We start from the raw sequence: 55,689 nt of genomic DNA on the forward strand, positions 1-55,689 counted from the left end.
GCGTGCTGCACCGCGCCGTTGCCTGGTTCGCCGAGCGCAACGTCACCATCGAGCGGGTGCTCTCCGATAACGGCTCGGCCTACTGTTCCCACGCCTGGAAAAACGCCTGCACCGAGCTCGGTATCACCCACAAACGGACCCGCCCCTACCGGCCACAGACCAACGGCAAAATCGAACGGTTCCACCGCACACTGGCTGACGGCTGGGCCTACGCAAAGTTCTACATCTCAGAAAGCCAACGCCGCGACGCGCTGCCAGGCTGGATCCACTTCTACAATCACCACAGGCACCACTCCGCAATCGGAGCCCCACCCATCAGCAGACTCAACAACCTGCCTGAACATCACAGCTAGACGGTCCGCTGGACGCTGAACACTTTGCGGCGCATCCAGAAGCGTCGTCCGCCGCCCATGTAGAGCACGCTGCGTTCAAGTTCCCACTTGCCGTACTCGGAGTGTTCCACAAGACGGCGCCGGGCATCGGGCAAGGAATCGTCAGGCGCCACTGTCAGTACCAGGTACTCGTACTGCCGCGCATCGTCCCTTTGGCGTTCCACGGAACTGCCTAGAATTTGTTCCCTCATCCCTCTCCATTTTCGTCCTTTTCGGGCTAACGTGAAGTCATGAGCATCGATCCGCGTGTCGCGCTTCAGTCCCTGACTGCAGCTCTGGAGGAGCATCTCGTCGCCGCTTCCGCCCGCCGGGGTGAAGGCGATCCTACCGTGGAAGCGGCGTTTTTCGCCGTCGCCGACGCCTTTGAAGTGTACGAAGACGCGCTGTACGAGGCTTACGCGGAGGTCACGCCGCTGCAGGTCTTCGATGAAGAGGATGAGGGCGAAGACGAGGACGACGAACTGCTCGACGAGGACGAGCTCGAGATCCTCGACCAGTAGCTGAGGCCAGTAAGGCCTGGTAGGAAGACAGCAGGACCTTAATCCGCGCTAGCCGGAGACGTCCTCCAGCGCCCGTGAAATTTCCGCGGGAAGCGGGGCGGGCTTCGCATCCAACAGCTCTTTGAGCTGCACCGCGTTCCGCGGCCCCACCACGGCAGTTGCGACGGCCGGGCGGCTCAGCACCCATGCCAACGACACGTCCAGGGCTGTACGGCCCAGGCCCTTGGCCGCCATGTGCACGGCCTCGACCACCCGCGAGTCCCGGGCTTCGAGGTACTTGCCCACATAGCCCGCCAGACGGTCGCCGGCAGCACGCGAACCGGCCGGAATCTGCCCCCGGTACTTTCCGCTGAGGACGCCGCGCCCCAGCGGGGCCCACGCCACCAGGCCGAGCCCGGCATCTTCGACGGCGGGCAGCAGTTCCGCTTCCGGGCTGCGGTTCAACAGGGAGTACTCGGACTGGTTCGCCACAATCGGGAATCCAGCGATAGCCGCCGCCTTGGCACTTTGCCAGCCGTTGAAGTTCGAAATGCCCACGTAGCGTGCCCGGCCGCTACGCAACGCAAGGTCCAGTGCGGAGAGGGTTTCCTCGAGCGGCACGTTGCCGTCCCAGCACTGGACGAACCAGAGGTCCAGGTAGTCGGTTCCCAGCCGTGCGAGGCTGGCATCCAGTGCAGCGAGCATCGCCCCGCGCGAGGCGTCAATCCGCTGGCGGCCGTCCTTGCTCGAGGCGCCGGCCTTGCTGGAAATTACCAGTTCGGACCGGGCCACAACATCGCCCAGCATGGACCCGAGCATCGCCTCGGCTTCGCCGTCCGAATAGGACGCCGCGGTGTCCACCACAGTGCCGCCGGCGTCGACAAAAGTGTGGAGCAGTTCCATGGCGTCCTGCTCATCGGTCTCCTGCGCCCAAGACATGGTGCCGAGGGACAGGACCGAGGCCCTCAGGCCGCTGTTGCCGACATAACGCTGCTGCATGGTGCTAGCTTACGGGCAGTTCCCAGACATGATGACGTAGGGTCTATTCACGTGAACTGGATAGAAGCAGCCCTCCTCGGCCTGGTGCAGGGACTCACCGAATTCCTCCCGATTTCCTCGAGCGCGCATCTGCGGATTGTCGGCGCTTTCCTGCCCAACGCAGCCGACCCCGGCGCCGCTTTCACGGCGATCACCCAGCTCGGTACGGAGACCGCCGTCGTTGTCTTTTTCTGGCGCGACATCGTCAGGATCGTCCGGGCCTGGATCGCTTCCCTGCGCGGCAAGGTGGGCCGGAATGATCCAGACGCCCGGATGGGCTGGCTGGTGATCCTGGGCAGCTTGCCGATCGTCGTGCTGGGGCTTCTTTTCCAGGACCAGATCGAGTCGGTCTTCCGCAGCATGTGGATTGTGGCCACGATGCTGATCGTCTTCGGCATGATCCTCGCCGTGGCGGATGCGGTGGGCAAGCAGCAGCGCGACCTCACCCAGCTCAGCTACAGGCACGGTATTCTCTACGGTTTCGCGCAGGCACTGGCCCTGGTTCCCGGGGTTTCCCGCTCCGGCGGCACCATCACCGCCGGCCTGCTCATGGGGTACACCCGCGAAGCGGCGGCCCGCTATTCCTTCCTGCTTGCGATTCCCGCTGTCTTCGGCAGCGGGCTCTACCAGCTGTACAAAGTGCTCACCAAGGACGGAATCACCGGACCCTACGGTCTCCCGGAAACGGCGCTGGCCACCGTGATCGCGTTCGCCGTGGGCTATGTGATCATCGGCTGGTTCCTGAAGTTCGTCTCCACCCGCAGCTACCGGCTTTTCGTCTGGTACCGGATTCTGCTCGGCCTGGCCCTCTACCTCCTGCTCGGTTTCAATGTCATCAGCGCCTAGCACTATCGTTGAGGCTGTGAAATCGTGGACCTCCCGCCCTGTACCCGAGCTACCTGGGGCGATGCCCCCGCTGCGGCTGTTCGACACCGTCAAGGACGCCGTCGTCGACATCCCGGTCCGGGCGGAACAATCCCTTTATGTCTGCGGCATTACGCCCTATGACGCCACCCACATGGGCCACGCGGCCAGCTACGTCGCCTTCGACCTGCTGAACCGGGCCTGGCGCGACGGCGGCCAGCGCGTGGCTTACGTACAGAACGTCACCGACATCGACGATCCTTTGCTGGAGCGCGCGACCGCCACCGGCGTGGACTGGCGCGAACTCGCCGCCAGCCAGATCGAGCTGTTCCACACCGACATGGCAGCCCTGAATGTCCTCGCGCCGGACCACTACGTCGGTGCGGTCGAGTCCATTGAGCTGATCGTCCCCGCGGTCGAAAAGCTGCTCGCGGACGGGCTCGCCTACCGCGTGGACGGTGCGGACGGAGAGCCCGACGGCGATGTGTACTACGACGTCGACGAGGCAGGTAAGCGTTCGGACAGCGAGGAGGCGTGGCGGCTTGGCGACGTCTCCGGACTGAGCGAGGCGGACATGCTGCCACTGTTCGCCGAACGCGGCGGGGACCCGGCGCGGCCCGGCAAGCGCAACGCCCTGGACCCGCTCCTGTGGCGGGTAGCGCGCGAAGGCGAGCCGAGCTGGCCCGGCGCCAGCCTGGGGGAGGGCCGTCCCGGATGGCACATCGAATGTACGGTGATCGCCCGCGAATACCTTCCCGCGCCCTTCACGGTACAGGGCGGCGGTTCGGACCTGGTGTTCCCGCACCATGAGATGGGGGCAGGGCACGCGTGGTCGATCGGCGGGGTCCCGCTGGCCCGCCACTACGCCCATGCAGGCATGGTGGGGCTCGATGGCGAAAAGATGAGCAAGTCGCTCGGCAACCTCGTGCTGGTGTCCAGGCTGCGCGCCGCCGGTGAGGAAGCCCCGGCGATCCGGCTTGCGATCCTGGCCAACCATTACCGCTCCGACTGGTCCTGGACGGCGGAAGGCTTCGCCGCGGCAAAGGAACGGCTCGCCCTGTGGCGCGCCGCCCGCGACGCCGCACCGGCCGGAACTGTTGCAGCCTTGTTGGTCAGGATGCGCGGCGAACTCGCGGAGGACCTCAACGCGCCCGGTGCGCTGGCCGCCGTCGACGAATGGGCCGCCCTTGCCCTCGCAAGCGACCAGGAAGCGGCGCCTTCCGAAACGGACTCCGCCTTGTTCGCGGACGCGGTGGACGCCCTGCTCGGCGTCGAACTCTAGTTATCAGCAAACAGTCCCTGCCCGGAGTCCCGGGCAGGGACTGTTGCCGTTTAGGGCTTTCCCTTGCCCCGCCGCTTGAGGTACCGCTCGAACTCACGGGCGATGGATTCGCCCGTGGCCTCCGGCAGGTCGGCGGTGTCCTTGGCCTCTTCCAACTGCCGGACGTACGCGGCGATTTCCGGATCGTCGGTGGCGAGCTCGTTGACGCCCCGTTCCCAGGCCTCGGCGTCCTCCGCAAGCGCCTGGGTGTCCAACGGCAACTGCAGCAGGTCTTCCACCTTGTGAAGGATCGCGAGCTGGGCCTTCGGGGAGGGTGCCTGCGACACGTAGTGCGGAACCGCCGCCCAAAGGGACAACGTGGGAAGCCCCGCCAGCATGGCGAACTCGGCCAGTACTCCCACGATGCCTACAGGACCCTCGTACTGGCTGACCTCCAGGTTCAGGCGCTGCCGCAGGGCACTGTCTTCGGTGGTGGCGCTCACGGGTATCGGCCGGCTGTGCGGAACGTCCGCCAGCAGGGCGCCGAGGAGCACCACATAGTCCACCTTGAGGGCCTCGGCGTGCACCAGCAGTTCCGCCGTATAGGCGCGCCACCGGTACGAGGGTTCCGTGCCGAGCACCACCACCACGTCCACGTTGCTGTCAGGGACGCTCGCCCGGTAGAGGCGGGTGGAAGGCCACTTGACCCGGCGTTCCCCGGAGGCGGTGCGGCGCACCGTGGGCCGGGTGAACTGGAAGTCGTAGTAGTCATCGGCATCCACCGTGGCCACCTTCTTGCCCTGCCACAGCTTGTTCAGGTAGCGCAGTGCATCGCTGGCGGCTTCGCCGGCATCGTTCCAGCCTTCGAAGGCGGCAAGCATCACGGTGACGCGTTTGCCGTCCTGCGCCGGCTGCAGGAGGTGCTCTGCTTCCCGGGGGGTGTCCTGTCCGTCGCGGGCTCCGTCCAAACTGTTCATTCCCTCACCCTACGTCGAAGCAGCCCGGCTGTGCATGGCATCACACGCCGCTGCCGCGCCGCGTTTTTCACCCCGACGGCCGCCGCTGTGCCCGCGGCCCGGGTGGCGGGAGCGCGTTCGGGGGCCACGTAGACTGGACTATATGCATGCCAGCCTTTCCCAGCCCCGCCTGAAAGCCGCCCTCTGGGACATGGATGGAACCCTGGTGGATACCGAACCCTATTGGATCGCCGCCGAGCGTGCCCTCGTGGAAGCCCACGGCGGGCAGTGGTCCCATGAACAGGCCATGCAGCTCGTGGGCCAGTCGCTGATGCACTCAGCGGGCATCCTGCAGGACGCCGGGGTGCGCATGGAAAAGCGCGAGATCGTCGACACCCTCAGCGCCCAGGTCATCGAACGCATCAAACGGGAAGTGCCGTGGCGGCCCGGCGCCCGTGAACTGCTGGACGAACTGCACGGCGCCGGCGTACGTTGCGCCCTCGTGACGATGTCGGAGGGTCCCTTGGCCCGCGAGGTGGTGGCAAGCCTTCCCAAGCCGTACTTCGAATTCCTGATCACCGGGGACTCGGTCAGCCAAGGCAAGCCGCATCCCGAGGCGTACCTCACCGCCGTCGAACGCCTGCGCGACTCCGACCCGGAACTGACCATCGACCACTGCGTCGCCCTGGAGGATTCGGTCCCCGGCGTGACCGCTGCCCTTGCCTCCGGCGTCGTGACCGTAGGCATTCCGCACCAGGTGCCGCTTCCGGAAGATAGCCGCCGCACCACGTGGAGCACCCTCACAGGCCGCACTGTCGCCGAACTCGAGCAACTCGTCGCGGACCGGGCAGCCGGCACCGTTCCTGCAGCCTTGTTTTCCGGGGGAGCGTACTAGGTGGGCGGGCATGCCCCGGACCATAGCGCTCACGGCGGCAGGAAAGACGGCATCCCGCTTGGAAAAATCGCCGGCATCCCGGTGTACCTTGCCTATTCCTGGTTCGTGATCGCGCTCTTCATCGTGATCACCAACGGGCCGCCTTTGGCTGCCACATCGGGCCTGGGGATGGCTGGCTATCTGGTCGCTTTCGCCTACGCGGTGCTGCTGGCCGTGTCGGTGCTGGTGCATGAACTGGCCCACGCCTTCAGCGCCCGCATGTTCGGCTGGCCCACCGACAGGATCGTGCTGAACCTTTGGGGCGGCCACACCCAGTTCGAGAGCTTCACCGCATCCCCGGGCCGCTCAGTCATCGTGGCCCTTGCCGGACCCGCGGCCAACTTCGCGCTTGCCGGCGTCGCCTGGCCGCTGGTGGAGGCCCGTGTCTTCTCCGGGGCGGCAGACAGCCTGCTGAACAGCGCAATGTGGGTGAATTTCCTGATCGGCGTCTTCAACGTGCTGCCCGGTCTTCCGCTGGACGGGGGGCGCCTGGTGGAGTCCATCGTTTGGAAGGCCACCGGAAGCCAGGAGAAAGGCACCATCGCTGCGGGCTGGGCCGGTCGAGCCATCGTCGTCGCCCTGCTTGCATTGTTCATTGTGGTGCCCTGGCTGCGCGGCGACAGGTTGGACTTCGCCCGGACAGTCATTGCTCTCCTCGTCTGCGGCTTCCTCTGGCTGGGAGCCTCGGCCGCCATCAACCACGCCACCATGCGCGGGCGCTTGCGATTCGTCAACGCCCGTGACCTCGCAGAACCCGCCGTCGGCGTCCCGGACACCGCCAGCGTCGCAGACGCGCTGCGGCTTTCCCCGGAAGGCCGGCCAGCCGTCGTCGTGCAGGATGCGGACGGACGTCCGCGCGCCTGGGTGGTCCCTTCCTCGGCCCTGGCGGTGCCTCCGGAACAACAGGGGACGACGCCGGTCACTGCGGTCACAGCCGCCCTGGCACCGGGCGCCTACGTCCTATCGAGCGACGGCGGCCAGGAGCTCATCCAGTACCTGGCCCGCCTGGACTGCGGCGAATACGCAGTGGTGGACGACGCCGGCGTGGTGACCGGCCTGCTCCGCCAACAGGCCGTAGTGAGCGCCATTACAGGTAAAGACGCCCGCCGGAGCGGGCACGCCTAGCGCCTTCCCGGTAGAGTTGCCTGCCGGCGCTGAATTATTCCGGACAGCTGCCGCGCACCGCGGCGACGATCGACGGCCCAGCCTTACAAAAGCGAGGAACACATCCATGAGCAGGGAAACCGCCGCCAACAACCACATTGTGGAGACCGGCGCGCACATTTCGGCAGGCCAGGCGACGGGAGCGGCGCGCCGGCGCGGACCCTTCCGCGTCGGCGAGCGTGTCCAGCTCACGGATGAACGCGGCCGCATGAACACCATCACCCTCGAGGAGGGCGGCGCCTTCCACACCCACCGCGGTTTCCTGAACCATGACGAGATCATCGGCAAGGTGGACGGTTCGGTGGTGGCCAACAACATCGGCCAGCAGTACCAGACCCTGCGCCCCCTGCTCTCCGACTTCGTGCTCTCGATGCCGCGCGGGGCAGCCGTTGTCTACCCGAAAGACGCCGGCCAGATCGTGACCATGGCGGACATCTTCCCGGGCGCCCGCGTTGTCGAAGCCGGTGTCGGCTCCGGCGCCCTGTCCATCTCCCTGCTGCGCGCAGTGGGTGACGCCGGCTACCTGCACTCCTTCGAACGCCGCGAGGAATTCGCCGACATCGCCCGCGGCAACGTGGAGACCATCTTCGGCGGCCCGCACCCCGCGTGGAAGATCTCGCTGGGTGACTTCCAGGAGGAAGTGGTCCGCAGCGAGGAGCCTGGTTCGGTGGACCGCGTGGTGCTGGACATGCTCGCACCCTGGGAATGCCTCGACGCCGTCGCCACGGTCCTGGCCCCGGGCGGCGTGTGGATCAACTACGTTGCCACGGTCACCCAGCTCTCCCGCACAGCCGAGGCCATCAGGGCCGACGGGCGTTTCACCGAACCCGACGCCTGGGAATCCATGGTGCGCGGCTGGCACCTGGAAGGCCTCGCCGTACGGCCCGACCACAGGATGGTGGCACACACCGGCTTCCTGCTTGTCACCCGCCGGCTGGCCGAGGGCGTCACCGGCATTTCCACGAAGCGCCGCCCCTCGAAAACCGAATTCAGCGAGGAGGACCTGAACGCCTGGACGCCCGGAGCGGTAGGGGAGCGCGCCGTTTCGGACAAGAAGCTGCGCCGCGCCGCACGGGACGCCATCGCCGGCACCAACGTCAAGGACGAGCCCGGCCAGGAGGGCTAGGCGAAGATCACAAACTGGTCCGCATTCCGGATGTCAGAGCCTCCCCGGGCCTTTTGAGGGCTAAGGTCTATCTATAGACGCAGGAAGGGGCTGATGCTTCGTGGAGACCACGAACAACGATTTCGGACTGACACCGGAAGAGTCCTCCGCAAAGGCGGAAGGCACAGTGGAACGGGGCTTGTCCGCCGTCGGACCGAAGCAGGGTGAAGGCGAACTGACAGTCGCCGAACGGCAGATCAACATCCTTCGCGACAAGCTCCGGCACATCGACCGGCAACTTGCGGCAGCAACCCAGAACAACAGCAAGCTCGTCACCATGCTGGAAACGGCGAAGGCCGAAATCGTCCGGCTCAAGAGCGCCCTGGAACAGGACGGCCAGCCGCCGTACAGCTTCGGCACCATCCTGCAGATCAACCCGCGCCGCCAGGCAACGGCTGGCAATTCGGGCCAAGCGGCCACGGAGGAATCCGTGGACATCTTCAACGCCGGCCGGAAAATGCGGGTAGGCATCAGCCCCCTGGTCAACCTCAACCAGCTGGCCGTGGGCCAGGAAGTGCTCCTGAACGAAGCACTGCTGGTGGTCATGGCCCTCGGCTACGAACGGGCCGGTGAACTGGTGACGCTGAAGGAAATGCTGGGCCATGACCGGGCCCTCGTGGTTGGCCGGGCCGACGAGGAACGGGTAGTGCGGCTCTCCGGCGCCCTGCAACGGCAATCACTGCGGGTGGGCGACGCCCTGTCCCTGGATTCACGCACCGGCTATGTGCTGGAAAAGGTTCCCCGCGCGGAAGTCGAAAACCTGGTCCTGGAAGAAGTTCCGGACATCACCTACGAAGACATCGGCGGCCTGGGCCCGCAGATCGAACAGATCCGCGACGCCGTCGAACTTCCCTTCCTGCACCCCGATCTCTACCGCGAGCACGGGCTCAAGGCGCCCAAGGGCATCCTCCTGTACGGTCCTCCCGGCTGCGGCAAGACCCTGATCGCCAAGGCCGTGGCCAATTCCCTGGCCGAGCGGGCCGGCGAACGGGCGGGCAACATCGACCTGAAGAGCTACTTCCTCAACATCAAGGGCCCGGAGCTGCTGGACAAGTACGTGGGCGAGACCGAACGTCACATCCGCCTGATCTTCGCCAGGGCCCGCGAGAAGGCGTCGGACGGCAGCCCCGTCGTGGTCTTCTTCGACGAAATGGACTCGCTGTTCCGCACCCGCGGCACCGGCGTCTCCTCCGACGTCGAAACCACCATCGTGCCGCAGCTGCTGAGCGAGATCGACGGCGTGGAGCGGCTGGACAACGTGATCGTGATCGGCGCGTCAAACCGCGAAGACATGATCGACCCAGCGATCCTGCGGCCCGGCCGCCTGGACGTGAAGGTCAAGATCCAGCGCCCCGACGCCGAAGCCGCCGCGGACATCTTCGCCAAATACATCACCACGGACCTGCCGTTCCACCCGAACGACCTCGCCGAACACCAGGGCGATGTGCAGTCCACGGTGGACGCGATGATCCAGCGAACCGTGGAAGCGATGTACTCCACGGAGAAATCCAATGAATACCTTGAGGTGACCTACGCCAACGGGGACACCGAGATGCTGTACTTCAAGGACTTCAACTCCGGCGCCGTCATCCAGAACGTGGTGGACCGGGCCAAGAAGTACGCCATCAAGGACCTGCTCACCACCAAGCAGAAGGGCCTGCGGATCGACCACCTGCTGCGCGCCGTCGTGGACGAATTCCGCGAGCACGAAGACATGCCCAACACCACCAACCCGGATGACTGGGCACGGATTTCCGGGAAGAAGGGCGAACGCATCACGTACATCCGCACCATCGTCCAGGGCAAGGCCGGCCAGGAGCCCGGGAAGTCGATCGAGACGACTCCGAACACCGGCCAGTACCTGTGACGCCGGGGAGCGAGGCCCTGCCAGGCAGCGAGCTGCCGGCAGGCGGAGCGATGCGGGTCATGGGCTCCGAGACGGAATACGGTATCCATGCGCCGTCCGCCCCGGGCGCCAACGCGACCATGATGTCCGCGCGGGTCATCCAGGCCTACGCCCAGCTCACCCGGCAGAAGACCGCCGGCGGAGCGGAGACCCGCTGGGACTACACCGACGAGGAACCGCTGCATGATGCCCGCGGCTGGACCCTTGAGCGCAGCGCTGCCGACCCCAGCCAGCTGACCGACCAACCGCCGGTTCTCGACGCCGAAGCGGTGGCCCTCGCGTACGGGCGGCAGGAACTGGAAGCCGACGGTTCCGACGAGGCCGGATCGCTGCTCATGAACATGGTTCTGGGAAACGGGGCGCGTCTTTATGTGGACCACGCCCACCCGGAGTATTCGAGCCCGGAAGTGACGAACCCCCTCGCGGCCGTCACCTGGGACGCTGCCGGGGACCTTGTTGCCCTCGCAGCGGTCCGGAAGCTCGCGTCGGATCCGGAACTGCCGCCGATTAACCTCTACAAGAACAACACCGACAACAAATCCGTTTCCTACGGCTCTCACGAGAACTACCTCATGCCGCGCTCGGTTCCGTTCGGGGAGATCGTCAGGGGCCTCACCCCGTTCTTCGTCACCAGGCAGGTCATCTGCGGTGCCGGTCGCGTGGGGCTGGGCCAGGACGGTTCCCGGCCCGGGTACCAGATCAGCCAGCGGGCGGACTTCTTTGAGGCCGAGGTCGGCCTGGAGACCACCATCCGCCGGCCGATCATCAACACCCGCGACGAACCGCATGCCACGGCGGACAAGTACCGGCGCCTCCATGTCATCATCGGCGATGCCAACCTGAGCCAGGTGTCCAACTACCTCAAGTTCGGCACCACTTCCCTCGTGCTGAGCCTGATCGAGGCCGGGAAGGCGCCGCGGATCGAAGTCCACGAACCGGTGGCGGCCCTGCAGGAAGTCAGCCACGACACGTCCTTCACCTCCATGCTGCGCCTGCTGGACGGCCGCCGTGTCTCCGCGCTGGACATCCAGTGGATCTACTACGAAGCCGCCGCCAAGCTCGCCCAGGAAACCGGGGTGTCTGACGCGGTCACCGGCGACGGGCACACCAAGGGCGTCCTGGACCGCTGGGAGTCGGTGCTCAGCCTGCTCGGGTCCAACCCGCCCGCCGCCGCGTCCTCCGTGGAATGGCTGGCGAAGCTGGCCCTGCTTGAGGGCTACCGCCGGCGTGACGGGCTCGAATGGGGCGACGCACGGCTGGGCCTTGTGGACCTCCAATGGTCGGACATCCGGCCCGAGAAGGGGCTGTACTACCGGATGCTCGCACGGGACCGGATGCAGCGGCTGGTCGACGACGGCGCGATCACCCGGGCGGTGGTAGAACCGCCGTCGGACACCCGGGCGTTCTTCCGCGGAAAGTGCGTCTCGACGTTCGGCAAGCAGGTGGTCGGAGCAAGCTGGGACTCGGTCATTTTCGATGTTCCGGGCATCGGGAAACTCCAGCGGGTCCCCACCCGGGAACCGCTGCGCGGCACCGAATCCCTCACCGGCGAACTGTTCCGGAAGCACAGCACAGCCGAAGGATTCCTCGGCGAACTGCTCGGCCCGCCGCCCGTCCCGCGGGGCTGAACGGCAGCCCCGCGAAGCACAGCGAATCGCCCGCCGGAAAACAGCAGCACGGCCGCCCGCACCGTGGCAGTATGGCAGTACAGGGAGTCCCCACGGCGGTTCCATCCGGAACCGCCGCCCAGGGGCAAAGAGAATGGAGAGGGTCATGGCAGCCCAGGAACAACAACAGCCGCAGTCCCGGGACACGGAGATCGAGGACGAGGTACCCGAGGCACCCCCGGCCGCACCTGAGGCCCAGGCCTCGGCGGCAACCCAGGGCGTGGACGACCTGTTGGACGAAATCGACGGCGTCCTCGAATCCAACGCCGAAGAGTTCGTCCGCGCATTCGTGCAAAAGGGCGGTCAATAGCGGCAAGGCCCAACCACTGCCCGGCCGGCGCCGGGCCCCGGATGTCATCGTCGAAGGAGCGCAGCAGTGCACGAGCTAACGGCCGGCTTCCCGGCCACCCAGGCAACGTCGTCATTCACCGAGTACCTGCAGCGCTCAAGACCTGAACTCCTGCCCGGCAGCCAGTTGCTCCCCGCCGGGCAGCTTCCGCAGGCACCCCACGCCACCACGATCGTCGCACTCGCTTACCCGGGCGGGGTCCTGATGGCGGGGGACCGGCGGGCCACCATGGGCAACCTGATCGCCAGCCGGCACATCGAAAAAGTCTTCCCCGCGGACGGTTACTCCGTGCTCGGGATCGCCGGAACCGCCGGCCTGGCCATCGACATCACCAAGCTCTTCCAGGTGGAACTGGAGCACTACGAGAAGATCGAAGGCACCCTCCTCAGCCTGGACGGCAAGGCGAACCGCCTCGGTGCGATGATCCGCAGCAACTTGCCCATGGCAATGCAAGGCATGGCCGTCGTCCCGCTGTTCGCCGGTTTCGACCAGGTGGCCCAGGTAGGCCGCCTGTTCTCCTATGACGTCACCGGCGGCCGCTACGAGGAGCAGGAACACCACTCGGTGGGGTCTGGTTCGGTCTTCGCCCGGGGTGCGCTCAAGAAACTGTGGCGGCCCAACCTCTCCGAACCCGAAGCGGTCTCCGTCGCCGTCGAAGCCCTTTATGACGCGGCCGACGACGACTCCGCCACCGGCGGACCGGACCCGGTCAGGCAGCTCTGGCCCGTGGTGTACACGGTGAACCGTGCAGGCGCCCGCAGGGTGCCGGAGCGGGAACTGGCCGAGATCGCCGGCAAGATCGCCAGCTCGCGCACGATCGAAGGAAGGGAGGCCTGACATGACCCAGCAGTTCTACGTTTCGCCCGAGCAGTTGATGAAGGACCGCGCGGATTTCGCGCGGAAGGGAATTGCGCGTGGCCGCTCGGTGGTCGTGATCAGTTGCGCCGACGGGATCGCCCTCGTGGCCGAAAACCCGTCCCCTTCGCTGCACAAGATCGGCGAGATCTACGACAAGATCGCCTTCGCCGCGGTGGGCAAGTACAACGAATTCGAAAGCCTGCGCCAGGCGGGCGTGCGTTATGCGGACGTCCGCGGTTACTCCTACGACCGCGAAGACGTCACGGCGCGCGGCCTTGCGAGCGTCTATGCGCAAAGCCTGGGTGCGGTGTTCACCGCCGAGCAAAAGCCTTTCGAGGTTGAACTCGCGGTGGCAGAGGTGGGCCGCGACCAGCCCTCCGACCACCTCTACAGGCTGACTTTCGACGGTTCGATCGCCGACGTCAACGGCTTCGTGGCCATGGGCGGCCTCGCCGAGCAGGTGTCCGAAGTCCTCGAATCCGGCTGGAGCGCCGAGCTCAGCCTGTCCGGCACCCTGCAGCTCGCGGTGAAGGCACTGGCGGCGGACAAGGAAGCGGACGCCCTGCCCGGCACCGCGGTGGAGGCCGCCGTGCTGGACCGCGGATCCGAAAGCAGCCGCGGCTCCCGCCGCGCCTTCCGGCGGCTTTCCGCCGGGGAAATTGTCGGCTTGTTGGAAGGGGAGGCCTGAAATGGACAAGAGGATTTTCGGAATCGAAACCGAGTTCGGGATCTCCTATTCGAGCCCGGACTCCCGCCCGCTCGCCCCGGAGGAGGTGGCCCGCTACCTGTTCCGCAAGGTGGTCAGCTGGGGCCGTTCCTCGAATGTCTTCCTCACGAACGGCTCCCGGCTCTACCTCGACGTGGGCTCCCACCCCGAATACGCCACCGCTGAGTGCGACGATCTCGCCCAGCTGATCGCCCATGACCGGGCGGGGGAGCTGATCCTCGACGATCTGGTGGACGAAGCCCAGGGCAGACTGGCCGCCGAAGGTTTCAACGGTACGGTGTACCTGTTCAAGAACAACACCGACTCCGCCGGGAACTCCTACGGCAGCCACGAGAACTACCTCATCCCGCGGCGCGGCGAATTCTCCCGGCTGGCTGAAATCCTCATCCCCTTCCTGGTGACCCGCCAGCTCATCGCCGGGGCCGGGAAAGTCCTGAAGACCCCCCACGGGGCCACGTTCGCCTTCTCGCAGCGCGCGGACCACATCTGGGAAGGCGTTTCGTCCGCAACCACCCGCTCCCGGCCGATCATCAACACCCGGGACGAGCCGCACGCCGACGCCGAGTTCTTCCGCCGGCTCCACGTTATCGTGGGCGACTCCAACATGTCCGAAACCACGGCCTTGCTGAAGGTCGGCACTGTGGACCTGCTGCTCCGGATGATCGAAGCCGGGGTGATCATGCGGGACATGCGGATGGAGAACCCGATCCGCAGCATCCGGGAGATCTCCCATGACCTCACCGGCAAAGCCCTGATCCGGCTGGCCAACGGCCGGCAGCTGACCGCCCTGGAAATCCAGCGCGAATACCTGGCGAAGGTCACCGAATTCGTCGAAAGCAACGGCGCCCACAACGCCCACGTGCCGCTCATCCTCGATCTCTGGGAACGCACCCTTGATGCCATCGAAAGCGGCAACACCGGCGCCATCGACACCGAGGTGGACTGGGCCATCAAGAAGAAGCTCATGGACAGCTACATGGAGCGGCACGGACTGGGACTGGACTCGCCACGGATCGCCCAGCTGGACCTCACGTACCATGACATTTCCAGGCAGCGGGGCCTGTTCTACCTGCTCCAGTCCCGCGGCGCCGCGCGGCGCCTCCTGGCAGAAACGGACATCAAGGACGCCGTGGACATGCCCCCGCAGAGCACCCGTGCAAAGCTGCGGGGAGACTTCGTGCGGCGGGCACAGGAACTGGGCCGCGACTACACCGTGGACTGGGTGCACCTGAAGCTCAACGACCGAGCGCACCAGACGATCCTCTGCAAGGACCCGTTCCGCAGCGTCGACGAGCGGGTGGACGCACTGCTGGATTCGATGAGCTGACTCCCAGCTTTTGCCGTTACTCTGGAACTTGGCCATTTCCAGGTCAACTCATGCGTGCCCGGGCCCGGCCCCGGCATGTGTCCTTGAGCCCCGACGAAAGTTCAACTTGTGCGCCGACTCCTAGCAATACTGATCCCTGGCCTCCTGCTGCTCACCGCCTGCGGAGGGGGTGAGGCGGCGGCTCCGGAACCGAGCAGCCAGTCCGCCGGCGATGTGGCTAAGTTCGACACCCTGAAGATTTCCGACAACGGCGACCAGAAGGCCCCCGGCCTGGAGTTCCCCAAACCGCTGGAAGTCTCCGAGCCCACGGTGAAGGAAGTCACCGAAGGCAACGGCGACGTCATCCGCGCCGGCCAGGTCGTCGAGATGGCCTACGTGGCCGTGGATGGCAAGACCGGCAAGACCCTGGAAGACACCTACACCTCCGGTTCGCAGCCGATCGAACTCAACGACGACCTCAAGCAGGGCAGCGCCCTGATCTACAACGTCGTCGTCGGCGCGAAGGTCGGTTCCCAGATCGCCTTCGCCGCACCGGGCAAGGCCGCCAGCGAGGGCACCGCAGCAGGCTCCAGCCAGCTGGTCGTTTTCAAGCTGCTCTCCGCGAAGGACGCGCCGAAGGTCCTGGACAAGCCGGAAGGCGACGCTGTCACCCCGCCGGCCGGCCTGCCGACGGTCAAGGTCAACGACCAGGGCATCCCGGAAATCTCCGTGGCCGGCGTCAAAGCCCCCAAGGCCCTGATCTCCCAGGACCTCATCAAGGGCAAGGGTGCCGTGGTCAAAGCCAGCGACACGCTCACCGTCAACTACGTCGGCGTGACCCTCGCGGGCGGCAAGAAGTTCGACTCCAGCTACGAGGACAGCTTCGGCCACAAGGAGCCCGCCAGCTTCGCCCTGTCGGGCGTCATCAAGGGCTGGACCCAGGGCCTGGCCGGCAAGACCGTCGGCTCGCGCGTCCTCCTGGTCATCCCCAAGGAACTGGCCTACGGTGACGCCGGCCAGGGTGAGGCCAAGGGCGACCTCGTCTTCGTGGTCGACATCCTCGGCACCAAGTAGCCCACACCAAGCAAACCCGCATCACGCCAACAACACTGAGGAGCACCATGTCATTCGGACAGCGCGACTACGACCGCACCAAGCCTGAGATCGACTTCCCGGAAGGCGACGTCCCCACCGAACTGGTCATCACCGACATCGTGGTGGGCGACGGTGCCGAGGCCAAGCCCGGCGACACTGTGTCCACCCACTACGTCGGCGTAGCCTGGTCCACCGGCGAGGAATTCGACGCTTCCTGGAACCGCGGCGCCCCGCTCGACTTCCGCGTCGGCGTCGGCCAGGTCATCCAGGGCTGGGACCAGGGCCTGCTCGGCATGCGGGTCGGCGGCCGCCGCCGCCTGGAGATTCCCTCCGAACTCGCCTACGGCTCCCGCGGCGCCGGAGCCGCGATCAAGCCCAACGAGGCACTGATCTTCGTGGTGGACCTACTCGCAGTTCGCTAACACGCAACGCAAGCGAAGGCGCGTCACCTCCGGGCACCCCCGGAGGTGACGCGCCTTCCTCGTTAACACCGGGACTTTAGTAACGTTGCATCCGTGTCCGCTTCACGTACCGAACGCCTGCTCAACCTGCTTCTCGCGCTCCTGAACACGAAGTACGGCCTTTCGCGCGCCGTCCTGCGGGAGAAGGTCTATCACGACGACGGCGGCAGCGACGCCGCGTTCGGGCGGATGTTCGAGCGGGACAAGACGGAGCTGCGCAGCTTCGGTTTCGAGATCGAGACGATCACGGAGCCCGGCCTCACCGCAGAGGACCCTGCCACCACCCGCTACCGGATCGGCAAGGAGTCGAACAGGCTGCCCGATGTCCATCTGACGCCCGCCGAGGGAACTGTCCTGGTGCTTGCGGCAACACTGTGGGAGCGCGCCGCCCTGGGTGGTGCCGCGGCCAGCGCCTTGCGCAAACTGCAGGCGTCCGGGGACCTTGGCGAGGTGCAGCTTCCGGCAGGCGTCCAGCCCCGGATCAAGCCCGCGGGCCAAGCCTTCGAAGCTCTCGTGACTGCCCTGAACGCACGCCAGCCTGTCAGCTTCGGGTACCGGGCGGCGAGCACCGGACAAGAGGAACGACGGCTGGTGGAACCGTGGGGGCTCGGCAGCCGCTTCGGCCAGTGGTACCTGGTCGGCTTCGACAGGGTGCGCGGCGCGAAACGCTTCTTCCGGCTGTCCCGGATGACGAGCGCGGTACAGCCGGAGACGAAGGACAGCTACGAGCTGCCTGCCGGTTTCGACGCGAGGAAGGAACTGGACGGTCTCGCCGAACTGCCGCTGCAGGACGCCGTCCTGGAAGTCGCACCGGACCGGCTCCTTGGCCTGCGCAGGCGATCGGCAGGACTGCCGGGCCGCCCGCCCGCTGACGACGGCCGCGAACTGCTCACGGTGCCGTTCCGCGACAGCGAGCTTTTCGCCGAGGAGCTCGCCTCTTATGGACCCCACGTCAAGGTCCGGGAGCCCGCGGAGCTGCGTGCCGCCGTCGTGCGCCGCCTGGAAGCCGCGGAAGCGGCACTCTCCCGGCCGGCGCCCCCGGCCGGGTTCCCTGAGCCCGCCGCGCCCGGGCGGACGCGCAAACGGACGTCCGAGGACCAGCTGAGCCGGATGCTGGAACTCGTCCCCTTCCTGGTACACAACCAGGGCCTCCCCATACAGGATGTGGCCGACCGTTTCGGGATCAGCCGCAAGGAGCTCATCGCCGACCTCCAGATCCTCATCTGCTCCGGTTTGCCCGAGGGCTATCCCGACGACCTTTTCGACATCGACTGGGAAGACGAACACGTTTACATCCACGAACACTTGGAGCTGAACCGGCCGGTGCGTTTCAGCCCGGAGGAGGCATCCGCCCTGCTGACCGGCCTGGCCACGCTCGGTAACCTGCCGGCGCAGGCCGGCCTGTCCGGCGATGAGCAGGCCAGTGCCCTGGAATCCGTCACCGTCAAGCTCGCCGGTGCCGCGGGTGAAGCCGGACGGACGGCGGCCTCCCTCGCGGCCCCTCCGGTGCAGCCGGCAGAGGCAGGCTTCTTCGAAACGGTCACTGCGGCCATCAAGGACGGCAGGCAGCTCGCGCTGCGGTACTTCTCGCCGCAGCGCGACACGGTGTCCGAGCGCGATGTGGACCCGCTGCGGCTGTATTCGCAGGACGACACCTGGTATTTCGAGGCGTACTGCCACAGCAAGTCCGCGGTGCGGAATTTCCGGCTCGACCGTGTCGAGGAGCTTGCACCGAACGGCCGGCCGGTTTCCACCCCGGCAAGCGCCGATACCTCCGTGCCGCTGAAGCTTTACACGCCCAGTGATGACGACGTGGTGGTGCTCCTGCAGCTGAGCGGCCAGGGCGCCCACCTGGCGGACGACTACTACGCCGAACGCACCGCCGGGCTGCCCGACGGCGGCCTGCTCGCCGAAGTCCGTTTCGGAAGCGCCGATTGGCTGCCCATGTTCATCGCCCAGCACGGCGGCGCGGCACGCATCCTGGAACCGGCCGGGCTCGCCGAAGCTTCCGCGGCGTGGATCAGGGCCGCCCTGGAACAGTACGGCGCCTGAGGTCTGGCTAGACTCTTAAGATGCCTTGGTGGTCTTGGATCCTGCTCTGGGTGGCGCTGATTGCGGTCTCGCTGCTCTGTTACCTGCTCATTGGCATCCGCCTGTTCCGGAAAATCATGGCAACTTTGCGTGAACTTTCCGCGGCGGGAGCCAAGCTCGGACACCTTCCGGCGGGCCCGGATCCCGTGCAGGACGACGGCGGCGCCGGGCGTCCGGTGCCGGGTTCCGCGGTTTTTGCCTCGCCGGAACAGATGCGTCATGATTACTTCGCGGCCAAGGCCTCCCGCCAGGAGTTGCGTCGGCAGAGGCGTGTTAAGCGCAAAGCGGAACGGGGCCAACCCCAGTCTCTGCACGACATCGAATTCAGTTAGACGTAGGATGTATTCCAACGAAAGGACTTCCCCACATGAGGCTTGAAGGCTGGCATATTGTCATCATCGTCGTCCTGGCCCTGGTGCTCTTTGCAGCGCCCAAGCTGCCGTCCATGGCGCGCAGCATCGGCCAGTCGATGCGTATTTTCAAATCCGAGGTCCGCGAAATGAAGAAGGACGGAAGCTCCTCCGAGCCGGCCAGCGGAGAACCCCCGGTGGAAGGCAAAGTGGTCGGCCACCCGGAACAGAACGGCAAGAACGGCGGGGACACCGACCTCCCGCCGAGCAACCGCGTTTGACCAGTGGTGCAGGTGAAGGGTCGAAAGGCCAATCCTGAAGGGCGCATGGCCCTGCTTGACCACCTCAAGGAACTGAAGAACCGGCTTTTCAAGTCTGCCCTTGCGGTGATCGCCGGCACGGTGGTCGGCTTCATCGTGTACCAGCCACTCCTGGCTGCGCTCATCAAGCCGATCAAGGACCTGAACAACTCCGGAGGCCGGCTCGCGGCGCTGAACTTCGACGGCGTCGCGAGTTCCTTTGACCTGATGGTCCAGGTGTCGATCTTCCTGGGCGTCATCATCGCCAGTCCCGTCTGGATCTACCAGCTCTGGGCGTTCATCGTCCCGGGGCTGCACAAGAAGGAACGCCGGCTGGCGCTGTCCTTCGTGGCCGCTGCGGTTCCCTTGTTCGTTGCGGGTGTGCTGCTGGCCTGGTTTGTCCTTCCCAACGCCGTGCGCGTGCTGACGGAGTTCACGCCGGAAGGCGGCTCCAACTTCATCAGTGCGGACATCTACCTCGCCTTCGTGATCAGGCTGTTGCTGGCCTTCGGCATCGCTTTCCTGATTCCGGTGGTGCTGGTGGGATTGAACCTGGCCGGCATCATCAAGGGCCAGCAACTCGTGAAGAGCTGGCGGATCACCATCTTCCTGGTGTGCCTGTTCGCGGCCATGGCCGCTCCCGGCGCCGACGCCATGAGCATGTTCTACCTGGCGGTCCCCATGCTGCTGCTCTTCTTCGCCGCGATCGGGCTCTGCCTGCTGAACGACAAGCGGCGTGCCCGCCGGCAGGCGAAGGTTGCCGAAGAGACAGAGGCCACGGCGGACGTCGCAACCTCCTCGGCCGATCTGGACAAGCTGTAGGGTCCAAGCCCCGTCTTTCAAGGGACTACGCTTGAACCATGTCCAACCACCCTGAGGCCGCGTCTCCCTCAGAGCGATACAAGGCGGCTGCGCTGCGGTCGTCAGATGCCAAGAGCTACCTCGGCGCGTTCAGCCGCACATTCGACTTTGACCTCGATGATTTCCAGCGTGAAGCCTGCCGGTCGCTCCAGGAGGGCAGGGGAGTCCTTGTGGCTGCGCCAACAGGAGCGGGCAAGACCATCGTGGGCGAGTTCGCCATCTACCTGGCCTTGGAACGCGGGCTGAAGGCCTTCTACACCACGCCCATCAAGGCGCTGAGCAACCAGAAATTCTCGGAGCTGACCGCCAAGTACGGCGCGGCCAACGTCGGCCTGCTCACGGGAGACACCACCATCAACGGGGATGCGCCGGTGGTCGTGATGACCACCGAGGTTCTCCGGAACATGCTCTATGCGGACTCGGACACCTTGGTGGACCTCGGTTACGTGGTCATGGACGAGGTGCACTACTTGGCGGACCGTTTCCGCGGGGCAGTCTGGGAAGAAGTCATCATCCACCTGCCCAGCGAGGTCCAGCTGGCCTCCCTGAGCGCCACGGTCTCCAATGCCGAAGAGTTCGGCGCCTGGCTGGACACCGTCCGCGGCGACACCGACGTGATCGTCTCCGAACACCGGCCGGTGCCCTTGTGGCAGCACGTCATGGTGGGCCGGGAGATCGTGGACCTCTTCGCCGGTGACACCACTTTCGACGAAATCGCCGCGTCTCCGGACGGTCCTGCAGCGGAACCTGGCGAAAGGCGGGGCGCCGAACCCACGGCCGGTTTCGAGGTGAACCCCGAACTGCTCTCCATGGCCCGCGCCGAGAGCCAAATGAACTTCCGTGGCCGCTTCGGACACGGCGGACGCAGCCCGCGCCGCCAGGGCCGCCAGATGGATGGCCGGCAGCGCGAGGATCGGAGCAGCGACGAACAGCGCAGCGCCGTCCGCAAGGCCAGTCGCCCCCAAGTGATCGCCAGCCTCGACCGGCAGGACCTGCTGCCCGCGATCACGTTCATCTTCTCGCGTGCCGGGTGCGACGCCGCCGTGGCCCAGTGCGCTGCCGCGGGCCTGTGGCTCACCACGGAGCGGGAACAGCAGATCATTGCATCACGCGTGGACGAGGCCAGCCGGGACATCCCGCCCGAGGACCTCGACGTCCTCGGCTTCTGGGGCTGGCGTGACGGCCTGCTCCGCGGATTGGCCGCCCACCACGCGGGGCTGCTTCCCACCTTCAAGGAGGTGGTGGAGACGCTCTTCGCGGACGGTCTGGTGAAGGCCGTCTTCGCCACGGAAACGCTGGCCCTCGGCGTCAACATGCCCGCCCGCTGCGTGGTCCTGGAAAAGCTCGACAAGTTCAACGGCGAAGCCCACGTCAACATCACAGCAGGGGAGTACACCCAGCTGACCGGCCGCGCCGGACGGCGGGGGATCGACGTCGAGGGCCACGCGGTGGTGCTCTGGCAGCCGGGAACTGATCCCGCCGCCGTCGCCGGCCTCGCGTCCCGCCGGACCTACCCACTGAACTCAAGCTTCCGGCCGACCTACAACATGAGCATCAACCTGATTGCCCAGTTCGGCCGTGCCCGGGCCAGGGAGATCCTCGAGTCTTCCTTCGCGCAGTTCCAGGCGGACCGTTCGGTAGTGGGGCTGGCCCGGCAGGTGCGGGCACGGGAGGAATCGCTAGCCGGCTATGCCACGGCCATGACCTGCCACCTGGGGGACTTCACCGAGTACGCCACCCTGCGGCGCGAGCTGGGCGATGCCGAGAAGGCCGCCTCCCGCAGCAACGCGCGGGCACGCAAGTCATTGACGCAGGACTCCCTCACCCGCTTAATGCCCGGGGACGTCCTGAAGGTGACCGGCGGCAGGATCCCGGGCTACGCCGTCGTGCTCAGCGCTGACAGCCAGGCACGCGAGCCGAGGCCGTCCATCCTGACCGAAGACGGCCAGCTCCGCCGGATCAGCAGCTACGACGTCGACGGGCCGGTGAGCGCGGAATCGTGGGTCAAGATTCCGAAGTCCTTCAACGCCAAGGTGCCCAAGTCACGGCGCGACCTCGCCGCCGCACTGCGTGACGCCGTCCGGGACGGCAGGCCCCCGGCGCGGTCCGCACGCAACGAAGACTTCGGCCGGAACCGCAACGTGGCCGAGCAGGAGCGCAAAATCGCCGGACTGCGGAAAGCCCTGCGGGCACATCCCTGTCACGGCTGCAGCGAGCGGGAGGACCACGCCCGTTGGTCCGAACGGTGGTGGAAGCTCCGCCAGGAGACGGACGGCCTGGTCCGGCAGATCCAGGGCCGCACCAACACGATCGCCAAGACCTTCGACCGGGTCTGCGACCTGCTTTCGGCCTATGGCTACCTCGAGGCCAAAGGCGGGGGACACCTGGCAATCAGCACGGACGGCCAGCGACTGCGCCGGATCTACGGTGAAAAGGACCTGCTCATCTCGCAGGCGATCCGGCATGGCGCGATTTCCGATCTGGACGCGGCGGAACTGGCCGCCTTCGCGAGCACCCTTGTCTACCAGGCCAAGCGCGAAGACCGCGGACTCAGGCCCCGGATGCCGTCCGTTTCGCTTGAGGAGTCGGTGGACATCGTGGTCCGGGAATGGTCGCGCCTGGAAGACCTCGAAGAGGAGAACAAGCTTCCGCTCACCGGAGAACCGGAGCTCGGCCTGGTTTGGCCCATGTTCAAGTGGGCTAAGGGCCGCCACCTCCAGGACGTGCTGAACGGCACGGACCTGGCCGCCGGCGACTTTGTCCGCTGGGCGAAGCAGGTGGTCGATTTGCTCGACCAGCTGGCCAAGATCCCGGGGCTGGAACCCCGCCTCGCGCGGATCTGCCGGGAGGCCATAGACCTTGTCCGCCGCGGCGTCGTGGCGTACTCGAACGTCGCGTGAGCGCGGCCCCCGCCTCAGCTAGGAGACACCCATGAACAACTCCGGCATGTCCGGCGCCCGGCCCGACGGCAAGGTGACGATGTACCGCAACGGCTCCGTCTACTCGGCGGCGGATCCTTTCGCCAGTGCCATGGTGGTGGATGACGGCACGGTCGCGTGGATCGGCTCCGAGCAGGCGGCGACCTCGATCGCGGACTCTTCGATGGAGATCATCGACCTCCGCGGCGCGTTGCTGACGCCGGGCTTCGTTGATTCGCACGTCCACCTCACCGAGACCGGAATCGCTGCCGCCGGCCTGCGGCTCGACGTCGTGCGCTCCGCCGCAGGACTTCTCGACGCCGTAGCCAAGGCGGCAGGGGCGCTGGATTCCGGTGCACCGCTGCTGGGCCACGGCTGGGATGAATCCCGCTGGGACGTGCCGGGGCTTCCGACCGCCGCCGAGCTCGGACGCGCGGCCGGAGGACGCAAGGTCTACCTCTCCCGCGTCGACGTACACTCGGCCCTCGTGTCGGATGGACTCGCTGCATCTGCCGGCCTCTCCGGCAAGGACGGATGGGACGGCACGGCATACGTGCTGCGCGACGCCCACACCGCCGCTCGCCGCGCCGCCAGGCGCCTCCCGGAAGCCATCCGCAGGGATTACCAGGAGGCGGCGCTTCGAGAAGCGGCTGCCAACGGCTATGTTGCGCTGGCGGAGATGGCGGCGCCGCACATCTGCGACGCCGACGACCTGCGCAGTTCCGTCGCCTGGAACGGCTCAGGAACGGCCCTTCCCGAGGTCCTGCCGTACTGGGGCCAGCTGGCCGGCTCGGAGGACGAAGCGCGCGCAATCCTTGATGACCTGGGCGTTCCGGTGCTGGGACTGGCCGGGGACCTGAACATCGACGGTTCCATCGGTTCCAGGACCGCTGCGCTCCGTGAGCCCTATGCCGATTCGCCGGACCACCGAGGCAACCTCTACCTGTCCGTTGACGAGGCCGCACGCCACCTTGCGGCGTGCTCCCTGATGGGCCTGCAGGCCGGGTTCCATGTGATCGGCGACGCCGGCCTGGACGCCGCGCTCGAAGCCCTGGACATTGCTGCGGCTGAGGTGGGGGAGCAGCGGATCCGGGCGGGCGGGCACCGCTTCGAGCATGTGGAATTGGCCGATGCCTCCGCCATCGCCAGGCTTGCCCGCCACTCCGTCACCGTCAGCGCGCAGCCGGCTTTCGACGCCGCCTGGGGCGGGGACGGAGCCATGTACGAGCAGCGCCTCGGCAGCCGAAGCAAGGACATGAATCCTTTTGCCTCCTACTATTCGGCCGGTGTACCCGTGGCATTCGGCAGCGACAGCCCGGTGACCCCGTTGCGGCCGTGGGCCAGTGTCAGGGCGTGCCTGGAGCACAGCAACCCTGCAGAGCGGGTTTCGGCCCGGGCCGCGTTCCTCGGCCATACCCGCGCCGGCTGGCGCGCCAGCAAGCAGCGCAACCCGTTGCTGGGACAACTCGTCCCCGGGGCGCCGGCGAGCTTCGCCGTGTGGGAAGTCGACGAACTCATGGTCCAGGTCGCTGACAGCCGGATCCAGTCCTGGAGCACCGACCCCCGGGCCCGGACGCCGCTCCTTCCGGCCCTGGACACCGGCAGCGACCCCGTCTGCCTCCAGACGGTGCGCGAGGGGCGCGAGCTCTTCGCGGCGGAATCTTTGCGTGCCTGAAGTTACCGGAATATTCGCTGGCGAATGAGGGCCTGAACTGGGAAGACGTACGAATTCCCAGTTCAGGCGGTGCTTGACAGAATTTGTGTAGTCCGTAGCATTTATCGTCAACAGGGGGTCACGGTGACGGTGCGGGCTCCTTGGCTGCATCCAGATCCGGTGACCGCCCTCCTTGGGCATACGGACCGCGGCCGCAGCACTCATTAACGGGCAGGTCCACCGACGCGGAAAACAGTCCAGACGGCGCTTCATCAGCCCGGAAGGCACTGGTCCTGCAGGTGTGGACCTGCCCGCTGTCATTTGCCCTCTTGCGCCCGCCCTATAATGGAGAGTTGCGCCAGAACCCCAGCCATGCGGCTGCCCGGCACATCGACCGCTCCATTCAAGGAAAGGCCTCTTCTTGCGTGTCCTGACGATCATTCCCACATACAACGAGCTGGAATCGCTGCCCAAGACCCTCGGGCGCCTCCGGGCGGCCGTACCCGGGTCCGACGTCCTCGTCGTCGACGACAACAGCCCGGACGGTACGGGACAACTCGCCGACAGCATCGCAGCCGAAGACAAGCAGGTCCACGTCCTGCACCGCAAGGGCAAGGAAGGGCTGGGCGCCGCCTACATCGCGGGCTTCAAGTGGGGCATGGCAGCCGGTTACGACGTCCTGGTCGAAATGGACGCGGACGGCTCGCACAAGCCCGAGCAGCTGCCCCTGCTGCTGACGGCGGTCGAGGAAGGCGCAGACCTCGCCATGGGTTCACGCTGGGTGCCGGGCGGCAGCGTTGTCAACTGGCCGCTCTACCGCCAGGCGATCTCCCGGATCGGCAGCACGTACGCCCGCATCATGCTCGGTGTCAAGATCAAGGACGTCACCGGAGGCTACCGGGCCTTCCGCCGCAGCACCCTCGAAGCCCTGAAGCTGGACGAGGTCGAATCGGTCGGCTACGGCTTCCAGGTGGACCTCGCGTGGCGCGTGGCCAAGCTCGGACTGAAGATCGTCGAATGCCCCATCACCTTCGTGGAGCGCGAACTCGGCGCATCCAAGATGAGCGGCAACATTGTGGTCGAAGCCATGATCAACGTGACCAAATGGGGCCTTTCCTCCCGGTGGGCCAAGCTCACCGGCAAGAAGGACGCTGCCGCCAGCCGCGCCTAGCGTCCCGCGCAGAGAACAAAGGCAGGGCCCGCACCGTGTGGTGCGGGCCCTGCCTTTTTGCTGCTTGCGTGCGCGTTATGCGGAGCGTCGCTCGCCGCGGCGTTCGCGCAGGATGTTCAGGCGGTCCTCGAGGATCTGCTCGAGCTCCGGGATGGAGCGGCGTTCCAGCAGCATGTCCCAGTGCGTGCGGACAGCCTTCTCGTTGCTGTCCACGGGGCGTTCGCCATCCACCAGGAGAGCTTCCTTGCCGGTCTTGGAAACCCAGACGGGAGGGATTTCGGCCTCGGACGAGAACGTCACGAAGACCTGCTCGCCATCTGCACAGCGGTATTCAACCCGCTGGCGCGGTGCCGGCTCCACCCCGGATTCGGTTTCCATGCTCTGCGCGCCAAGGCGCATGCCGCGGAGGCTGCGATCGCTCATGTTTACTCCCTCTATCTGTTCGCGGAATTGCGTCCGCGCTAGCCGTCCGGCATTTCGACTCCGGCCGGGCTACTGTCTGCACACCGTGCACCACTAAATGCAACGCTTGACCAAGCTCAAATGTTCCACGCGGATTGAACCGCTCGGACAAATACACCATTATACGCTGAACGGGCAGCGGAAAGGGCCGGTCACCGCGTGACCGGCCCTTTCCCGAACTTTCCCTACAGTGGCGGGTCCTGTGGCCGCGGAGCCGCAGCCGGGGCCGCAGGGCTTTCGGCGTTCTTTCCAAACAGGCCTGCGACTCCCTCGGAATCGGACCCGCCCAGCGCGCCGCCAATGCCCTTCAGCGCCTCGCCGACCTCGCTCGGAATGATCCACAGCTTGTTGGACGTGCCTTCGGCGAGCTTCGGAAGCGTCTGAAGGTACTGGTACGCCAGCAGCTTCTGGTCCGGGTTACCCCTGTGGATCGCGTCAAACACCTTCTGGATCGCCTGTGCTTCGCCGTCCGCGCGGAGGATTGCAGCCTTCGCATCACCTTCTGCCTTCAGGATGGCGGACTGACGCTCACCTTCGGCCGTGAGGATCTGCGACTGCTTGGTGCCCTCGGCCGTGAGGATCGCGGCACGGCGGTCACGTTCGGCGCGCATCTGCTTTTCCATCGAGTCCTGGATGCTGTGCGGCGGATCGATCGCCTTGAGCTCCACGCGCGATACCCGAATGCCCCAGCGCCCCGTGGCTTCGTCCAGCACACCCCGCAGCTGGCCGTTGATCTGGTCGCGCGAGGTAAGCGCCTCTTCGAGGTTCAGGCCGCCGACGACGTTGCGCAGGGTGGTGGTGGTCAGCTGCTCCACCGCCTGGATGTAGTTGGCGATCTCGTACGTGGCCGCGCGCGGGTCCGTGACTTGGAAATAGACCACGGTGTCGATGGAGACCACCAGGTTGTCCTCGGTGATGACCGGTTGCGGCGGGAACGAGACCACCTGTTCGCGCAGGTCCAGCAGCGGCAGCAGCCGGTCCACAAACGGGATCAGGATGGTCAGGCCCGGATTGAGCGTGCGCTGGTATTTGCCCAGGCGCTCCACGACGCCGGCCCGCGCCTGCGGGATGATCCTGATCGAGCGGACCAGCACAATGATCACAAAGACTATGAGGACTATCAGCACGATCGCGGCTGCAGTCCCACCCAAGCTATCCATACATCTCCTTCATTCCCCAAACTATGCTTTGATGCAGTTCATTTGATGCGGTCTTTGTACCGGGTGCCACCCGGTCATTCAGGGGTGCCGGGCGAAACAACGGCCGTCGCGCCGTCGATCCGGGTGACCCTGACACTTTCCCCCGCGGCAATGGTGCCGCCCGTGCTGCGGGCGCTCCACACGTCGCCGCCGATCTTCACCAGGCCGCCCGCGGTGCTGACCGATTCCATGACCACGGCCGACTGTCCGATGAGGCGGTCGACATTGCTCAACTGGTCCGCGGGACCCTTGCGCAGGTGTTTCATGGCCACGGGGCGGACGAAGACGATCATCAGCAGCGACACAATGCAGAAGACGACGATCTGGAGCCAGAACTCGGCGCCGACGACGTGTGCAACCAGGGCGGCCAGGGCTCCGCCGCCCAGCATGATGAAGAAGAGATCGAGGGTGAGCATCTCGATCACCGCGAATGCGAGGAATACCGTGAGCCAGAGCGCCCACCAGTTCTCGCCGAGCCATTCAAACATCGTTCCCCCTGTTCCGGACCCACCCTGCACCGCAGCCGGTGGAACGGAGGGTGCAGCGGCGTGTCGCCCGCTGTTTTTCCATCCTAGCCGCCTGCCCGGCCGGGCGTCAGGAAGAGGCCGGAGGCGTGGTGAAAACCGTCAGCGCGAACTTCGCAGTGGTCTCCACGGTCCCCGTGCCGGCGAGCGACGCCACGAGTTCCTGCCGGTCGAGGTGGTGCCCGGCGGGGCCCATGAAGGCAAGATCGGCCGCTTCGGATTCGCCCAGTTGGAGGGGGATGTCCAAAGCCTCCTGCACCGCCATGGTGAAGTGGCCGCCCATGGACCCGGCCAGGCGTTCGTCCTTCCCCTCCTCGATGCGGAGCATCCCGGCAAGGCCTGCGACTTCGGCGAGATGCCCGGGCCGGGGAGTGACGACAATGACCCGCCCGCCCGGCCGGAGCACGCGGGCGAACTCGGGCGGGTTGCGAGGAGCAAAAACAACGGTGACGACGTCGATGCTTCCGCTCACCAGGGGCAGCGGCCGCCACACGTCCCACACGATGTTGACGGTGCCCGGATTCAGGCGGGCAGCGCGCCGCAGGGCGAACTTGGAAATGTCCAGGCCGATGGAAGCGGCGGGGGAACGTTTGAGGACCGCGTTGAGGTAGTTGCCCGTGCCCGTACCGGAATCCAGCACGACGGCCCCGTCACGGTCCAGGCCTGGGGCCGCCAACTCTGCAAGGGCGTCAGCCAGCGCCGCATAGTGCCCGGCGGAAAGGAAGTCATGGCGGGCCGCGGCCATGGCGGCGGAGTCTGCCTCGAAAGCAGTGCCCTTCCCGGTGAGCAGATTGAAGTAGCCCTGCTTGGCGGCGTCGAAACTGTGGCCGGCAGGGCACCGCAGTGCGCGGCGCGGTCTGGTTTCGACGTCCAGCGCGTCCTGGCAGACGGGGCAGCGCAGGGCGGACGCGGCGTCGGAAAGCATAGGGACAATCCTACGGCGGACGGAGTGGCAGGCCTGCCGGCGGGGCGGGTAGGCGTTAGGCTCACCAGCGTGAAACCCGACCAGTTGCCGCTGCTGAATTCCGTCTCCGCCCCCACTGTGCATCCCGACGCGAGCCGTGCCGTCGTTTCGGTCACCCGTCCCGATTTCGACGCTGACGCGTACGTGGGCCAGTTGTGGAGCGTCCCGTTCGATCCGTCCCAGCAGCCCCGGCGGGTCACCCGGGGCTTCCGCGACACTGCCCCGGCGTTCTCGCCGGATGGCAGGGTACTGGCGTTCCTGCGGGCGGAGCCGGACGGCAAGCCGCAGCTGCACATCGTGGAGGCTGGCGGCGGGGAACCGCAGGCCATCACGGACCAGAAGTTGGGCGTCACGGAATTTTCCTGGGCGCCGGACTCGGCACGGATCGTCTTCGCGTCCCGGGTCCCCGAGGAAGGCCGCTACGGCACGGTGGACGGCGTCGGCCCGGGAGCCGAGGACGCCCGCCTGGTCAGCAGCAACCAGTACCGGATGAACGGTGTCGGGTACACCTTGGACAAGGCTGCCCAGCTGTTCGTCGTGGACGTTCCGGAACTGGGCGGGGAACCCGCCGTCCCGGCTGCCGGGCGGGCGGCCAAGGACGCGAAGGAACAGGAGGGGCCGGGCACAAAAGGGATTCCCGCCGTCGTGCAGCTGACCTCCGGCGAAGTCGACCACACCGGCGCGGTTTTCAGCAGCGATGGGCGCAGCGTGTATTACCTGGCAGCGGGCCATGAAGGGCATGACGCGGACATTGCGTCGGGCATTTACAAGGTGCCCGCAGCCGGCGGGGAAGCTGTGCTGGTACCAAGCGGCGCGGAGCCGCAGTCGATCCACGCGGTCCGGGAGTCCCGGAATGGCCGGGAACTGTTTTTCACGGCCCAGGATCTCGGCGCCGACGGCCTGGATTTCGTTGCCCGGAACACGGCCCTGTACGTGGTGCCCGCCGCAGGCGGTGAGGCCCGTGTACTGAGCGATGTGGAGCAGCAGGACGTGTCCGGCACCCTGGAGCCCGCCGGGCCCGACGGGGTGCTGGTCCTGAATTCGCACCGCGGCAGCGTCGAACTGTTGAAGTGGACCGCCGACGGCGGCAGCGAGGTGCTGCTGCACGGCGAGCGGGCGGTGCTTGGCGCCGCCGCGGCCGGGGACGTGGTGGCCATCGCCTATGCAGATGCTGCAAGCCATGGCGACGTGGGGGTGCTGGAGCGCGGCGAGTTGCGGCTGCTGAGCGATTTCTCGGTCCGGCTCCGGAACGAAAGCACCGTCCGTGAACCCCGCGAGTTCATTGCCGAAGGGGCGGACGGCTACCCCGTGCACGGATGGCTGGTCCTGCCGGATGGTCCGGGCCCGCACCCGGTGCTGTTGAACATCCACGGCGGCCCGTTCGCCCAGTACGCCTGCGCGTTCTTCGACGAAGCGCAGGTCTACGCGGAGGCCGGGTATGCGGTGCTGATGTGCAATCCGCGGGGCTCGGCGGGTTACGGCCAGGCCCACGGAGCAGCCATCAAAGAGGCGATGGGAACCGTGGACATGGCGGATGTCCTGGCTTTCCTCGACGGCGCCCTGGCCGCGTTCCCGGCCCTGGATTCCGGTGCCCTGGGCATCATGGGCGGTTCCTACGGTGGCTACCTGACCGCATGGACCATCGCGCACGATCACCGCTTCAAGGCAGCGATCGTGGAGCGGGGCTTCCTTGATCCGATCAGTTTTACCGGGTCCTCGGACATCGGCTGGTTCTTCGGCGGTGAATACACCGGCGGAACGCTGGAGCAGATGCTGGCCCAGAGCCCGATGGCCGTGGTGTCGAACGTCCGGACGCCCACGCTGGTGATCCACAGCGAGAACGACCTCCGCTGCCCGGTGGAGCAGGGGCAGCGATACTTCGCAGCGCTTAAGGCCCAGGGGGTGGAGACGTCGCTGCTGCTCTTTCCCGGGGAAGACCACGAGCTGTCCCGTTCCGGTACGCCGCACCACCGGAAGCAGCGCTTCGAGCAGATCCTGGCCTGGTGGGCCGGGATGCTCCCGACGCCGGCCCGTTAGCCTGGCGGGAAGCCCAGTTCCGCTGCCGCCTGGCTGATTCCGGGCTGGGCCCAGCGGGCGGCGTACTCTTCGCTGCTGGCCAGGGAGCGGCTTTCCGCGCGGTCCAGGTAGAGGCCGCCGTGCAGGTGGTCCGTTTCATGCTGCACGATCCTCGCCTGCCAGCCGCTGAATTCGGCCTGCGCGGAACTGCCGTCGGGGCGCAGGTAGTCCAGTGATACGTGCCGGTGCCGGGTCACGACCGCCTGGTAGCCCCGGACGGAGAGGCAGCCTTCATAGAAGGACGCGGTCCCATCGCCGAGCGGGGCATACACGGGGTTGAGCATGGCAAAGAAGTCCAGCGGAGCCCGTTCCCGTGCCACGGCAGCCGCCGGATCGACGTCGAACTGGTCTTCGAGGACGGCCAACTGCAGGGGGATGCCGATCTGCGGGGCCGCGAGCCCCACGCCCGGCGCGTCGTGCATCGTCCGGCGCATCACCTCGATCAGCTGACCAAGAACGGCATCGTCCAATTGCCCGTCAAAGGGCGCCGCCCGCTGGCGGAGCACGGGGTGGCCGGCCTGGACGATGGGCGGCAAGGTGTCCAGGGCCAGGATTCCTTCCACAAGCTCGCGGATCTCCCGGGCGGCCAAGGGAGTCGGGGGAGCGGCGGTGAGGGAGCGGGGGCGGAAGTCCATGGCTCGAGCCTAGCGCGGGAGAGCCACGGCATGCCTTGGGTAAGCCCGGGCCGGGGATCCCGCGGGACATGCATTAGGCTCGAAAAATGACTGAACTGGCGCCCCTGGACTGTGTGTTGGGTTTCATTCGAGCGGTTGAAGGCGGGGGAGGCGCGGCGGAGCTGCATCCTTTCCTCACCGATGATTTCACCCTGACGGAGTGGCCTCACGTATTGTCGGTGAAGGGCGCGATCCGGGACCTTCAAGCCACTCTCGCCGGGGCCGACCAAAGCAAGGACGTGGTGGAGAACCAGCATTTCGAGATCGTGCGCACCACCTGCGAGGGGAATCGGGTGGTCCTCGAGATCAATTGGTCGGCCACCTTGCTGCTGGACCTGCCGCACTGGGACGCCGGGGACACGATCCGTGCCCGGACCACGGCTGTCTTCGAAGTGGAGAACGGCCGGATCCGCAGCCAGGACAGCTATGACTGCTATTTCACCTCGCCGGGGCAGTTGACCGTCTCTGTCTGACGGCAGGAGCCGCACTGCCTAGTGCATTGTGAAGCGCCGCGCCACGAATCCGGCGACTGCAGGCCGCCGGACCGCCCGGCCGACAACGGAGTTGCGCAACGCCAGGACGGCCGGGGGGAGCGGCCGGCCAAGCGCCATGTTGAGGCCCGCCTGGCGGCTGGCCTTCCGGGCCGCGCGCAGGCGTGCGTGTTCCACCGCCGCGAGGTCCCTGCCGAGCGCCGGATCCCGCCGGCCCCGGTCCGCGCGGACCATGCGCTCCAGCAACGGGGCCAGGGCGGCAGCGTCGAGCCAGCCAAGGTTCATCCCCTGCCCGCCGATCGGGCTGAGTTCATGGGCGGCGTCACCAACCAGGACGGTGCGCCCGTGGACCATGGCCGGAGCGAGCCTGGAACGGACGCCAAAGGCGCTGAGCATCGAATTGCTGGACGGCTCCACCACGGCACCGGTGCGTTCCCTGATCAGGTCCGCCAATACGCGGCCCGACGGTTCCGCGACGGGCCGGCTTGTCCGAACCACCCAGCGGCGGATGCCGCCCGGCAGGGGAAAGCACTCAACGATTCCCGGCGCTTCCAGGAAAAGCACGGCCTCGGCACCATAAGGGGTCCCGTCGTGGAAGTCGCCCATAAGGTAGTTGTCCGGGTAGGTCCGCACTTTGGGCGGGATGCCCAGGGCGGCCCTGAACGCGGAGTGCGCGCCGTCCGCGGCGACCAGGAAGCGGCACCGCGCCTCGAAAGGCTCCGCCGGGCCGGCAGCACCGGTGCGGCTGCCGCGCAGGACGAGGCCGCCGTCGTCGGGAACCGCCTCAAGCACGTCAACGCCCCGGTGCACCACCCCGGAACCGAGCGCCGCGACCCGTTCCTCCAGCACCTCCAACGTCCGCGGCTGCGGCACCGAAAGTATGAAAGGATACTCTGCACCGGGCAGCCCGAAATCCAGCGACCCCACCTTGCGCCCGGCGCTGTACGCCGTGCCGCCGCGGATAAGTACGCCGCTTCCGATGAGGGGCGCGGCCGCGCCGACGGTCTCGAGCACGGCGAGCGCCGGCGGATGGATGCCGATGGCCCGGCTTTGGGCGCCCGGGCTGCTGCGTTTTTCGAAGACAGCGACGTCGAGCCCGCGCCGGAGCAGCAGGGCGGCCATGCCCAGCCCCACCGGGCCGGCGCCGACGATCCCGACGTCAAGCACTGCCGCCGCCCGGCGGACGGTACACGAGCAGCAGGTGCCAGGCCCCGTTGCGCACCACCTGCCAGCCCGGGGGAACGATGGCCCGGAGCTCGGCCTGCGTGTAGCTGCGCCTGATGGATGCCAGCCCGTCGGTGTGGATGTACGAGCCGGGGCCGAGCGGCCAGAAGCCCGCCAGGAAAAGGAGGTAGGCGAGCCGGCTGCGGCGCAGGTCGTTGTGCAGCACGAGGCGCCGGGCGAGGCGTTCGGAATCGGAAAGCATGGCGGCCAGCTCGGCGGCGCTGAGGTGGTGCAGCACGTGGTTGGACACCACTACGTCGTACTGCCGGCCCCCGGTGAGCAACTCGGTGCTGTCGGCCCTGAGGTACGTGACGCCGTCGTGCGCGGGACGGGAAGTGGCGAAAGCGTGGGCCCGGGGGTCCGGATCGGCGCCGGTCGCCTCCAGCAGGAGCCCGTCCCGGGCTGCCCGCCGGACCAGGCGCCGCACGAGCTCCCCGCCGCCGCACCCCAGATCCAGCAGGGTCAGCGGCGTCGAACCGGACAGCAGGGGCCTGATCCGCCGCGTGTAGTTGCGCCCCCACGCGGCTACCAGGAAATTGACGAGCGGGAACCTCGCATAGCTCCTGCGCAGCCGGTCGGGATCGCAGTCCGGCCGGTCCATCTGTTCGGTGAGGCTGCCTTCCCGCTCCCGCAGGAAGGAGGCGAAGGTGGTCATGGCTTGGCGGGGGCAACCTTGGTGAACAGGCCGGTTTCCACCGTGAGCCCGGGGCCGAACGCCATGGAGCAGATCCGTTCCTCGTCCTGGCGGGACGGCTGGCCAAGGATGTGCTTGAGCACGAAGAGCACGGTGGCGCTGCTCATGTTCCCGAAGTCGCGCAGGATCTCGCGTGCCGGCCGGAGCTGTTCCTCAAGGAGCTCGAGTTTGGACTCGACCTTGTCCAGGATGCTGCGGCCGCCGGGGTGGATTGCCCAGTGCGGGATTTCCCGGTACGGGCGGCCGGCCAGCCCGTCCTCGCGGGCAAGCAGTGGTTCCAGCGCGCCGGTGATGTGGTCTTCGATGATGTGCGGAACGTAGCTGCCCAGGACCATCTCGAAACCCTGGTCGCCGATGTTCCACGCCATCGCCTCCTCACCGACAGGTGTCAGGACCGTTTCGAAGTGGTCCAGCCGCAGCGCCGCTTCCGGTCCCGACGGGGTCCGGGAACTGACGACGGCGGCCGCAGCGCCGTCGCCGAAAATCGCCGAGCCCATGATGGTGTCGGGGTCGTTGGACGTCCTCAGGTGCAGGGAGCACAGCTCCACGCAGATGACCAGGACCACCGCTTCGGGATCGGCCAGGCAGAATTGCCGGGCGGCCCGCAGCGCCGGGAAGGCCGCGTAGCAGCCCATGAATCCGAGGTGGTAGCGCTGCACGGCGGGGTTGAGTCCGAGTGCGCGCACCACTTTGTAGTCGGGTCCGGGATTGAAAAAGCCGGTGCAGGACACAGTGATCACGTGCGTGATGTCGGTAGGTTCCACGTCCGGGCAACGCCCGACGGCGGCTTTCCCCGCTTCGATGAACAGCTTGGTGGCCTCGGTCGAGAAGAGGTCGTTGCGCACTTTCGTGCTGGGGCTGAGGACTTCGCCGCTGTCCGGATCGTAGAAGTCGCGGCGGTCCGGTATCCCGTCCATGGTCAATTCGGCGACGGCGGTATGACGGGTGTCGATGGCGGCGGAGTCGAAGCAGGTCCGGACGAGTCTGGAACCGAGCCGGGTAAGGCCTGGTTGGGCGGAAAATACATCGCGTGCCTGGGGTTGCACCAGGATGGTTGGCGGTACGGCTGTCTCGAGGGAATTCACGTAGACCGGCATGCTTCATTGTTGGTGCCGGGGCGGCTTAAGACAATGGGCCGGGCCGGAGCACGATCAGAGAAGCCGCATTGCCCGGGACGGGGTTAGTGTGGTGCCCAGGAGCGCAAGACCGGGCTGCCGCAGGGCCCGGTGCGCTGATTCACGGACGGAGAAACGATGAGTACTGACACGGAAACCCAGGCCGGCTCCGCCCCGGTGCCGCTGGCCGACAGCCATGAGCTGATCAAGGTGCAGGGCGCCCGCGAGAACAACCTGAAGGACATCAGCCTGGAGATCCCGAAGCGCCGCCTCACGGCGTTCACCGGCGTTTCCGGCTCCGGCAAGAGTTCCCTCGTCTTCAGTACCATCGCCGCCGAGTCGCAGCGGATGATCAACGAAACCTACAGCACGTTCGTCCAGGGCTTCATGCCCTCACTCGCCCGCCCGGACGTGGATGTCCTGGAGGGCCTGACGACGGCGATCATCGTGGACCAAGAGCGCATGGGGGCCAACGCCCGGTCCACCGTGGGCACCGTCACCGACGCCAATGCGATGCTCCGGGTGCTCTTCAGCCGGCTCGGCACCCCGTACATCGGACCAGCGGTGGCTTTCTCGTTCAACATCCCGACCCGCAAGGCCAGCGGCGTCATTACCGATGCCAAGGGCGAGAAGACGATCGTGCGCGAGGCCGTGTACCACGGCGGCATGTGCCCTGAATGCGAAGGCCGCGGCACCGTTTCCGACCTGGACCTTGATGCGATCGTTGACAGGGACAAGTCCCTGCTCGATGGCGCCATCCTCGTCCCGGGCTACACGGCGGACGGCTGGATGGTGGCCACGTTCACGGAATCAGGCTTCGTTGACCCGAACAAGCCGCTCAAGGACTACACGAAGCAGGAACTGGACGACCTCCTCCACAAGGAGCCGGTGAAGATCAAGGCCAAGGGCATCAACGTCACCTATGAGGGGCTGATCCCGAAGATCCGCAAGTCCATGTTCAGCAAGGACCCGGATTCGCTGCAGCCGCACATCCGGGCTTTTGTCGAACGGGCAGCCGTCTTCGCGACCTGCCCGGCCTGCGACGGCACCCGGCTCAACGAAGGCGCCCGTTCCTCGCGGATCAAGGGCTTGAACATCGCCGAAGTCTGCGCCATGCAGATTACAGACCTTGCGGACTGGATCCGTGAGCTCGATGCGCCTTCCGTTGCGCCGTTGAAGGCCAACCTGCTGCATCTTTTCGATTCCTTCGTGGAGATCGGCCTGGGCTACCTGTCCCTCGAACGGCCGTCCGGCACCTTGTCCGGCGGCGAGGCGCAGCGCGTCAAGATGATCCGCCACCTCGGCTCCTCCCTGACCGATGTCACCTACGTCTTCGACGAACCGACCATCGGCCTGCACCCGCACGACATCCAGCGCATGAACAGGCTCCTGCTGCGCCTGCGCGACAAAGGCAACACCGTCCTGGTGGTCGAGCACAAACCGGAGGCGATCGCCGTCGCCGATCACGTCGTCGACCTCGGCCCGGGCGCCGGGACCGCCGGCGGAACCATCTGCTTCGAGGGCACCGTGGAGGGGCTGCGGGGTAGCGGCACCCTGACGGGCCGGCACCTCGACGACCGCGCAAAGCTCAAGGAGAAGCCTCGCAAAGGCAAGGGCAAGCTGGAGATCCGCGGAGCCACCGAGCACAACCTCAAGGACGTCGACGTCGACATCCCCCTTGGCGCGCTGGTGGTGGTTACCGGGGTAGCCGGTTCCGGGAAGAGTTCCCTGATCCACGGCTCGGTTGCCGGCGGCGAAGGCGTGGTGGCGATCGACCAGTCCGGCATCAAGGGTTCCCGCCGGAGCAACCCGGCGACGTACACCGGGCTCCTTGAACCGATCCGCAAGGCCTTCGCGAAAGCCAACGGCGTGAAGCCTGCGCTCTTCAGCGCCAACTCCGAGGGAGCATGCCCGGAGTGCAAGGGCGCCGGGGTCATCTACACAGAACTCGGATTCATGGACACCGTCTCCACGCCGTGCGAGGACTGCGAAGGCAAGGGCTTCCAGGCGGCCGTTCTCGAGTACACCTTCGGCGGTCGGAACATCAGCGAGGTGCTCGGCATGTCGGTGAGCGCAGCCGAGGAATTCTTCTCCGCCGGGCAGACCAAAATCCCGGCCGCCCATGCGATTCTCAAGCGGCTGGCCGACGTCGGGCTCGGCTACCTCGCGCTTGGGCAGCCGCTCACCACGCTCTCCGGCGGGGAGCGCCAGCGGCTCAAGCTGGCCTCGCAGATGGGGGAGAAGGGAGATGTCTACATCCTCGACGAGCCGACCTCGGGCCTGCACTTGGCCGACGTCGAACAGCTCCTCGCCCTGTTGGACCGCCTGGTGGAGTCGGGCAAGTCGGTCATCGTGATCGAACACCATCAGGCGGTGATGGCCCATGCGGACTGGATCATCGACCTTGGTCCCGGTGCAGGGCACGACGGCGGCAGGATCGTTTTCGAGGGAACCCCGGCAGAGCTCGTGGCGAGCCGTGCGGGACTGACCGGACGGCACCTCGCGGAGTATGTTGGGGCCTGAAGCCAGGCTTCCTAAGGCTTGCCGTTCGCCGCCTGGCTCAGTGACGCTTGGTGCCGGTTGCTGCTAGGCGGCGTGCGGGCCGCGGCCGGGAGGGGAGCACCAACCCTCTGGTTTGCCGCGGGCTGTTGGGCTTTACTGAGACTGTCCATGCAGCCCAGCCGAAAAGAGGGAAACTTCGATGGACACAACCGCAGTTGTTTGGATTGTCGTCGGGATCGTCGTCTTAGTTGTAGTTCTGGGATTGGTATTCTTCATCGCCCGCAGACGCAGGCAGGAACACGAACGTGCCGAGCGCGCCGAGGCTGAAAAGCGGGCGGCCGAGCTGCGGAAGAAGGCCGAGGAAGTGGAGTTCAATGCCCGCGAGTCCGAGGTCCAGGCGGCCAGGGCCAAAGCCGAGGCAGAGCAGGCCAAGCTGGACGCCGAACGGCTGCACAGGGAGGCCGAAAAGCGCCAGGCCGATGCCAGCGACCTTCGCCAGGATTCCGCGGACAAGGCCCGGCATGCCGATGCCATGGACCCGAACGTCGATACCAACACGGCGGAGGCCGGGCACCCCGAAGAACAGCGGCAGGCCGTTGATCCCCGCCGGGCGGGCGACGATTCCGTAGAAAGCCGCCCTGACAGCGACAGCAACCCACCGCAGGATCCCCACCGGCAAAACAACCCGTAGGCCTTTTCCTGGTCCTCGCGCTGCTTCTGCCCCCTGCCCGCGTGACTTGCCTCTTCCACGTGCCATGCCCCGGGCGTAAGTTGCTGGTATGACAAAGTCGGTCCCGCGGTGCCGCCGCGGGACGGCAGCGTCCCAGTGCACGAGTTCAAGGAGGAAGAGTCATGGGCGACTTCATGCGGAACCTGCCATTCGACGTTCCGGAGCCGGTGCGCCGTTTCCTGCAAGGGGAAGCCGGCGCGTGGCTGCGCGCAGAGGAATTCCGCGACGGGTCCGTCATGGTGGTCCGGGTCGAGGTTCCCGGCGTCGACCCGGACCGGGACATCGACATCTCGGTGTCAGGACGCACACTGACCATCGAGGCACGACGTGAGGAGGAATCCGTAAGCGAGGGCAGGAACGATTACCGCACGGAATTTCACTATGGCGCGTTGACACGCAGCTTCCAGCTCCCGGCCGGGGTCAAGGAGGACGACATTCAGGCTTCCTACAACAACGGCATTCTCGAGGTGCGCGTGCCCTCTATGGGACAGGAATCCACCCCCCGGCGCAAGGTGCGGGTGCAACGCACCGATGCGCCGGGAAGCGCGCCCTCCGGCAATGCGGATGCCGGCCAGGGCGGCATGGGCAGCAAGGTCGACCCGGACTTCATCCCTGCTGAAAGCGGTGAAAACCCGGACCAAAGGCGGGCCAGGGAGCACCCCGAAGAAACCGGAAGCTGATTCCGACGGGTCGCTCTGGGCTTATTGACATGCCCCGTCCGCGGGAGCACTCTGAAACCGCTGATCACGGTGTTGGCAGGCACGTCCGCGCCGGCCAACCGAATCTTCCCGGTGCGGACCCGCACTCCGGACGAAAATGCTGGACTCCACTTCCCACGAGGAGGACAAGATGTCGGTAACTGTCAATGCCCTTGAATCAAAGTCGTTCGACGACCCGGACGAGAAGCGCCGTCCGCCCAAGACCCAGGTCGATGTGGTCACTATCAACGACACGACATTGGGCAGGTTCACGTTCGAACCGGGCTGGCGCTGGTCCGAGACTGTAAAAACCGTCGTCCACACGGACAGCTGCCAGGTCAATCACCTGGGATTCTGCACGGCCGGAACCCTGACCGTCCAGATGGAGGACGGGACGCGCATCACCGTAACTCCCGGCAACGCCTACGCAATTCCGGCCGGCCACGACGCCTGGGTCGAAGGCGATGAGGCATTCGTGGCCTACGAACTCATGAGCGCGGCCACATACGCCAAGCCGGCCTGAGACCTACACCACCGGATTCCTTCCCAGCGCGAGCAGCAGGGTCACGCCGCCTTCGCGCGGCGTGACCCTGCTGCGCTTCTGAGGGTCGGTGGACGGGCTACGCGGGCCGGTCCCGGGTCAGGACCGAGGAGAGGTCGTAGCTGACGGGTTCCTCGAGCTGCTCATAGGTGCACGACGCTGGCAGGCGGTCTTCGCGCCATCGGACCCACTGCGCAGTGTGGCGGAACCGCTCGCCCTCCATGTGGTCGTACTTGACCTCGACGACGCGCTCCGGTCGCAGCGGGGTGAACGAGAGGTCCTTTTGTGCATTCCAGCGAGAATGCGCCGCCGCCGAGGGGGTGCGCGGTGCCGACTGGTCGCGGTTGTCCGGCAGCACCTCGGCGGGTTGCGCCCACGCCCAAGGGTGCCCGTCGAACGTGGTCACGAGCGGCTGCAGTTCCTCGAACAGCTCCTTGCGACGGGCCATAGGAAACGCGCCGATGACGCCCACTGAGTTGAGCCGGCCTTGGGCGTCGTACAGCCCAAGGAGCAGGGATCCGATGGCGTCGGGCTCGTCCTTGTAGAGCCGGTAGCCGGCGAGGACGCAGTCAGCCGTCCGCTCATGCTTGAGTTTGGACATGACCCGCTTGTCCTCGGCGTAGAGCTCTCCGAGGGGCTTGGCGATGACGCCGTCCAGGCCGGCACCCTCGAAGGTGCTGAACCACTCCAGCGCGAGGGCAGGGTCTTTGGTCGCCTGAGTGAGGTAGACGGGGTGCCTGGCGTTCTTGAATGCCTCTTCAAGGGCCGCGCGCCGCTCGCGGAACGGACGCTCCACGTAGTTGGTCTGGCCCAGGGCGAGCAGGTCGAAGGCCACGAAGCTCGCCGGCGTTGCGGCGCTCAGCTTTGCGATGCGCGAGGCCGCGGGGTGAATGCGCTGCTGGAGGGCATCGAAGTTGAGCCGGTTGCCGGTGTCCGGGTCCACGAGGACGATTTCGCCGTCGATGACCGAATGGTCGGGGACGCTTGCGACGATGGCCTCCACGAGCTCCGGGAAGTAGCGCGTCATGGGCAGGGCATTGCGCGATCCGATCTCCACGCGATCGCCGGAGCGCCATACGATCGAGCGGAAGCCATCCCACTTCGGCTCGTACAGGTAGTCGCCGACTGGGAGCTTCTTGACCGGCTTTGCCAGCATCGGCCCGTACGGGGGAGCGATCGCCGTTCCCCACTCGGCGTCGCGTTCCGCTTTGGGTACCGAATAGTCCTCATCGGCCCGGTCCGCCTTGCGCTTGCTCGGCGGCACCCGTGGCGGCTCGCCGGGCATCTTGGGGTAGTCCGGCGGGAAGTTGAGCTCGCCGAGCCCGCGCTCAAGATCCGCATCCCATAAGGCGAGTGCACCCGAAATGTCGCCCGGCGCGGCATCGATGTCAGCCCACGGGCAGTCACGGGCGGCCAGGAGTATGGGCACCGTCCGGACGGTGAAGTCGCGCGGGTCGGCGTCGGGCAGCTCGTCCCACGTCAGCGGGGTCGAGACGGGCGCGTGAGGCAAAGGCCGGGGCGAATAGGCGGCGGCGATCGTCCGGTCGCGGTTGGCCTGGTTGAAGTCGACGAACACCCGCTCGCCGCGTTCTTCCTTCCACCACGAGGTGGTTACGAGGTCCGGCATGCGGCGCTCGAGTTCGCGTGCAATCCCGATGACGGCGTGCCGCACATGAAGGAACTCGTGCGTGGGCCGGATGCGCGCGTAGACGTGGACGCCCCGGTTGCCCGAGGTCTTCGCGTAGGCCGTGAGCCCAGCCTCAGCCATGACCTCGCGAAGCGCGAGCGCGGCGGTGACGGCGTCCCGGAAATCGCGCCCAGGCTGCGGATCGAGGTCGATCCGCAACTCGTCCGGGTTGTCCAGATTGGCCGTGCGCACTGGCCACGGGTGGAAGGTAATCGTTCCCATCTGCGCCGCCCACGCGAGCGCGGCGGCCTCGTCGAACACGAGCTGTTCGTGGCGCCTGTGGGACGGGTAAGTGCACGTCACCGTCCTGAGGTAGGAAGGCGCGCCCCGCGGCGGCCGTTTCGAGAAGAACTCCTCGCCGTCGATCCCTTCGGGGAAGCGCTGCAGAGTCATGGGCCGGTCGCCGTTGAGCCGCAGGAACGGCGACGCCACCGAGATCAGGTAGCGGGCCAGATCGCGCTTGGTGAGGGGATCATGCCCCTCGGCGCCGGGCCACAGCACCTTGTCTGGGCTGCTCAGCTTGACCTCCCGCTCGCCGTCGGGGCCGTCGACCTGCAGGATCTCAGAATCCGCCATGCGCCCAACAGTAGCTGCCGCAACGCCGTTGGGGCAGGCCTTCGCATCAACCGGAATGTAACTGGCATGCGCGGGTATTCGTGGGCCCGGGGAGTATCTTGCCACAAGCCGCGGGTTCTCCGAGAAGGGGTGACAACTTCATCAATTGCGTGCACGCTGGTCGGATGGGGGAGTGGGGACGCGGGAAGGATGCCGGGCAGCGGGGTCTGGTTCGGCAAGAGCGGGCTGCCTTCATGCACGGGAGTGCTCGCAGCTTCATCCAGCTCCCTTACCTAATCACCGATAATCAACATTATGTCAACTTGAGTCCCGATTACTGCTTCGGATGCAAGTTCGCCCCTCCCTCTATCGCTGGGAGGCCGTCTTCTACCGCTCAGAAAAACTGGGCCACATATCTGCGCTGCCAGGGAGTCTCAACGGCCCGTGGGTCGTAGTGCTTGCGGACGTATGTCACTGCGTCACGGGCGGGCAAACCGTCGAGCACTGCGATGCACGCGAGTGCGGTGCCGGTCCTTCCGCGCCCGCCAGCACATGCAACCTCCACCCGCTCTGTGGCAGCACGGCGCCATGCTTCGTACAGCGCTTCTTGTGCGTCACCGCGGTCGACGGGCAACCAAAAGTCCGGCCATTGGACCCACCGAGCGCTCCATGGCATGGACTGCGGCTGCCTTGCGAGGAGGTAGATTCCAAAGTCCGGGATCTTGCCCTCTGGGGGCGAATGACGCAATCCTCGGCCGCGCACGAGCAAGCCTGACGGCAGGACAAGGACTCCGGCGTCCGAAACACTCCAGCCATTCACGATCAACAGACTATCGATGGCGGCGCGAAACGCCCCGGTTAGGTCCCGAAGACCGCCTCTCCCCGCGGCATAACCACCACCTGCACCTCGTCTTCGTAGAGCACTATCCCCGGGTCATCCGACCGGAGCACCTCATATCCAATCCCGTACCGACGAAGCAGGTCTTCATAGAAGCTCACATCGGCCAGGAGGTGGACCGCCGTGGTCTTGAACCATGACTGTGCCGTTGGATTGATACTGCGGTCGAAAACCGAGGTATCAACAGTCGCGGGATCGGTATAGGCGGCATCGGCCCGATCGTTCGCGTTTCGCCATGCAGCCCAGTCCGCGGAGGAAAGCCGTCCGCTTGCGGCCAGGCCGTTTGCCAGAGCGAATATGCCCGGATAGGTGCCGCGGCGATTCGGCAGCACTGCCTGATACCTGACATATTTGGGCTGCTCCACATTCACCATTGCCCAAGCCTTTCACGGGCAGGTGCAGCGGAGAGTGAGCGACTCCCCTACTCCCCCGGCTTATGGCGCCAAAGCCCGAGCACCGTCGGTTCTAACCACCAAATGAACGATCAACCAGCCCATTGTGCAAATCTTGAGCAAATGAAGCGGAAAAGAGCAGAATTTTTCAATGCCAGCTTTGTTAGCATACCCGGATGGTCCGAGGTCCTTTTCAGCGTTTGGTTGGCATGGTTATCGTGGTTGCTGCCGGCGGCGCGGCAGCGCTGCTCTGGTTTGCGGTTGCCTCAACAGACAACACCTTCGTCAATTCGCAAGCTGAGGAAATTGTCCTTGGCGTGTGGAACGTCCTCTACGACTCGGTGGCGCCGGAACCGCGCGTAATTCTTGAAGCCGCAGCCTTTGCGCTTCTGCTTTCCGCCGGCGTGGCGCTGTTGGAGCGGCGCATTGCCACCAGGTCACGCCGTTCCGCGCATCCCCGGACCCCGCTGGCCCCGAAAATTGTGATGGCGGAAACCCGTGGCGTGTATGCCGGTCCGGTGACCGTAACGGTCTTGGTTCCCGCGCACAACGAGGAAGTTTCGTTGCCGGGAACCATCGCCTCCCTGCTGGGCCAATCGCATCGCCCCGAGCGTGTGATCGTGGTGGCCGACAACTGCACGGATGCAACGGTCAGCGTTGCGCGAGCGGCCGGCGTAGAGGTCTTCGAATCGGCCGGCAATACGAAAAAGAAGGCCGGCGCACTCAATCAGGCACTGCAGTGGCTGCTCCCCTGCCAGGGTGACAACGACGTCGTCATGGTCATGGATGCCGACACCCGCCTTGATAACGGGTTCCTGGAAGCCGCGGTATCGCGGATGGAAAGTGACCGGGCGCTGATGGCCATCGGCGGCCTCTTCCACGGAGAAGAGGGACACGGGATCATCGGTCAGTTCCAGCGCAACGAATATATCCGGTACTCGCGTGAAATCGGACGACGGCGGGGCCGCGTCTTTGTGCTCACAGGCACGGCCTCCGTTTTCCGTCCCCGTGCATTGCGCACCGTGGCACACAACCGCGGCGACTCGCTCCCGGGCATTCACGGCGACGTTTACGACACAGCGTCGCTGACGGAAGACAACGAACTCACCATCGCCCTGAAATCCCTCGGCGGCCTCATGATTTCCCCGCCGCAATGCAGCGTAGTGACCGAATTGATGCCGAATTACCGCATGCTGTGGGCCCAGCGGCTTCGGTGGCAGCGGGGTGCGCTTGAGAACCTCGCCGCTTACGGTGCAACGCCGCAGACGTTCAGATATTGGGCGCAGCAGTTCGGCATTGGCTACGGTGTCATTGCACTCAGCGCCTATTTCCTGTTGCTTCTCCTGATGCTGCTGTCCTTGGATACTTGGGTCTGGTTCCCGTTTTGGCTGGGAATTGGCGTGATCTTTTCGGTCGAGCGGGTTGTCACCGTCTGGAACGGCGGATGGCGTGCCCGAGCCCTCGCAGCTGCGCTCTTCCCGGAGCTGTTCTTCGACATGTTCCTCAACGCGGTCTATGTCAAAGGAATCGTGGACATTTCTCTCGGCCGACAAGCCAAGTGGAAACATCTCAACCACTCCAGGACGCACCAATCCCCGACGGCGGCATAACCGTGGCTTTTCCCATTACCGTCCGGGCAGGGTTGCTGTTTCCCGAAGAAACCCTGCAGGCCGACTGGTTCGCCGTCCTGGCGACCTTCGTTGCCATCAACACCTTGATGTACGGAGCGCTGGCGATCGCCAAGATCCTGCCGAAACTGCACCCGGGCGATTGGCTGCGCACCCGCAACCAGCGCTCGGAAACCCGCAGCATTTGCCCGGCCGCCCCCGTCGTCGACGCCAGGGACTTCCGGGCCGCACATTCGGGACGGAGTCGCGGCTCGGGCTAGCCAAGGCCTGTACGGCTTCAGTCCGTCCCGCGCACCTTCAGTTACTCACTGGCGGGATCGGCCGTGTCGAGAAATCCCGTTACGATTTCGTGCACCAGTGCGGTCCGTGCGAGCCCGAAGAAATGCGTCGTGCCGGGGAAGACTGCGAGCTGGGAAGCAGGCACGCCTTCGAAGTCACCGTTCACGTCTCCCCCGCGCAACTGGAGGAATTTCACCGCGTGCTCAAGCTTGATCATGTCGCAGTCGCCGACGGTGATAAGGGTCGGGGCCGGGATACCGCGGATCTCGTCGTCGCTCCAGCCGGTCTCGCCTTCGCCGTAGCGCACGAGTTTGTCCAGGAGCCCCTGCAGATGTTCCCGGTCAGGATGCGGCGACACCGCGAGGTAGCGTTCCTCCATCGGGGTACCGGCGATCATGTCAACGGACATATCCGCCATCGCCTCGGCGTTTCCGCCCCGGTCCCCGTCCGGACGGAACGACACCGACGAAACGATGAGCTTGCGCACGAACTCCGGATGCCTGATGGCAAGGTGCAGTGCGACGGCACCTCCGATGCTGAATCCGAAGACATCAACTTCGTCAAGGCCGAGGTGCCCGAGCAATCCGACAACGTCAGAGGCCAAGGCGGCGGTGCCGAGGGCACGGTCGATATCATTGGTACGTCCGTGCCCCTGAAAGTCCGTGGCGATCACACGGCGCCCGGAGGCGAGCCCCGGAATCAGCGCACCGAATTGCTGCTCAATATCGAAGAGTCCGCCGTGCAGGAGCAGCAGCGGAATACCGCCGTCGTCATCCCGGCCGTGAACCTCGTAGTACATTTGCAGGCCGTTGACCGCCGCATATCCCGTTTCACTGGCAGTTGCTGTCAGGTTCTGCATGGTCAGTCCTCCGCGTCGTCTTCCGCAGCTAATTCAGCCTTGGGCTCTGCCGGGGCGGAGGCAGCACCTGCCTCCACCCCGCGGCTGCTACTCCCCTGACTGTTGGGCGCCTGCGATGTTCACCAGCCAGGCGATGCCGAACTTGTCGGTACACATTCCGAAAGTATCGCCCCAGGGAGCCGGCTCGAGCGGCATGGCGACGGTGCCGCCGTCGGACAGTTTCTCCCAGTACCCCCGCAACTCCGCCTCGTCGCTGCTCTCACCACTGAGGGATACAGAGATGTTGTCCCCCGGGTTGTAGGGCATGCCGTTGGGCGTGTCGGAGGCCATCAGCACCAGGCCGTTCCCCGAAACAAGCATGGCGTGCATGACCTTGTCAGCTTCGGCCGGATCCTGGCTGGCCTGGTAGTCGCCGAAGGTGCTGATGGTGAGCTCTCCGCCGAACACCGATTCATAGAAAGTGATCGCATCCCGGGCGTTGTCGCGGAAGGAAAGGTACGGGTTAAGACGTGTTGCCATTTTCTTTGCTTCTCCTCTGTCGCTGGTACTACTGGGTTGTTTCCTGGTGCGGTCAGTTGCCGTCGTACGCCTTCTGCAGGACGTCAAGGTCCAGTTTCTGCATCTTGAGCATCGCTTCCATGGCCCGCTGGGAACCTTCGGGATCAGGACCTGACAGCAGCCCGGGCAGCGCCGTCGGAACGACTTGCCAGGACACCCCGAACTTGTCCTTGAGCCAACCGCATTGGCTTTCCTCTCCCCCGGCCGTTAAGGCGTCCCAGTAGCGGTCCACCTCATCCTGGGAGTCGCAGTTGATGATGAAGGACACCGCTTCCGTGAAGTTGAACATCGGCCCGCCGTTGAGGCCGAGGAACTCGCGCCCTTCAAGGCTGAACTCGACCGTCATGGCCTTGCCGTCCGGGCCGGGCATGGTGGTGCCGATGGATGAATCGGGAAAGATCCCTGTGTAAAAGGCGGCGGCTTCTTCGGCCTGGCCGTCGAACCAAAGACAGGTGGAAATCTTCTGCATGACTGTGAGTCCGTCCCTCCCATATGCTGATGGCGCGTTGAGCCCCCGACTGAGGCTAGTCCGCCGGCACCTCCAGCACAACGGTCTGTCAGTCACCTGCGGCGGGGGTGCGGGAAACCAGCGCCACGGTGTTGCCCTCGCTGTCTTCGATGAACGCCATCCACTCCTCGGTTCCTGCCGGCCCAAGGGTCGAATCGGGGTGGGTGAAGACCAATTGCGGCCGCGCAACTACCTTCACGCCGCGCCCTTCGAGCCGGGTTAGTGCTGCATGGAGATCAGACTGCTCCAGGTAGATCAGCGCCGCCGGGGCGCCGCGTTCAAGGAGCAGCCTGACGCCGCCAAGGTCAAAGAAGAGCAATCCAGGCTGATCGAAGCGCGCTAGCGGCTGGGCGCCCAACAGGTCCGCGTAGAAGGCGGCGGCCCGGTCGAGGTCCACCGCACGTTGCGCAATCTGGATGATTTTCATGGGGGCCTCCCGCCGTTCACACTCCAGCCCCATCCTGCTCCGGCGGCGGCCGGGCTTCAAGATCGGGAGGGTTCGAAAGGGGGTGCCGGCCGGGATAGGGTCGGAACATGCCTTCAAGCCCCCGGCAATTCCTGCTGCCTGCCTCCGCTGCCCTCATCGACGCCGCCCTGGTCCTGCTGTTCGCGGCGATCGGGAGGGACACCCACCAGCGCGGGGAATCCGTGTTCGGCCTCTTCGACACCGCCTGGCCTTTCCTTGCTGGAGCCGCAGTGGGCTGGCTGCTCGCCCGCGCGTGGCGCGCCCCGCTCGCAGCGTGGCCGACCGGCGTCGTGATCTGGGTCTGCACTGTTGCGGGCGGCATGCTGCTCCGGCTGACGAGTGGGCACACCGCAGCGCTCGCGTTCATCGTGGTGGCCCTGATCACTCTCGCGGTTTTCCTGCTCGGGTACCGGCTGCTGTGGTCGCTGCTGCTGCGCCTGCGGCGTTCCGCCCGCCGCTCCTGACCCGGGAGAGGCGAGGGTCCCGGGGCGAGCGGAGCGAGACTTGGGAGCCGGCGGTGGGCCCACGTCGGCGAGGGTCCCGGGGCGAGCGGAGCGAGACTTGGGAGCCGGCGGTGGGCCCACGTCGGCGAGGGTCCCGGGGCGAGCGGAGCGAGACTTGGGAGCCGGCGGTGGGCCCACGTCGGCGAGGGTCCCGGGGCGAGCGGAGCGAGACTTGGGAGCCGGCGGGGACTAGGCTTGCATTCGTCCACCGACACCCAGTCGCTGCTGCATAGGAAAGGCCCCACAGTGATCACTGCTTTTGTCCTGATCAAGACCGACGCTTCCAGAATCCCGGAAACGGCCGAGGAGATTTCCGCGATCCAGGGCATCAGCGAGGTCTACTCGGTCACCGGGGAGTGGGACCTGATCGCGGTGGCCCGGGTGACGAAGCATGAAGAACTGGCCGACGTCATCGCCGACCGGCTGTCCAAGGTTCCCGCAGTGGTGCACACCACCACCCACATAGCCTTCCGCGCCTACTCACAGCACGACCTCGACGCCGCGTTCTCGCTCGGCTTCGAACAATAGGCGCCCCAGGACGGGCTCAGCCCCGGCTGAGCCCGATCCAGGTCTCCAGGACCTTCGCTGCGGCTCCGGTGTCGATCGACTCGGTGGCCCGCTTGTAGGCTGCATCCATCCGTTCCAGCAGGCTTCCGTCGGCGGACTCGGCAAAGGCCACCAGGCCTGCCGCCGCGTTCAGGAGCACGGCGTCGCGCACCGCACCGGGGGTTCCGTCCAGGACGCTGCGCACGACGGCGGCATTCGCCTTCGCGTCCCCGCCCTTCAGTTCGTCGATCGTTGAGGCAGCGATTCCCAACTCAAGCGGTGAGAAACGCTGTTCCCGGACCTCACCGTCACGGATTTCCCAGACGGTGGACGGGCCGGTTGTCGTCAGTTCGTCGAGGCCGTCTTCGCCGCGGAAAACCAGTCCCCTGCTCCCCCGCCGGGCGAGCACCCCGGCCACCAGGGGCGCCATGGCAGCGTTCGCGACGCCGACGGCGGACGCCTGCACATGGGCCGGGTTGGTCATGGGACCGAGGAAATTGAACGCAGTGGGAATTCCGAGTTCCTTGCGCGGCACGGCAGTGTGCCGGAACGAGGGATGGAACACCTGCGCGAAACAGAACGTGATGCCGGCTTCCTCGGCGTTCCGGGCAACGCGGTCGATCGGGAGGTCGAGCCGGACGCCCAGCGCCTCCAGCACATCGGCCGAACCCGACGAGGACGACGCCGCGCGGTTGCCGTGCTTGACCACTCTCGCCCCGGCACCGGCCGCCACCAGGGCGGCCATGGTGGAGATGTTGACGGTGTTGAGTTGGTCACCACCAGTGCCGACGATGTCGAGCTTTTCGCCAGGGATGGACACCGGGTTGGCGTTGGCGAGCATTGCCTCCACAAGGCCTGTGACTTCCTCCACCGTTTCGCCCTTGGAACGGAGTGCGACCAGGAACCCCGCGATCTGGGCAGGGGTTGCCTCCCCGGACATGATCGTGTTCATGGCCCACGCCGTGTTCTCAAGGGAGAGATCCTGTTTCCTGATCAAGGCGGCGATAAGGCCTGGCCAGGTGTTGCTTGCCTGCTGCTCGGATGCCGGTGAAGTCACCACTCGATGCTAGCGAGCGAGCCGGGCCCATGACCAATGTGAAAGACGACGGGAACTTTTCCGCGCGATTTCGCGTCTTTGTAGAAAAAGTCCTCCCAAAAGGCGGTTCGCGTTGGGAACTCAGGACTTTTACAGACATAATGTCCTTGTGACATCTGCGACCCATGCCCCCAGTACCCCGGCGCACCCGACGCTGAACCGCCCCAATCTGGTTTCTGTTGGAACCGTTGTTTGGCTGTCCAGTGAGTTGATGTTCTTCGCCGGCCTCTTTGCCATGTACTTCACCCTGCGCTCCACTTCCGGAGAGATGTGGGCTGAAGAGACCGCCAAGCTCAACTTCCCGTTTGCGCTCGTTAACACCATCGTCCTGGTAGCAAGCTCCTTCACCTGCCAGATGGGCGTTTTCGCCGCTGAACGCCTTGAGCCGCGTCGCCGGGGCGGTGTATTCCAGCTCACCCGCTGGGGCATGAACGAGTGGTTCATCCTCACGTTCCTCATGGGTGGTTTCTTCGTCGCCGGCCAGACCACGGAATACGCGATGCTCGTTTCCGAGCACGTCTCGCTGTCTTCCAACGCTTACGGCTCCGCCTTCTACATCACCACCGGCTTCCACGGCCTCCACGTCATCGGCGGCCTTATTGCGTTCCTCTTCATCATCGGCCGCGCATACGCCGCCAAGAAGTTCGGGCACTTCGAAGCCACGTCGGCAATTGTCACCTCTTACTACTGGCACTTCGTGGACGTTGTGTGGATCGGCCTCTTCCTGGTCATCTACGTCCTCAAGTAGCACGGCTTGGCTCTTGCCGTGCAAGGGCCTGAACAACAAAGAAGCGGCTCCCCGAGCCGACGCAGGATCGAATTAAGGAACCACCACGTGAAGGCACTCTCGCAGAAGCGACGTCACCCACTAGCAGCCATTGCGCTGCTGCTGATGGGACTCCTCCTCACTGGTGGGCTGTACGCCGTCGCCACGACGGTCAACCAGGCCAAGGCAGAAACCACTACCTTCAGTGCAAGCGACACTGAAGAGGGTAAGAAGCTGTTCGAGGCCAACTGCGCCACCTGCCACGGCATGGGCGCCAGCGGAACCAAGGACGGCCCTTCGCTGGTCGGTGTTGGTGCAGCTGCGGTTGACTTCCAGGTTGGCACCGGCCGCATGCCCATGCAGATGAACGGCCCCCAGGCCCAGAAGAAGCCGCTGCAGTTCAACGAAGACCAGACGCACCAGCTTTCGGCCTATGTCGCCTCCCTTGGCGCCGGACCGGCCATTCCCGAAGAACACCTGCTCGACGAAAAGGGCAACGCCGCCGAAGGTGGCGAGCTGTTCCGGGTCAACTGCGCCATGTGCCACAACGCTGCTGCAGCTGGCGGTGCCCTGACCCGCGGCAAGTTCGCCCCGGCACTGGCCGACGTCAGCGGCAAGCACATCTACGAAGCCATGGCCACCGGCCCGCAGAACATGCCGGTCTTCAACGACGCGAACATCTCCCCCGAGGGCAAGCGCGACATCGTCACCTTCCTGAAGAAGATCGAAGCCAACGGCTCCCCCGGTGGTGCCGATCTTGGATCGCTCGGCCCGGTGGCCGAAGGCCTGTTTGTCTGGGTCGCCGGCCTCGGCGTGATCATCGCGTTCACCATCTGGCTGACGTCCCGCACGTCCTAAGCGGCGCGCCAACGAACCTTCTGCCGTGTCCGCGCGGCAGCTTTGAATTGAAAATCCCCCCGGCATCTGCCGGGACAACGAGAGAAGGATGAGGCGAATTATGGGCAACCATAGTGACGGCAGTCCGAAACACTCGGGCACCGTAGCTACGGCTGGTCAGAATGAGGTGGAGAAGTTCCAGGATCCTGGACTTCCTCCGCATCGTTTGCGCCTGGCTGACACGGACCCGAAGGCCGCGAAGCGAGCCGAGCGTCAGGTAGCCATTCTGTTTGGCGTCTCCATTGTCGGTACCTTGATCTTCCTTGGCGCGTACTTCGCCATTGATCTCGGCGACGACTCGACGATTGCCACGATCCGCAACCAGAACCTGCTGCTGGGCCTGGGCACTGCCTTTGCGATGCTCGGCATCGGCACCGGTATCGTGCACTGGGCCAAGGCCCTCATGCCGGACCACGAGGTCTCCGAAGAGCGCCACGGGATCCGCACCGAGGAAGACCGCCAGGCTGCCGTGCGCATCGTGGACGACATCGTCGAAGAGACCGGCATCAAGCGCCGCCCGCTGATCCGCAACACCCTTCTGGGCGCGGTTGCACTGGCTCCCCTGCCGGCGATCGCCGTGTTCGGCGACCTTGGTCCCCGCCCCGACGACAAGCTCGCACACACGATGTGGGCCCCGCAGGACGGCAAGCTCAAGCGCCTCACCCGCGACCCCGACGGCACCCCGATCAAGGCATCGGATGTGACCATCGGCTCGGCGTTCCACGTGATCCCCGAAGGGCTCAACGAACTCCACGAAGGCAAGCTGAACGAGAAGGCCAAGGCCGTCGTCCTGCTCATGCGCCTCAACCCGGACTCGCTGAAGATCTCCCCCGGCCGCGAAGACTGGAGCTACAACGGCATCGTTGCCTACTCCAAGATCTGCACCCACGTCGGTTGCCCTGTTGCTCTCTACGAGCAGCAGACGCACCACCTGCTGTGCCCCTGCCACCAGTCGACCTTCGACCTGACCCAGGAATGCAAGGTCATCTTCGGTCCGGCCAGCCGCCCGCTCCCCCAACTGCCCATCGCAGTTGACGCTGAGGGCTACCTTGTCGCCACGAGCGACTTCAAAGAACCTGTAGGACCGAGTTACTGGGAGCGTGACGAGCATGAGCGCCTCATCAACAGCTGACGTCCCCTTCGAAGCCAAGACCAAGGTCGGCCGCTTCACGGACTTCGTTGACGAACGCGTCGGCGGATCCGGAATCCTCCGCGAATTCGGCCGGAAGGTCTTCCCCGACCACTGGTCGTTCATGTTCGGCGAAGTGGCACTGTACTCCTTCGTCATCCTTCTGATGTCGGGCACCTTCCTGACGTTCTTCTTCGACCCGTCCATGGCGGAAACGCACTACGACGGCTCGTACACTCCGCTGTACAACGTCGAGATGTCCGTGGCCTACAGCTCCTCGCTGAACATCTCCTTCGATGTCCGGGGCGGCCTGTTCATGCGTCAGGTGCACCACTGGGCCGCTCTGCTCTTCGTGGCCTCGCTCGGCGTGCACATGCTGCGTGTGTTCTTCACCGGCGCCTTCCGCAAGCCCCGTGAAATGAACTGGGTTGTCGGCGGCGTGCTCCTGATCCTGGCCATGGCTGCCGGCTTCACCGGCTACTCGCTCCCCGACGACCTGCTCTCCGGCAACGGCCTGCGCATCATCGACGGCGTCATCAAGTCCATCCCGGTCATCGGGACGTACATCTCGTTCTTCCTGTTCGGCGGCGAATTCCCGGGCACGGCCATCATTGGCCGCCTTTACGTGCTGCACATCCTGCTGGTTCCTGCGCTCATTCTCCTGATGATCGTGATCCACCTGTTCATGGTTGTGGTCCACAAGCACACCCAGTACCCGGGCCCGGGCCGCAACGACGGCAACGTGGTCGGCTACCCCCTCGGCCCGGTTTACGCGGCCAAGGCCGGCGGCTTCTTCTTCATCGTCTTCGGCGTGATCGCCCTGATGGCTGCAGCATTCACCATCAACCCGATCTGGAACTACGGACCGTACGATCCCTCCCCGGTGTCGGCCGGTACGCAGCCTGACTGGTACATCGGTTTCGTCGACGGCGCTCTCCGACTGATGCCCGGCGTGGTGAACGACTTCCACTTCGAGTACGTGATCTTCGGACAGACACTGACCCTGAACGTGCTGCTCCCGGCCCTCGTGCCGGCAGGCATCATCTTCACCGTTCTGTTCACCTACCCGTGGATCGAACGCTGGATCACCAAGGACAACCGCGAACACCACGTCCTGGACCGTCCGCGCAACGCTCCGACCCGCACGGCAATCGGCGTCGCCGGCTTCACCTGGTACTGCGTCATGTGGGCAGCCGCAGGCTCCGACCTCATCGCCACTCACTTCCACGTGTCGCTGAACGATGTGACCTACTGGCTCCGCGCACTGTTCTTTGTCGGCCCGATCATCGCCTTCATCGTGACCAAGCGCGTGGCTCTCGCCCTGCAGCGCAAGGACCGCGAGATCGCTCTGCACGGCCGCGAGACCGGACGCATCGTCCGTCTGCCGCACGGTGAGTTCATCGAGGTCCATGCTCCGCTTGACGACTACAAGCAGTACAAGCTGGTCGGCTTCGAGTCCCCGGCCCCGCTTCCGGCGCAGCCGAACGAGCACGGTGTGGTGACCCGCAAGGAGAAGCGCCGTGCGGCACTCTCCAAGTGGTTCTTCGAAGACCGCGTCGCCCCGGCAACGCCGGCTGAAGTGGAAGCCGCCCACGGCCACCACGAAGCCATCGAAGGCAGCGAGCAAAAGAGCCTGAGCCACTAATCCCGGCAGGCTAAAGAAGAAGGCCCCGCCCGATCTGCATTGCAGACAGGACGGGGCCTTCTTCGTATCCGGCGCCAGGGCGGGCGGGCCGGCCGCCTCGTCAGTAGCCCGTGCGCTGTCCCCTGGTGGGCCGCACGCCCGGACGCTGCAGGGGCACCCACAGCTTGTACCTGTCGGCGCGGTAGTAGGACACCGAATAGTCGACCATGGCCCTGGCCACGAAGGCGTGGCGCTGGATCTTGAGCAGGGGTGATCCGACGTCGACGTTGAGCAGGCGTGCGGTCGAGGGCGAGGCGGCCGTGGCCTCGATCATGTCTTCGCCCCACTCCATCACCAGTCCGTACCGCTCGCTGAGCACGTTGTAGAGCGAGGTGGGGGGTGCTTCGTCGAGGAAGCCAGGGACCCGGTGCGCCGGGATGAAGTTCTCGTCAACGCTCATGGGTTCGTTGTCCGCGAGCAGGAGACGCCTGAAGCGCACCACCGGGGTCCCCTCATCAAGCTGGAGTTCCCGGGCAAGGAAGGCGCTGGCTGCGATCTGCTCGAAGCTCAGGACCTTCGCCGCCGGAACCATGCCGCGGCGCTGCATTTCCTCACTGTAGGACGTCAGCTTCACCTGAAGGTCCAGCTTGGGCTTCCGCACGAAGGTTCCCAGGCCGACGACCCTCTCGATGATCTCCTCGCCCACCAGGGCGTCGATCGCCTGGCGCACCGTCATGCGTGCCAGCCCGAAGCGTTCCGAAAGGTCCCGTTCCGAGGGCAGGGCCGCACCGGGACGGCACGAGTCCGTGATGAAGGTGCGCAGGATTTCGCGCAACTGGACATAGATCGGCACGCCGCTGGTGCGGTCGATTTCCCCAATGATTTTTGAAGCGTCAACGGACACGGCAGACCACGGGTCCAAAGGCGGGCAATTCCATAGGACAAGCGTAGGCGAATCCCGCTTGGCTGCGCTCCGCACGGACGTGGAACAGACGCCGCTGCGTTAGGCTTTTAAGGATCATTTTCACCGGGCGGTCCTGTTCCGCCAGAGCAAAGGAGCCGGTTTGCCGGAGCACAAAGCCACTGTCGCCGCGGAGATCGGCCTTCACGCACGCGCAGCGGCCGTATTTGTCAGGGCTGTCACGGCCACCGGACTCCCGGTGACGATCCGCAAGCCGGGACATTCCGCCGTCGACGCCCGCTCGCTCCTGGAGGTCATGACGGAGGATTTCGCACACGGCTGCGAAGTGGTCCTCAACGTCACTGCGGACGCCCTGCCGGCCGGGAAGTCGCCCGCCGAGGTGGATGAGGCCTTGGCCGGGCTTGCGGCGCTCCTGGAGGCTCCTGAAGCCCGCTGAGCGGGCACTTCCCTTCCACCCCGGCTCCGGTCCGGCGGCCACGGCTCGAAGAACTGCAAACTGGTTAAACAACGACGGCG

General features: G+C 65.9%; 56 protein-coding genes. 37 read left to right on the plus strand and 19 right to left on the minus strand.

What is annotated here, in order from left to right; translation table 11 throughout:
- On the plus strand, positions 1 to 353 hold a 353-nt coding region (locus BLP88_RS16265), incomplete at its 5' end, for an integrase core domain-containing protein (protein ID WP_139163431.1).
- Here BLP88_RS16265 and BLP88_RS16270 read toward each other — a convergent pair.
- Positions 350 to 583, minus strand: a complete 234-nt coding sequence (locus BLP88_RS16270; RefSeq protein WP_074590927.1) for a DUF5703 family protein — start codon at positions 581 to 583, stop codon at positions 350 to 352. The genes BLP88_RS16265 and BLP88_RS16270 overlap by 4 nt on opposite strands.
- Before the next feature lie 39 nt (positions 584 to 622).
- Here BLP88_RS16270 and BLP88_RS16275 point away from each other — a divergent pair, with 39 nt between their 5' ends.
- A complete protein-coding gene (locus BLP88_RS16275; protein WP_074590929.1) occupies positions 623 to 892 on the plus strand; it encodes a hypothetical protein in 270 nt (89 codons plus the stop codon).
- A 48-nt stretch (positions 893 to 940) separates the two neighbouring features.
- On the opposite strand, the gene BLP88_RS16280 is transcribed toward BLP88_RS16275, so the two are convergent.
- Positions 941 to 1,870 (minus strand): aldo/keto reductase, encoded by a 930-nt coding sequence (locus BLP88_RS16280; protein WP_074590931.1) that lies wholly within the window; start codon positions 1,868 to 1,870, stop codon positions 941 to 943.
- 51 nt (positions 1,871 to 1,921) lie between these two features.
- Here BLP88_RS16280 and BLP88_RS16285 point away from each other — a divergent pair, with 51 nt between their 5' ends.
- Both BLP88_RS16285 and mshC read left to right on the plus strand, forming a co-directional pair.
- Entirely contained in the window at positions 1,922 to 2,755 is an 834-nt protein-coding gene (locus BLP88_RS16285; RefSeq protein ID WP_074590933.1) for an undecaprenyl-diphosphate phosphatase, read from the plus strand.
- A gap of 16 nt (positions 2,756 to 2,771) precedes the next feature.
- Entirely contained in the window at positions 2,772 to 4,055 is a 1,284-nt protein-coding gene (mshC, locus tag BLP88_RS16290; protein WP_074590935.1) for a cysteine--1-D-myo-inosityl 2-amino-2-deoxy-alpha-D-glucopyranoside ligase, read from the plus strand.
- Between the two features lie 50 nt (positions 4,056 to 4,105).
- On the opposite strand, the gene BLP88_RS16295 is transcribed toward mshC, so the two are convergent.
- Complete coding sequence (locus BLP88_RS16295; RefSeq protein ID WP_074590937.1) at positions 4,106 to 5,011, minus strand: PAC2 family protein; 906 nt, start codon at positions 5,009 to 5,011, stop codon at positions 4,106 to 4,108.
- Positions 5,012 to 5,153: 142 nt separating this feature from the next.
- Between BLP88_RS16295 and BLP88_RS16300 the strand changes: the two genes are divergently transcribed.
- The 18 genes from BLP88_RS16300 to BLP88_RS16385 all read left to right on the plus strand — a co-directional run bounded on the left by BLP88_RS16300 (position 5,154) and on the right by BLP88_RS16385 (position 25,966).
- Positions 5,154 to 5,885: an HAD family hydrolase gene (locus BLP88_RS16300; RefSeq protein ID WP_074590939.1), complete on the plus strand. Its 732-nt coding sequence runs from the start codon at positions 5,154 to 5,156 to the stop codon at positions 5,883 to 5,885.
- Positions 5,886 to 7,049, plus strand: coding sequence for a site-2 protease family protein (locus tag BLP88_RS16305; protein ID WP_074590940.1), 1,164 nt, complete (start codon positions 5,886 to 5,888; stop codon positions 7,047 to 7,049).
- 106 nt (positions 7,050 to 7,155) lie between these two features.
- Entirely contained in the window at positions 7,156 to 8,214 is a 1,059-nt protein-coding gene (locus BLP88_RS16310) for a tRNA (adenine-N1)-methyltransferase (protein ID WP_074590942.1), read from the plus strand.
- A 100-nt stretch (positions 8,215 to 8,314) separates the two neighbouring features.
- Positions 8,315 to 10,120 (plus strand): proteasome ATPase, encoded by a 1,806-nt coding sequence (arc, locus tag BLP88_RS16315; protein WP_074590944.1) that lies wholly within the window; start codon positions 8,315 to 8,317, stop codon positions 10,118 to 10,120.
- Between the two features lie 50 nt (positions 10,121 to 10,170).
- On the plus strand, positions 10,171 to 11,787 hold the full coding sequence (gene dop, locus BLP88_RS16320; protein WP_074590945.1) for a depupylase/deamidase Dop: 1,617 nt from the start codon (positions 10,171 to 10,173) through the stop codon (positions 11,785 to 11,787).
- Between the two features lie 145 nt (positions 11,788 to 11,932).
- Positions 11,933 to 12,136 (plus strand): ubiquitin-like protein Pup, encoded by a 204-nt coding sequence (locus BLP88_RS16325; RefSeq protein WP_074590947.1) that lies wholly within the window; start codon positions 11,933 to 11,935, stop codon positions 12,134 to 12,136.
- Between the two features lie 66 nt (positions 12,137 to 12,202).
- Positions 12,203 to 13,012 (plus strand): proteasome subunit beta, encoded by an 810-nt coding sequence (prcB, locus tag BLP88_RS16330; protein ID WP_074590949.1) that lies wholly within the window; start codon positions 12,203 to 12,205, stop codon positions 13,010 to 13,012.
- A gap of 1 nt (position 13,013) precedes the next feature.
- The gene (gene prcA / locus BLP88_RS16335) at positions 13,014 to 13,721 is read left to right on the plus strand and encodes a proteasome subunit alpha (RefSeq protein ID WP_074590951.1); all 708 of its coding nucleotides are present in this window, start codon (positions 13,014 to 13,016) and stop codon (positions 13,719 to 13,721) included.
- Position 13,722: 1 nt separating this feature from the next.
- Positions 13,723 to 15,087: a Pup--protein ligase gene (pafA, locus tag BLP88_RS16340; RefSeq protein WP_074590952.1), complete on the plus strand. Its 1,365-nt coding sequence runs from the start codon at positions 13,723 to 13,725 to the stop codon at positions 15,085 to 15,087.
- A gap of 108 nt (positions 15,088 to 15,195) precedes the next feature.
- Entirely contained in the window at positions 15,196 to 16,140 is a 945-nt protein-coding gene (locus BLP88_RS16345) for an FKBP-type peptidyl-prolyl cis-trans isomerase (protein WP_074590954.1), read from the plus strand.
- Positions 16,141 to 16,187: 47 nt separating this feature from the next.
- Positions 16,188 to 16,583, plus strand: a complete 396-nt coding sequence (locus BLP88_RS16350) for an FKBP-type peptidyl-prolyl cis-trans isomerase (protein ID WP_074590956.1) — start codon at positions 16,188 to 16,190, stop codon at positions 16,581 to 16,583.
- 93 nt (positions 16,584 to 16,676) lie between these two features.
- Positions 16,677 to 18,674 (plus strand): helix-turn-helix transcriptional regulator, encoded by a 1,998-nt coding sequence (locus BLP88_RS16355; RefSeq protein WP_074590958.1) that lies wholly within the window; start codon positions 16,677 to 16,679, stop codon positions 18,672 to 18,674.
- 20 nt (positions 18,675 to 18,694) lie between these two features.
- Positions 18,695 to 19,045, plus strand: coding sequence for a hypothetical protein (locus BLP88_RS16360; protein ID WP_074590959.1), 351 nt, complete (start codon positions 18,695 to 18,697; stop codon positions 19,043 to 19,045).
- A 35-nt stretch (positions 19,046 to 19,080) separates the two neighbouring features.
- A complete protein-coding gene (gene tatA, locus BLP88_RS16365; RefSeq protein WP_074590961.1) occupies positions 19,081 to 19,344 on the plus strand; it encodes a Sec-independent protein translocase subunit TatA in 264 nt (87 codons plus the stop codon).
- A 45-nt stretch (positions 19,345 to 19,389) separates the two neighbouring features.
- On the plus strand, positions 19,390 to 20,184 hold the full coding sequence (gene tatC / locus BLP88_RS16370; RefSeq protein ID WP_074590963.1) for a twin-arginine translocase subunit TatC: 795 nt from the start codon (positions 19,390 to 19,392) through the stop codon (positions 20,182 to 20,184).
- Between the two features lie 38 nt (positions 20,185 to 20,222).
- Positions 20,223 to 23,123: a DEAD/DEAH box helicase gene (locus tag BLP88_RS16375; RefSeq protein WP_074590965.1), complete on the plus strand. Its 2,901-nt coding sequence runs from the start codon at positions 20,223 to 20,225 to the stop codon at positions 23,121 to 23,123.
- Positions 23,124 to 23,154: 31 nt separating this feature from the next.
- Positions 23,155 to 24,816, plus strand: coding sequence for an amidohydrolase (locus tag BLP88_RS16380; RefSeq protein WP_074590966.1), 1,662 nt, complete (start codon positions 23,155 to 23,157; stop codon positions 24,814 to 24,816).
- Between the two features lie 400 nt (positions 24,817 to 25,216).
- A complete protein-coding gene (locus BLP88_RS16385; RefSeq protein ID WP_074590968.1) occupies positions 25,217 to 25,966 on the plus strand; it encodes a polyprenol monophosphomannose synthase in 750 nt (249 codons plus the stop codon).
- Positions 25,967 to 26,041: 75 nt separating this feature from the next.
- Here the strand turns inward: BLP88_RS16385 and BLP88_RS16390 are convergent, their stop codons facing one another.
- From BLP88_RS16390 to BLP88_RS16405, 4 genes are all read right to left on the minus strand, one after another.
- On the minus strand, positions 26,042 to 26,389 hold the full coding sequence (locus tag BLP88_RS16390; protein ID WP_074590970.1) for an RNA polymerase-binding protein RbpA: 348 nt from the start codon (positions 26,387 to 26,389) through the stop codon (positions 26,042 to 26,044).
- A 224-nt stretch (positions 26,390 to 26,613) separates the two neighbouring features.
- Positions 26,614 to 27,588: an SPFH domain-containing protein gene (locus BLP88_RS16395; protein ID WP_074590972.1), complete on the minus strand. Its 975-nt coding sequence runs from the start codon at positions 27,586 to 27,588 to the stop codon at positions 26,614 to 26,616.
- Positions 27,589 to 27,662: 74 nt separating this feature from the next.
- Positions 27,663 to 28,115, minus strand: a complete 453-nt coding sequence (locus BLP88_RS16400; RefSeq protein ID WP_074590974.1) for an NfeD family protein — start codon at positions 28,113 to 28,115, stop codon at positions 27,663 to 27,665.
- A 106-nt stretch (positions 28,116 to 28,221) separates the two neighbouring features.
- The gene (locus BLP88_RS16405) at positions 28,222 to 29,076 is read right to left on the minus strand and encodes a putative RNA methyltransferase (RefSeq protein WP_074590976.1); all 855 of its coding nucleotides are present in this window, start codon (positions 29,074 to 29,076) and stop codon (positions 28,222 to 28,224) included.
- Between the two features lie 69 nt (positions 29,077 to 29,145).
- Here BLP88_RS16405 and BLP88_RS16410 point away from each other — a divergent pair, with 69 nt between their 5' ends.
- Entirely contained in the window at positions 29,146 to 31,152 is a 2,007-nt protein-coding gene (locus tag BLP88_RS16410; protein WP_074590977.1) for a S9 family peptidase, read from the plus strand.
- Here BLP88_RS16410 and BLP88_RS16415 read toward each other — a convergent pair.
- On the minus strand, positions 31,149 to 31,826 hold the full coding sequence (locus tag BLP88_RS16415; RefSeq protein WP_074590979.1) for a peptide deformylase: 678 nt from the start codon (positions 31,824 to 31,826) through the stop codon (positions 31,149 to 31,151). The genes BLP88_RS16410 and BLP88_RS16415 overlap by 4 nt on opposite strands.
- An 86-nt stretch (positions 31,827 to 31,912) precedes the next feature.
- Between BLP88_RS16415 and BLP88_RS16420 the strand changes: the two genes are divergently transcribed.
- Positions 31,913 to 32,338 (plus strand): nuclear transport factor 2 family protein, encoded by a 426-nt coding sequence (locus BLP88_RS16420; protein WP_074590981.1) that lies wholly within the window; start codon positions 31,913 to 31,915, stop codon positions 32,336 to 32,338.
- A gap of 18 nt (positions 32,339 to 32,356) precedes the next feature.
- On the opposite strand, the gene BLP88_RS16425 is transcribed toward BLP88_RS16420, so the two are convergent.
- Genes BLP88_RS16425 through BLP88_RS16435 form a run of 3 tightly spaced genes read right to left on the minus strand, consistent with a single transcriptional unit; the run spans position 32,357 to position 35,371 of the window.
- Complete coding sequence (locus BLP88_RS16425; RefSeq protein WP_074590983.1) at positions 32,357 to 33,523, minus strand: FAD-dependent oxidoreductase; 1,167 nt, start codon at positions 33,521 to 33,523, stop codon at positions 32,357 to 32,359.
- Complete coding sequence (locus BLP88_RS16430; RefSeq protein WP_074590985.1) at positions 33,516 to 34,235, minus strand: class I SAM-dependent methyltransferase; 720 nt, start codon at positions 34,233 to 34,235, stop codon at positions 33,516 to 33,518. The genes BLP88_RS16425 and BLP88_RS16430 overlap by 8 nt, the downstream gene beginning before the upstream one ends.
- Complete coding sequence (locus BLP88_RS16435) at positions 34,232 to 35,371, minus strand: type III polyketide synthase (RefSeq protein WP_074590986.1); 1,140 nt, start codon at positions 35,369 to 35,371, stop codon at positions 34,232 to 34,234. The genes BLP88_RS16430 and BLP88_RS16435 overlap by 4 nt, the downstream gene beginning before the upstream one ends.
- Positions 35,372 to 35,527: 156 nt before the next feature.
- Here BLP88_RS16435 and BLP88_RS16440 point away from each other — a divergent pair, with 156 nt between their 5' ends.
- The 4 genes from BLP88_RS16440 (at position 35,528) to BLP88_RS16455 (ending at position 39,842) form a co-directional block, all read left to right on the plus strand.
- Positions 35,528 to 37,912, plus strand: a complete 2,385-nt coding sequence (locus tag BLP88_RS16440; RefSeq protein WP_074590988.1) for an ATP-binding cassette domain-containing protein — start codon at positions 35,528 to 35,530, stop codon at positions 37,910 to 37,912.
- Between the two features lie 178 nt (positions 37,913 to 38,090).
- The gene (locus tag BLP88_RS18825) at positions 38,091 to 38,582 is read left to right on the plus strand and encodes a hypothetical protein (RefSeq protein WP_139163433.1); all 492 of its coding nucleotides are present in this window, start codon (positions 38,091 to 38,093) and stop codon (positions 38,580 to 38,582) included.
- A 161-nt stretch (positions 38,583 to 38,743) separates the two neighbouring features.
- Positions 38,744 to 39,301: an Hsp20/alpha crystallin family protein gene (locus BLP88_RS16450; RefSeq protein WP_074590991.1), complete on the plus strand. Its 558-nt coding sequence runs from the start codon at positions 38,744 to 38,746 to the stop codon at positions 39,299 to 39,301.
- A 169-nt stretch (positions 39,302 to 39,470) separates the two neighbouring features.
- The gene (locus BLP88_RS16455; RefSeq protein ID WP_074591066.1) at positions 39,471 to 39,842 is read left to right on the plus strand and encodes a cupin domain-containing protein; all 372 of its coding nucleotides are present in this window, start codon (positions 39,471 to 39,473) and stop codon (positions 39,840 to 39,842) included.
- Between the two features lie 97 nt (positions 39,843 to 39,939).
- On the opposite strand, the gene BLP88_RS16460 is transcribed toward BLP88_RS16455, so the two are convergent.
- Positions 39,940 to 42,123, minus strand: coding sequence for an ATP-dependent DNA ligase (locus BLP88_RS16460; protein WP_074590993.1), 2,184 nt, complete (start codon positions 42,121 to 42,123; stop codon positions 39,940 to 39,942).
- Positions 42,124 to 42,960: 837 nt separating this feature from the next.
- Positions 42,961 to 43,374 (minus strand): hypothetical protein, encoded by a 414-nt coding sequence (locus BLP88_RS16470; RefSeq protein ID WP_074590994.1) that lies wholly within the window; start codon positions 43,372 to 43,374, stop codon positions 42,961 to 42,963.
- Positions 43,375 to 43,601: 227 nt separating this feature from the next.
- Here BLP88_RS16470 and BLP88_RS16475 point away from each other — a divergent pair, with 227 nt between their 5' ends.
- The gene (locus BLP88_RS16475) at positions 43,602 to 45,002 is read left to right on the plus strand and encodes a glycosyltransferase family 2 protein (protein WP_084111309.1); all 1,401 of its coding nucleotides are present in this window, start codon (positions 43,602 to 43,604) and stop codon (positions 45,000 to 45,002) included.
- A gap of 2 nt (positions 45,003 to 45,004) precedes the next feature.
- Positions 45,005 to 45,280 carry a hypothetical protein gene (locus BLP88_RS16480; RefSeq protein ID WP_074590996.1) on the plus strand — a complete coding sequence of 92 codons (276 nt, stop codon included), beginning with the start codon at positions 45,005 to 45,007 and terminating at the stop codon, positions 45,278 to 45,280.
- Positions 45,281 to 45,321: 41 nt separating this feature from the next.
- Here the strand turns inward: BLP88_RS16480 and BLP88_RS16485 are convergent, their stop codons facing one another.
- From BLP88_RS16485 to BLP88_RS16500, 4 genes are all read right to left on the minus strand, one after another.
- Positions 45,322 to 46,158: an alpha/beta fold hydrolase gene (locus tag BLP88_RS16485; RefSeq protein ID WP_074590998.1), complete on the minus strand. Its 837-nt coding sequence runs from the start codon at positions 46,156 to 46,158 to the stop codon at positions 45,322 to 45,324.
- Positions 46,159 to 46,245: 87 nt separating this feature from the next.
- Positions 46,246 to 46,677 (minus strand): VOC family protein, encoded by a 432-nt coding sequence (locus BLP88_RS16490; RefSeq protein WP_074590999.1) that lies wholly within the window; start codon positions 46,675 to 46,677, stop codon positions 46,246 to 46,248.
- A gap of 52 nt (positions 46,678 to 46,729) precedes the next feature.
- Positions 46,730 to 47,185 carry a VOC family protein gene (locus BLP88_RS16495; RefSeq protein WP_074591001.1) on the minus strand — a complete coding sequence of 152 codons (456 nt, stop codon included), beginning with the start codon at positions 47,183 to 47,185 and terminating at the stop codon, positions 46,730 to 46,732.
- 88 nt (positions 47,186 to 47,273) lie between these two features.
- Complete coding sequence (locus BLP88_RS16500; protein ID WP_074591071.1) at positions 47,274 to 47,651, minus strand: VOC family protein; 378 nt, start codon at positions 47,649 to 47,651, stop codon at positions 47,274 to 47,276.
- Positions 47,652 to 47,758: 107 nt separating this feature from the next.
- Here BLP88_RS16500 and BLP88_RS16505 point away from each other — a divergent pair, with 107 nt between their 5' ends.
- Positions 47,759 to 48,154 carry a DUF3054 domain-containing protein gene (locus BLP88_RS16505; RefSeq protein ID WP_074591003.1) on the plus strand — a complete coding sequence of 132 codons (396 nt, stop codon included), beginning with the start codon at positions 47,759 to 47,761 and terminating at the stop codon, positions 48,152 to 48,154.
- A gap of 285 nt (positions 48,155 to 48,439) precedes the next feature.
- Complete coding sequence (locus BLP88_RS16510) at positions 48,440 to 48,721, plus strand: Lrp/AsnC family transcriptional regulator (protein WP_074591005.1); 282 nt, start codon at positions 48,440 to 48,442, stop codon at positions 48,719 to 48,721.
- A gap of 16 nt (positions 48,722 to 48,737) precedes the next feature.
- On the opposite strand, the gene trpD is transcribed toward BLP88_RS16510, so the two are convergent.
- Positions 48,738 to 49,796: an anthranilate phosphoribosyltransferase gene (trpD, locus tag BLP88_RS16515; RefSeq protein WP_074591072.1), complete on the minus strand. Its 1,059-nt coding sequence runs from the start codon at positions 49,794 to 49,796 to the stop codon at positions 48,738 to 48,740.
- 112 nt (positions 49,797 to 49,908) lie between these two features.
- Here trpD and ctaE point away from each other — a divergent pair, with 112 nt between their 5' ends.
- The 4 genes from ctaE (at position 49,909) to qcrB (ending at position 54,272) form a co-directional block, all read left to right on the plus strand.
- On the plus strand, positions 49,909 to 50,583 hold the full coding sequence (ctaE, locus tag BLP88_RS16520) for an aa3-type cytochrome oxidase subunit III (RefSeq protein ID WP_074591007.1): 675 nt from the start codon (positions 49,909 to 49,911) through the stop codon (positions 50,581 to 50,583).
- A gap of 87 nt (positions 50,584 to 50,670) precedes the next feature.
- On the plus strand, positions 50,671 to 51,459 hold the full coding sequence (gene qcrC / locus BLP88_RS16525; protein ID WP_074591009.1) for a cytochrome bc1 complex diheme cytochrome c subunit: 789 nt from the start codon (positions 50,671 to 50,673) through the stop codon (positions 51,457 to 51,459).
- A 100-nt stretch (positions 51,460 to 51,559) separates the two neighbouring features.
- Positions 51,560 to 52,630, plus strand: a complete 1,071-nt coding sequence (gene qcrA, locus BLP88_RS16530) for a cytochrome bc1 complex Rieske iron-sulfur subunit (protein WP_074591011.1) — start codon at positions 51,560 to 51,562, stop codon at positions 52,628 to 52,630.
- Positions 52,608 to 54,272 carry a cytochrome bc1 complex cytochrome b subunit gene (gene qcrB, locus BLP88_RS16535; protein ID WP_074591013.1) on the plus strand — a complete coding sequence of 555 codons (1,665 nt, stop codon included), beginning with the start codon at positions 52,608 to 52,610 and terminating at the stop codon, positions 54,270 to 54,272. The genes qcrA and qcrB overlap by 23 nt, the downstream gene beginning before the upstream one ends.
- Positions 54,273 to 54,372: 100 nt before the next feature.
- On the opposite strand, the gene BLP88_RS16540 is transcribed toward qcrB, so the two are convergent.
- Positions 54,373 to 55,155, minus strand: a complete 783-nt coding sequence (locus BLP88_RS16540; RefSeq protein ID WP_074591014.1) for a GntR family transcriptional regulator — start codon at positions 55,153 to 55,155, stop codon at positions 54,373 to 54,375.
- A gap of 160 nt (positions 55,156 to 55,315) precedes the next feature.
- On the opposite strand from BLP88_RS16540, the gene BLP88_RS18830 reads away from it, so the two are divergent.
- A complete protein-coding gene (locus BLP88_RS18830) occupies positions 55,316 to 55,609 on the plus strand; it encodes an HPr family phosphocarrier protein (protein ID WP_074591016.1) in 294 nt (97 codons plus the stop codon).
- Positions 55,610 to 55,689 lie beyond the last annotated feature (80 nt).

This window comes from Arthrobacter cupressi, from assembly GCF_900099975.1.
GTDB classification, from domain to species: Bacteria; Actinomycetota; Actinomycetes; order Actinomycetales; family Micrococcaceae; genus Arthrobacter; species Arthrobacter cupressi.

What these genes read in the sequence shown, in the direction of transcription:
- BLP88_RS16270 (WP_074590927.1), bottom strand. Translation starts at nt 583, where the DNA reads ATGAGGGAACAAATTCTAGGCAGTTCCGTGGAACGCCAAAGGGACGAT.
- BLP88_RS16275 (WP_074590929.1), top strand. Translation starts at nt 623, where the DNA reads ATGAGCATCGATCCGCGTGTCGCGCTTCAGTCCCTGACTGCAGCTCTG.
- BLP88_RS16280 (WP_074590931.1), bottom strand. Translation starts at nt 1,870, where the DNA reads ATGCAGCAGCGTTATGTCGGCAACAGCGGCCTGAGGGCCTCGGTCCTG.
- BLP88_RS16295 (WP_074590937.1), bottom strand. Translation starts at nt 5,011, where the DNA reads ATGAACAGTTTGGACGGAGCCCGCGACGGACAGGACACCCCCCGGGAA.
- BLP88_RS16300 (WP_074590939.1), top strand. Translation starts at nt 5,154, where the DNA reads ATGCATGCCAGCCTTTCCCAGCCCCGCCTGAAAGCCGCCCTCTGGGAC.
- BLP88_RS16310 (WP_074590942.1), top strand. Translation starts at nt 7,156, where the DNA reads ATGAGCAGGGAAACCGCCGCCAACAACCACATTGTGGAGACCGGCGCG.
- dop (WP_074590945.1), top strand. Translation starts at nt 10,171, where the DNA reads ATGCGGGTCATGGGCTCCGAGACGGAATACGGTATCCATGCGCCGTCC.
- BLP88_RS16325 (WP_074590947.1), top strand. Translation starts at nt 11,933, where the DNA reads ATGGCAGCCCAGGAACAACAACAGCCGCAGTCCCGGGACACGGAGATC.
- prcA (WP_074590951.1), top strand. Translation starts at nt 13,014, where the DNA reads ATGACCCAGCAGTTCTACGTTTCGCCCGAGCAGTTGATGAAGGACCGC.
- pafA (WP_074590952.1), top strand. Translation starts at nt 13,723, where the DNA reads ATGGACAAGAGGATTTTCGGAATCGAAACCGAGTTCGGGATCTCCTAT.
- BLP88_RS16350 (WP_074590956.1), top strand. Translation starts at nt 16,188, where the DNA reads ATGTCATTCGGACAGCGCGACTACGACCGCACCAAGCCTGAGATCGAC.
- BLP88_RS16360 (WP_074590959.1), top strand. Translation starts at nt 18,695, where the DNA reads ATGCCTTGGTGGTCTTGGATCCTGCTCTGGGTGGCGCTGATTGCGGTC.
- tatA (WP_074590961.1), top strand. Translation starts at nt 19,081, where the DNA reads ATGAGGCTTGAAGGCTGGCATATTGTCATCATCGTCGTCCTGGCCCTG.
- tatC (WP_074590963.1), top strand. Translation starts at nt 19,390, where the DNA reads ATGGCCCTGCTTGACCACCTCAAGGAACTGAAGAACCGGCTTTTCAAG.
- BLP88_RS16375 (WP_074590965.1), top strand. Translation starts at nt 20,223, where the DNA reads ATGTCCAACCACCCTGAGGCCGCGTCTCCCTCAGAGCGATACAAGGCG.
- BLP88_RS16380 (WP_074590966.1), top strand. Translation starts at nt 23,155, where the DNA reads ATGAACAACTCCGGCATGTCCGGCGCCCGGCCCGACGGCAAGGTGACG.
- BLP88_RS16390 (WP_074590970.1), bottom strand. Translation starts at nt 26,389, where the DNA reads ATGAGCGATCGCAGCCTCCGCGGCATGCGCCTTGGCGCGCAGAGCATG.
- BLP88_RS16395 (WP_074590972.1), bottom strand. Translation starts at nt 27,588, where the DNA reads ATGGATAGCTTGGGTGGGACTGCAGCCGCGATCGTGCTGATAGTCCTC.
- BLP88_RS16400 (WP_074590974.1), bottom strand. Translation starts at nt 28,115, where the DNA reads ATGTTTGAATGGCTCGGCGAGAACTGGTGGGCGCTCTGGCTCACGGTA.
- BLP88_RS16405 (WP_074590976.1), bottom strand. Translation starts at nt 29,076, where the DNA reads ATGCTTTCCGACGCCGCGTCCGCCCTGCGCTGCCCCGTCTGCCAGGAC.
- BLP88_RS16415 (WP_074590979.1), bottom strand. Translation starts at nt 31,826, where the DNA reads ATGGACTTCCGCCCCCGCTCCCTCACCGCCGCTCCCCCGACTCCCTTG.
- BLP88_RS16420 (WP_074590981.1), top strand. Translation starts at nt 31,913, where the DNA reads ATGACTGAACTGGCGCCCCTGGACTGTGTGTTGGGTTTCATTCGAGCG.
- BLP88_RS16430 (WP_074590985.1), bottom strand. Translation starts at nt 34,235, where the DNA reads ATGACCACCTTCGCCTCCTTCCTGCGGGAGCGGGAAGGCAGCCTCACC.
- BLP88_RS16435 (WP_074590986.1), bottom strand. Translation starts at nt 35,371, where the DNA reads ATGCCGGTCTACGTGAATTCCCTCGAGACAGCCGTACCGCCAACCATC.
- BLP88_RS16440 (WP_074590988.1), top strand. Translation starts at nt 35,528, where the DNA reads ATGAGTACTGACACGGAAACCCAGGCCGGCTCCGCCCCGGTGCCGCTG.
- BLP88_RS18825 (WP_139163433.1), top strand. Translation starts at nt 38,091, where the DNA reads ATGGACACAACCGCAGTTGTTTGGATTGTCGTCGGGATCGTCGTCTTA.
- BLP88_RS16450 (WP_074590991.1), top strand. Translation starts at nt 38,744, where the DNA reads ATGGGCGACTTCATGCGGAACCTGCCATTCGACGTTCCGGAGCCGGTG.
- BLP88_RS16455 (WP_074591066.1), top strand. Translation starts at nt 39,471, where the DNA reads ATGTCGGTAACTGTCAATGCCCTTGAATCAAAGTCGTTCGACGACCCG.
- BLP88_RS16460 (WP_074590993.1), bottom strand. Translation starts at nt 42,123, where the DNA reads ATGGCGGATTCTGAGATCCTGCAGGTCGACGGCCCCGACGGCGAGCGG.
- BLP88_RS16470 (WP_074590994.1), bottom strand. Translation starts at nt 43,374, where the DNA reads ATGGTGAATGTGGAGCAGCCCAAATATGTCAGGTATCAGGCAGTGCTG.
- BLP88_RS16475 (WP_084111309.1), top strand. Translation starts at nt 43,602, where the DNA reads ATGGTTATCGTGGTTGCTGCCGGCGGCGCGGCAGCGCTGCTCTGGTTT.
- BLP88_RS16485 (WP_074590998.1), bottom strand. Translation starts at nt 46,158, where the DNA reads ATGCAGAACCTGACAGCAACTGCCAGTGAAACGGGATATGCGGCGGTC.
- BLP88_RS16490 (WP_074590999.1), bottom strand. Translation starts at nt 46,677, where the DNA reads ATGGCAACACGTCTTAACCCGTACCTTTCCTTCCGCGACAACGCCCGG.
- BLP88_RS16495 (WP_074591001.1), bottom strand. Translation starts at nt 47,185, where the DNA reads ATGCAGAAGATTTCCACCTGTCTTTGGTTCGACGGCCAGGCCGAAGAA.
- BLP88_RS16500 (WP_074591071.1), bottom strand. Translation starts at nt 47,651, where the DNA reads ATGAAAATCATCCAGATTGCGCAACGTGCGGTGGACCTCGACCGGGCC.
- BLP88_RS16505 (WP_074591003.1), top strand. Translation starts at nt 47,759, where the DNA reads ATGCCTTCAAGCCCCCGGCAATTCCTGCTGCCTGCCTCCGCTGCCCTC.
- qcrA (WP_074591011.1), top strand. Translation starts at nt 51,560, where the DNA reads ATGGGCAACCATAGTGACGGCAGTCCGAAACACTCGGGCACCGTAGCT.
- qcrB (WP_074591013.1), top strand. Translation starts at nt 52,608, where the DNA reads ATGAGCGCCTCATCAACAGCTGACGTCCCCTTCGAAGCCAAGACCAAG.